Raw genomic sequence first — 55,285 nt, forward strand, 5'->3', positions numbered from 1 at the left:
ATCGGCCAAGCGCACCGCGGCCGACAGCGCGCCGGGCGCCAGCGCCAGCCGCTCACCGACCAGGACGATCGCGCCGGGTTGCCGCAGCAGTCGCGCCAGATCGTCGAATTGTCCTGCGGCGCCGGATGTTTCACCGGCGGTGGACATGGCGTCGAGGACATGTGATTCGAGTCCGGGCGCGGTCGGCAGCAGCGTCCCCGACATCCGTTCCAGCCCGCGTGTCGCGTACGGGGCCAGGGAGTAGACCGCCAGGCCGCTCTTGCGGGCCGCCTTGCGCAGCCGCAGGTAGACGATGGGCGACTCTTCCTCGGGTTCGAATCCGGCGAGCAGCACCACCGGTGCCGCGTCCAGGGCCGCGTAGTCCACGGCGCTGCCCTGACCGGCGACGCGGGCGGCGAGGAACCCGGCCTCCTCGGCCGAATGCGCGCGGGCGCGGAAGTCGATGTCGTTGGTGCCCAGGGCGACTCGGGCGAACTTCGAATAGGCGTAGGCATCCTCGACCGTCGCGCGGCCGCCGACCAGAACTCCGGCATTGCCGTGCGCGGCCGCCAGCCCCTCGGCCGCCCGGGCCAGCGCCTCGGACCAGGAGGCGGGGGCGAGGGTGCCGTCCCAGCAGCGCACCAGCGGTGTCGTCAAACGGTCGCGCTCGGTGGCGTAGGTGAACGCCCACCGGCCCTTGTCGCAGTTCCACTCCTCGTTCACCTGCGGATCGTCACCGGCCAGGCGGCGCAGCACCTTTCCACGGCGGTGGTCGGTGCGCTGTGCGCAGCCGGAGGCGCAGTGTTCGCAGACCGCCGGGCTCGACACCAGGTCGAACGGGCGGGCACGGAAGCGATAGGCGGTGCCGGTGAGCGCGCCGACCGGGCAGATCTGCACGGTGTTGCCGGAGAAATAGGAGTCGAAGGATTCGCCGTCGGCGACGCCCACCTGCTCCAGCGCGCCCCGGTCCATGAGTTCGATGAACGGATCGCCCGCGATCTGCTGCGAGAAGCGGGTGCAGCGCGCGCACAGCACGCAGCGCTCCCGGTCCAGCAGCACCGCCGAGGACAGCGGAATCGGTTTGGGGTAGGTGCGTTTGACGCCGTCGAAGCGGGATTCCGCGCGGCCGCTGGACATGGCCTGGTTCTGCAGCGGGCATTCGCCGCCCTTGTCGCACACCGGGCAGTCCAGCGGGTGATTGATCAGCAGCAGCTCCATGACCCCCTCCTGCGCCTTCTCGGCGACGGGGGAGCTGAGCTGGGTGTGCACGACCATGCCGTCGGTGACGGCCATCGTGCACGAGGCCACGGGCTTGCGCTGCCCCTCCACCTCGACGATGCACTGGCGGCAGGCGCCGACGGGATCGAGCAGCGGGTGATCGCAGAATCGCGGAATCTGGATCCCGACGAGTTCGGCGGCGCGGATCACCAGAGTTCCGGCGGGCACGCTGACGGTGGTGCCGTCGATGGTGACGCTCACCAGATCCTGGGGCACCACGCCGCTGTCGTTGGAGCTCACTGTCCTGGTCATCGGACTCCTCCTGCGGTATCCGCCCATGCGGTGCTGCGGGCGGGGTCGAACGGGCACGCGCCGAGCCGCAGATGCGTCAGGTATTCCTCGCGGAAGTACTGCAGCGACGACACGATCGGGCTGGCCGCGCCGTCGCCGAGGGCGCAGAAGGACTTGCCGTTGATGTTGTCGGCGATATCGAGCAGCTTGTCCAGATCGGCCTCGGTGCCGCGGCCCTCCTCGAGCCGCTGCAGCAGTTGGACCAGCCAGTAGGTGCCCTCCCGGCAGGGCGTGCACTTGCCGCAGGATTCGTGGGCGTAGAACTCGGTCCAGCGCAGCACGGCCCGCACCACGCAGGTGGTGTCGTCGAAGATCTGTAGTGCCTTGGTGCCCAGCATGGATCCGGCCGCGACCACGTTCTCGTAGTCGAGCGGCACATCGAGATGCTCGTCGGTGAGCAGCGGTGTCGAGGAGCCGCCCGGCGTCCAGAACTTCAGCGTGTGCCCGGCGCGCACGCCGCCCGCGTGGGCCAGCAGCTCGCGCAGCGTGATGCCCAGCGGAGCCTCGTACTGTCCCGGCCGCGCCACATGCCCCGACAGGGAATACAGCGTGAATCCGGGCGACTTCTCGCTGCCCATGGACCGGAACCACTCGATGCCGTTGAGCAGGATCGGCGGCACGCTGGCAATGGATTCCACGTTGTTGACCACCGTCGGGCAGGCGTAGAGGCCCGCGACGGCCGGGAACGGCGGGCGCAGCCGGGGCTGGCCGCGGCGGCCCTCCAGCGAATCCAGCAGCGCGGTCTCCTCGCCGCAGATGTAGGCGCCGGCGCCGGCGTGCACGATGAGTTCCAGGTCGTATCCGGAGCCCATGATGTCGTGCCCGAGATAGCCCGCGTCGTAGGCCTCCTGGACCGCGGCGCGCAGCCGCCGCAGCACGGGCATGACCTCGCCGCGCACGTAGATGAAGGCGTGCGAGGCGCGGATGGCGTAGGCCGCGATGATGACACCCTCGACGAGCACGTGCGGGGTGGCCAGCATGAGCGGAATGTCCTTGCAGGTACCCGGTTCCGACTCGTCGGCGTTCACGACCAGGTAGTGCGGTTTGGTGTTGCCGTCGGGGCCCGGCCCCTGGGGGATGAAGCCCCATTTCATGCCGGTCGGGAAGCCCGCGCCGCCGCGGCCGCGCAGCCCGGCGTCCTTGACGGTGGCGATCACCTCGTCGGGATGCATCCGCAACGCCTTGGGCAGGGCGCGGTAGCCGTCGTAACGCTGGTAGGTGTCCAGCGTCCAGGACTTGGGTTCGTCCCAGTACCGGGTGAGTACGGGTGCCAGGGTCACGCGCCACCTCCGCTTTCCGAATTCGGCTGCTGCGGAGGCTGTTCCGGTGCGGTTCCGCGCGCGATGTGCAACCCGGCCAGGGTGGCGGCGCCCGGCTCGCCGTCGTTGGCGCCCGGCCGCTCGTCCGGGAATCCGGCGAGGAAGCGGGCCGTCTCGCGGAAGGTGCACAGCGCCGCCCCGCTGCGGCTGCCGGTGACCTGTTCGCCGTTGCGCAGCGCGTCGACCATGGCGCGGGCCGACTCCGGCGTCTGGTTGTCGAAGAACTCCCAGTTGACCATCACCACCGGCGCGTAGTCGCAGGCCGCGTTGCACTCCACGTGCTCGAGCGTGATGCTGCCGTCGGGGGTGGTCTCGCCGTGGCCGATTCCCAAGTGCTGCTTCAGTTCCGAGAAGATCTGATCGCCGCCCATGACGGCGCACAGGGTGTTGGTGCACACGCCGACGTGGTAGTCGCCGGTGGGGGTGCGCCGGTACATCGAGTAGAAGGTGGCGACCGCGGTCACCTCGGCATCGGTCAATCCCAGCTGCTCGGCGCAGAATTCGATCCCGGTGCCCGAGACGTAACCCTCCACGCTCTGCACCAGATGCAGCAGCGGGAGCAGCGCCGACCGCGACTGCGGATAGCAGTCGATGATCTGCTTGGCCTCCACCTCGAGCCGGTCGTGCACCTCCTTGGGATACGGAATCGGCCGCACGGACAGCTTGAGCAGTACTTCGGTCATCGATCGACACCACCCATCACCGGGTCGATGCTGGCCACGGCGGCGATGACGTCGGCGACCATGCCGCCCTCGCACATCGCCGCCACCGCCTGCAGATTCGTGAACGAGGGATCGCGGTAGTGCACCCGGTAGGGCCGCGTGCCACCGTCGCTGACCATGTGCACGCCGAGTTCGCCGCGTGGGGATTCCACCGCCGTGTACACCTGGCCCGCGGGGACCCGCATGCCCTCGGTGACGAGCTTGAAGTGGTGGATCAGCGCCTCCATCGAGGTGCCCATGATCTTGCCGATGTGCTTGGGGGAGTTACCCAGCCCGTCGGGGCCCAGCTGCAGGTCCGCGGGCCAGGCGATCTTCTTGTCGTCCACCATCACCGGGCCGGGGCGCAGCTTGTCCAGGCACTGTTCGACGATCTTGACCGATTCCTTCATCTCGTTGACGCGGATGAGATAGCGGCCGTAGCAGTCGCATCCGGTGTCGGTCATGACGTCGAACTCGTAATTCTCGTACCCGCAGTAGGGCTGGGACTTGCGCAGATCGTGCGGCAGGCCGGTGGAGCGGAGCACCGGGCCGGTAATTCCCAGCGCCATGCATCCGGCCAGGTCGAGATAGCCGACGCCGCGCGTGCGGGCCTTCCAGATCGGGTTCTCGTTGAGCAGCAACTCCATATCGCGCAGCCGCTTCGGCAGCAGGTCCAGCAGTTCCCGGACACGGGTGACGCCGTCCTCGGGCAGGTCCTGGGCGACGCCACCGGGCCGGATGTAGGCGTGGTTCATCCGCAGGCCGGTGATGGCCTCGAAGACGTTGAGAATCAGTTCCCGCTCGCGGAAGCCGAACAGCATCGGTGTCAGCGCGCCGAGTTCCATACCGCCGGTGGCGAGCGCGACCAGATGCGAGGAGATGCGGTTGAGCTCCATCAGCAGCACCCGGATCACGCTGGCGCGCTCGGGAATATCGTCGGTGATGCCGAGCAGCGCCTCCACGCCCAGGCAGTAGGCGGTCTCGTTGTAGAACGGCGAGAGGTAGTCCATCCGGGTGACGAAGGTGGTGCCCTGCACCCAGTTGCGGAACTCGAGATTCTTCTCGATTCCGGTGTGCAGGTAGCCGATTCCGCATCGGGCCTCGGTGACCGTCTCGCCCTCGATCTCGAGGATCAGGCGCAGCACGCCGTGGGTCGACGGGTGCTGGGGGCCCATATTGACGACGATGCGTTCCTCGGCGGCTCCGCCGAGCGCCTCGCGCACGTCGTCCCAGTCCTGGCCCGCGACCGTCACCACGTGTTCCGGCGGCGAAGGTTCCTGTGCCGCACGGCTTTCCGGTGGGGGGTTCTCCGGTGCGTTGGTATCGCGCCGCGTATCGATGTCGTTCATCAGCTGTACGCCCTCCGCTGGTCGGGCGGCGGGATGCGCGCGCCCTTGTATTCGACCGGGATCCCGCCGAGCGGGTAGTCCTTGCGCTGGGGGTGCCCGCGCCAGTCGTCCGGCATCGTGATCCGGGTCAGCGACGGATGTCCGTCGAACAGGATGCCGAAGAAGTCGTATGTCTCGCGCTCGTGCCAGTCCGTGGTCGGGTACACGGAATACAGCGAGGGGATGTGCGGGTCGGCGTCGGGCGCCGAAACCTCCAGGCGCACACGGCGATTGTGGGTGATCGACAGCAGGGGGTAGACCGCGTGCAGTTCCCGCCCGCTGTCGTCGGGGTAGTGCACGCCGCTCACGCCCAGGCACAGTTCGAAGCGCAGTGCGGGCTCGTCACGCAGCGCCTGGGCGACCCGGGGGAGATGCTCGCGCCGCACGTGCAGGGTGAGCTCGCCGCGGAACACCACGATCCGCTCGACCGCCTCGGTGAAGGCGTTGCCGGGCAACGCCTCTGCCAGCGCGGCCACCAGTTCGTCGAAGTAGCCGCCGTACGGGGGCTCGGTGCCGCCGGGCAGGCTGACCGTGCGTACCAGGCGGCCGTAGCCGGAGGTGTCGCCCGTGCCGCGGACGCCGAACATGCCCCGGCGCACGCCGACGGCCTCGTCGCCCGGGCGGGCGCGCTGGTCCTCCTCGGCCAGTTGGGCCTCGTCGTGGCCGGTGTCGCCGGGGATTTCGGCGTCCGGTGCGGCATCGGGCTCGGTGTCTCGGCCCGGAGAGTCGAATGTCATGGCATGCCTCCCGTCATCGCAGCAGTCCCGTCATCTGGATGGTGGGGGTGACGGCGAGGGCGGCCTCCTCGGCGGCGCGCGCGGCCTCCTCGCGGTTCACCCCGAGGGGCATCTCCTGGATCTTCTCGTGCAGTTTCAGGATCGCGTGCAGCAGCATCTCGGGCCGCGGCGGGCAGCCGGGCAGGTAGATGTCCACGGGCACAACGTGATCCACGCCCTGCACCACGGCGTAGTTGTTGAACATGCCGCCGGACGAGGCGCAGACGCCCATGGCCAGCACCCATTTCGGCTCTGTCATCTGGTCGTAGACCTGGCGCAGCACCGGGGCCATCTTCTGGCTCACGCGTCCGGCCACGATCATCAGATCGGCCTGTCGCGGCGAGGCGCGGAATACCTCCATGCCGAAGCGGGCGCTGTCGAAGCGCCCGCCGCCGGTAGCCATCATCTCGATCGCGCAGCAGGCCAGTCCGAACGTCGCGGGCCACAGCGAGCCCTTGCGCATGTAACCGGCGAACTGCTCGACCGTGCTCAGCAGGAATCCGCTGGGCAGCTTCTCCTCGAGACCCATAATTCGGACAGACTCACTTCCGTGCTTTCCCGGCTTCGCCGGGTCGTTGCCGTCGTCCCGGCGAACGCCGGGATCAGTCCCAGCTCAGTCCGCCGCGCCGCCACTCGTAGGCGTAGGCGACCGAGACGTTGAAGATGAACAGCGCCATCGCGGCGAGACCGAACACACCGAGGGCGTCGAAGTGCACCGCCCACGGGTAGAGGAACACGATCTCGATGTCGAAGATGATGAACAGCATCGCGGTGAGGTAGTACTTCACCGGAAAGCGCTGTCCCGCAGAGTTTCCCGGACCGCCGCCGATCGCGTGCGGGGTCGGCTCGATGCCGCATTCGTACGCCTCGAGTTTGGCCCGGTTGTAGCGCTTCGGGCCGATGAGGGCCGCCAGCGCCAGCGAAACGAGCGCGAACGCGGCCGCGACCGCGCCGAGCACGAGTGTCGGCACCTCGGTATTCACAACAGCACAACCCCTCTCCCTTATCGGCGGCGTGCCGGGCTGCGCACGTCGCCACCACCGTGCCGGCCGCCCCGCGGGCGACGCGGACCAACCGGCAGTTGCCGAGGCGGGCTGACATCGTCGTCTGCCGGGCCAGTCGCGCCCCTGGGCGTGCTCAGTGAGGGCGCGGGCGATGGGGGAGATCCGGACGGACAGGGCTCATATCATCGCCCGCACTCGTGTGAGCTAGGGCACAGCCTACAACCGATCTTTCTGAATGCATGCCGATTGCGGGCTGTGTTTGATCGAATTCGGAACTGTCACTTATGACCGAATCAACGCAATCGGGGGTTCTGTCACATGACGGCGCGCAGGGCGGGTGCCGGTGCTCCGATGACCTCGCCGAGGGTGTGGGCGAATGCCTGGACTCGCTCGCCGTCGCGGTCGCGGTGGCGGATCAGGCCCACCCGCGATTCCGCGATGCCGTGCACGGGAACGAAACTGACGTCCGGGCGGCGGTGATATTCGGCGGTGGTATCGCACAGCAGCAGCGCGCCGCGCCCGCCCGCGACCGCGGCGATCGCCTCCTGCGTGGTGCACACGGCGGGCCCGGCCGGGATCGCGCGCCCGTCCGGGGTGTGCCGCGGCGCGTGCACCGCACGCCAATAATCCGGTGCGCTGTCGGCGATTCCGATGAGCGGGTACTCCGCGAGATCGCCGACGGTCACGGATTCTCGGGCGGCGAGGCGGTGCCCGGCGGGCAGCACGAGCACCTGCCGACGGCCGGGAAAGACCGGCCCGAGAACGAGGTCGTCCTCGGCGACCGGCAGCAGCACCAGCGCGGCGTCGACCTCCTGGCGGCGCACCGGGCCGAACGGATCGGCGAAGGGAATCTCCACCAGCTCCACCGTGCAGTCGGGATGTCGCTCGCGGAAGGCGGTGACGGCGGCGAGACTGCGCTCGTCCGCACTGCCCTGAAATCCGATGCGCAGCACGCCCCGGACGCCGCGGGCGCTCGCGCAGGCGGCATCGAGGGCGGCGCGCAGACCGTCATAGGCGGTGCGCAGCTCGGGAAACAGCTGCTGCCCCAGCGGCGTCAGCTGGACGCGCCGGCTGGTGCGCTCGACCAGGCGGCCGCCGATGCGGCGCTCCAGCGAGCGCAGCAACTGCGAGACCCGGCTCTGGGAGACATAGAGCCGGGCCCCGGCGCGGCCGAAGTGCAGTTCCTCCGCCACGGCGAGGAAGGCCTCCAGTTCACGCAGATCCATGCCGCCTCGCCACGCCTTCCCGTTCGACGATTAGTCCCACTCATAGAAGGATGAGACCTTCGCCGTTGTTCCCGGTGGTGACCGGCGGTTGGCTGGACTCATGACAGAACTCGGGACAATCGGTGTCGAATCCGCACCGCCGCACCGGCTTCCGCCCCGCGGGCGGCTCGCCGTGGGCGTGCTGGCGCTCGGCACCTTCACGGCGGTGACCTCGGAAATGTTGCCGGTCGGACTGCTCACGCCGATGGCCGGTGCGCTACGGATCTCGGAGGGGCTGACCGGCCTGGCGCTGGCGATCACCGGGCTGCTGGCGGTCACCGCGCCGTTGCTGATGTCGGTGCTGGGCCGCGTCGACCGGCGGCGGCTGCTGCCCGCCCTGATGCTCGTGGTGGCGGTGGGCAATCTGCTGTGCGCGGTCGCGCCCAACTTCGCGGTGCTGGTGCTCGGGCGGGTGCTGGTCGGGGCCGGGATGGGCGGAGTCTGGGCGATCTCCGGCAGCCTGGCGGTGCGACTGGTGCCGCCGCGCGCGGTGGGCCCGGCCACGTCGGTGATCTTCAGCGGTATCGCCATCGCCTCCGTGCTGGGCGTCCCGGCCGGAACGTATCTGGGCTCGGTGGCCGGGTGGCGGTCCGCATTCGCGGCGGCGGCGGTGCTGGCGGTTTCGGTCGCCGTGGCACTGGCCGCGATTCTGCCCGCGCTGCCGCCCGAGCGCGGAGTGTCGGTCGCGGAACTGCCTCGGCTGCTGTCGAATCCCGCGCTCCGGACGGCGATGATCGTGGTGGCCTTGCTCGTCGGCGGGCACTTCGCGGCCTACACGTATATCCGGCCGGTGCTCGAGGAGCAGTCGGGGGCGAGCGCGAGCACCGTCAGCGCCCTGCTGCTCGGGTACGGGATCGCCGGTGTGGCAGGCACTTTCACCCTCGGCATGATCGCATCACGTGCACCCCGGCGCGCCGTGCTGGTGATCTGCGCCGGTCTGGCGGCCTCGGTCGCCCTGCTGGCCCTCGCCGGGAGTTCGCTGATCGCGGCGGTGCTGCTGCTCGTGCTGTGGGGCGTGTCCTACGGCGGCGTCTCGGTGAGCACCCAGACCTGGACGCTGGCCGCCGCGCCGGGCGCCCGGGAGGCGGCGTCGGCGATGCTGGTGGCCGTGTTCAACGCGGCGATCGCCCTGGGCGCGCTCCTGGGCGGCCGGGCAGTCGACGGCCTCGGGTTCACGGCGGCGTTGTGGCTGGGCGCGGTACTCGTCGTGGCGGCCGCGGTGGCTGCCCTCGCCGGGAGTGCCCCACGCAGTGCAAGCCTGCCCGAGGTGAAGTGATCCCGGCGAAAAAAGCACGCCGGGAATGAGGGAGGTGGCACGCCGGGAATGAGGGAGGTGGCACGCCGGGAATGAGGGAGGTGGCACGCCGGGAATGAGGGAGGTGGCACGCCGGGAATGAGGGAGGTGGCACGCGGGATGACCGTGTGCCCCTCTATTTCATTTCCGGCGTGCTTTCGGCCGGAATCAGGCGGCGGGGCGGTTGCGGAGTAGGCCTGCTACCGCGTCGGTGAGTTGGAAGGGGTCGATCGGGTGCGGGACCGAGGCCTCGGCGCGCGACCAGTTGGCCAGCCAGGCGTCGTCGGCGCGGCCGGTCAGGACCAGGATCGGCGGGCAGGTCTCGAGCTCGTCCTTGAGTTGCTTGGCCACGCCCAGGCCGCCCGTGGGCGCGGCCTCGCCGTCGAGGATGGCCAGGTCGACGCCGCCCGCATCCAACTGTTCGACGACGACCGGCGCGGTGGCCACCTCGAGATACTCGAACGGCGGCAGATCGGGGCGGGGGTGCTTGCCCAGCGCCAGCATCACCTGGCGGCGGGTGTCGGAATCGCTCGAATACACGAGAACCCGCACCACGGCGGGACGGTTCGCATCGGCCACGTTCCGCATGCTACGTCGGCGGGGTACGCCGTCGTGGCAGGTTCGGCGACTGCGGTGGGTCGCGCCGGGGGACTTCACCGTGAAGTTGATCGTCCCGGGCGGAATCTTTGCTGGTCACGACGGACGAAACGCGGGATCCTGGTAACCATCCGAGGGCTAGGACGGGCGGTGGATATTTATGCGAATCTCCGAGATCTTGCGCAAGAAGGGCGCCGAGGTGGTCACGATCGCGCCTGAGGTACCGGTGCGCGAGCTACTGCGGGTGCTGGCCGAGCGCAATGTCGGTGCGGTGGTGGTGTCGTCGGACGGCGTCGGCCTGGACGGCATCGTGTCCGAGCGCGACGTCGTCCGGAATCTGCACTTCTCGGGCGCCGGCCTGCTCGATCAGCCGGTCGCCGCGATCATGACGGCCGTGGTGCACACCTGCACACCCGACGACCGGGTGGAAAGCCTGCGGACGACCATGACCGATCACCGCATCCGGCACCTCCCGGTGCTGCGCGGCGGCCGCATGGTCGGCATCGTCAGCATCGGCGACGTGGTGAAGAGCGCGATCTCCGAACTGCAGACCGAGCGCGAGCACCTCGTGCAATACCTGCACGGCTGAGCACGCGGCCGTTCGTTCCGGCACGTCGAGGACGCGCCGGAACGACGGGTTGGTACTACAGCGTGCGGCGGTAGAACTCCCAGTCGCGGGAGCGGTACCGGGCCCGCTGCGGGGGCAGGCCGTAGAGGCGCTCCCAACTGGTGGCGGGCTCGTGGTGATCGGGATCCGGCGGGCTCGGCTGCGCGGTCGGGCGGTGAGCGCCGTCGGAGCGGGTGCGCGACAGGGCCTCCCGGACGGCGGTGCCCGCATCGGCGCACAGCCGCGTCAGCCGGACGCGGTCCTCGCCGGTGTGCGCGCCGACCCGGAACTCGCGCACCAGGCGATCGAGCCGGGCGGCCAGGTCGCCGGCCTCCTCGGCGGTGTCGCAGCGCCGCGCGGTAGCGATCACGTCATGTAAACGCACTGCAAGACTTGGCATTTCGATGTCCCCTCCCGGGCCTGTGGCCCGAATCCAGGATAGGACAGGAAGGAGAAACGGCACAGCGGTGCAGGCAGTGCGGACGAGAAACTAGGCCAGGCCCCAGGCGTGCAGGATGTAGGTGACATTGGCGGCAATCGAGGTCACCACGTTGGCCAGGTTGATCGCGGCGGAACCGAGGTCGATGATCGGCATGAATCCTCCAGATTTCGAAAGCGTGCGGATTTACGGTAGAAGCGAGGCAATCCGCTGGCAAACTTCGATCGCCCCGGAAAGGACCGGCAAGCGGCGCTGGATGATTCGCCTGTTGCGTTCTCCCGCAGGCGGTTCCGGGAATTGTTTCCGGATGCGAGCGAATTGATTCCGGATGGCAGTCATGGCGGATCTCACGGTTTGGCGGGATTGTGGCCGCAATCACCGAAGCCGGATATTCTGGCGCTCTCGCGTGGCGGCGCGGGTGGTTGTGAGGGGACAGGTGTGCCACGGTTCGAATACCTGACCGAGCGATTCCTCGCCGCGTCGCGAGCTCGTGGCGGCGGAGTAGCCGGGGCCTGCGCGGCGAGCGTGGGCGTGCTGCCGGTGCAGCGGGCCGCGATCGTGATCGACGAACACCACGCGGGCGTACAGCCGTGGTGCACCAGCGACGAGGTGGCCGCCGGGGTGGAGGCCGTCCAGGCGACCGTCGGCGAGGGCCCGGCGGTGGAGGCGGTGGCGACCGGGATGCCGGTGCCGGTGGCCGATCTGGCCGACGGATGTGAGCGGTGGCCCGGATTCGCCGAGGCCCTGGCGCGCACTCGCGCCTCGGGAGCGATGATCGCGATGCCGTTGCGGCTGGGCGCAATTCGGTTCGGCGCGCTCGACCTCTACCGCGATGCCCCGGGGCGCCTCGATGCGCGCACGGTGTCGGCGGGCCTGCATATCGCCGACCTGATCACCACGCAGCTGGTGCTGGCGCGGTCCGCGGGCGACCCGGCCGAGGCCGCGGCCGCCGCGCAATGGCTGGAGCAACCGCTGGCGAGCCGCGCCATCCATCAGGCGGCCGGAATGGTGGTGGCGCAGTTGGGGATCGGCGTACCCGATGCCTACGCCCGCCTGCGCGCCTACGCGTTCGGGCACGCGCTGTCGCTGGCGGAGGTGGCGGAGGCCGTGGTGGCGCGCCGGATTCGTTTCGACGGTGTGTGACCGGGGGCCTCAGGCCAGGATCTCGTCGGTGTCGGCGGAGCCGTCGACCACGGCCCCGGCCAGGTCGGCCAGCCGCCGGCCGGTCTTGTGCGCATAGGTGCGCAGCCGCTGGAACGCCTCCGCCATCGCGATGTCGCCGCGCTCGGCCAGCACCCCTTTCGCCTGCTCGATGACGATGCGGGCGTGCAGCGCGGCGGGCAGGCGCGTCGGGACGGGCTGCAACTGGGCGTAGACGGTGTGCTGGACGATGCCGATCCCGGCCACGTCGGCGAGCGCCTGCCCGGCGCGCAGCCCGGCGGTGTCCAGCGCGGCCGGATCGTCGGCGAGGATGGTCAGCGCTCCGACGCTGCGGTCACGGCAGCGCAGGGGCAGCGCGAACGCCGATCGATACCCGAAATCCACTGCGCGCTGACAGAATTCGGGGAATCGGTGGTTGGTGTCGCGCAGGTCTGGCACGGTGGTGGCCAGGCCGGTGCGGAAGGTGTGACGGCCCGGTCCGTCGAGCGCCTCCACCTCCAGCAGTTCCAGTAGTTGCGGCTCCTCGCTGGTGGAGGCCAGCAGGTGCAGGTCGCGCCGGTGGTCGGCGAGGAACAGGCCCGCGTCGGCGCCGCCGGTGACCGCGGGGCAGCGGTCGACGAGCTGCTGGGACAGCTCGATCACGTCGAAATCGCCGGCGAGCAGATCGACCGCGGCCAGCAGGGTGGCGAGCAGTCGATGGTCATCGTCGAGTGCCGACCCCATGGCGCCTCCCCGGGCTGGACGCAGCGGCCATCTCCCCGCACCGGCCGACCACAACCCCGATGTAGGGAGTCGAGCTAGACGAGGCTCATCGGCCGCCGTGCAATCGGCGCGGCGGAGCCTCGGTTTCCATGGTTACACCCCGGTGCGGTCGATGTCGACAGCCGTTGACGCCGCAAGTGCATGAATTATCCACGGAAACTGGGTAATTCGCCTACCGGAGCGGTCGTACCATCGATTGGTCCGGCCGACGCACAACGACCGACCTGGCGCGGCGCCACCGGCGTCCGTGCCGCGGGGGTGATGCAGGGATGTCCGACGGTGAGTCGCTGGTATCGGCGCTGGCTCGGCTGGTGGTGGTGCTACCCGATACGCCGGATCGCTCGGGTGCGCTACTGGAGCTGATGGCCACCGCGACCGATGTGCTGGACCTGGCGGGCGCCGCCGTGACGCTGATGGCGGGCGGTCGCTGCGAGGTGGCCGGGGCGATTCCGAACGGTCTGTCGGAAGTCGAAGTGGTGCAGCAGGATTGCGATCGGGGTCCGGGCGTGGAGGCGATGCGGGACGGCGATCCGGTCGCGGTATCGGATGTGCGCCGGTACCGGAGCCGATGGCCGGAGTATACGAGCGCCGCTGTGCAGCACGGTATGTCGGCGATGGTGGAGATTCCGCTGCAGCTCGGTACGGCTCGGCTGGGCGCACTGGGGTTGTACTCGTTCACATTCCGCGAATGGACCGCCGAAGACCTGTCGGTCGGGACGTTGCTGGCGGGCCTGGCCGCCGGGCATGTGCTGACGACCGACCGGCTGCGCCGCCAGCAGCGCCTGACCGACCAGCTCCAGCACGCACTGGCCTCGCGGATCGTGGTGGAGCAGGCCAAGGGCGTGATCGCCGGGGCGCGCCGCATCGCCCCCGACGCCGCCTACGAGGTGATCCGCACGCATGCGCGGCGGCACCGCGTCAGCGTGCACGAGGTGGCGCGCGCCATCGTAGAGCTCGGGCTGCGATTGTGAAAGCCGACAATTCTCCGGTGCACAATCGACGGCCGGGCCTTCCGCAGGCCGGTAGACTTGGCCCGGGTTCCCGAATCCCCTGCCCCCGGACGGGATCTCACACCGGAATGCGTCCCTGAACTCGACGGCTGGTTCCGATACCCGTCTCATGCGTGGGGGCAATCGTGTCCGTACTCGTACCTGTCCGTCCCGCCCGGTGGTCCTACGCCACCCGCACTCCGGGCTCGGCTCCGTACCGCCGCCGGTCGGACGTTCCCGATCCGGACGCCGAACTGGTGCGCCGGGTCGGCACCGGCGACCGCGAGGCCTTCGACCAGCTGTATCGCCGCACCCGGCCGATGGTCTTCCGGCGCGTGCTCGCGGTGGTTCGCGACCCGGGGTATGCGGAGGAGACCTGCCAGGACGTCTATATCCAGGTGTGGCGCAGCGCCGCCGGATTCGACGAACAGCGCGGCTCGGCGGCGACGTGGCTGCGCACGCTCGCGCACCGGCAGGCGGTGGATCGGGTGCGCCACGAACGCGCCAGCTCCGATCACAATCACGCCTGGGGCGCCAGCGACTACCGCCCGCCGATCGACGCGGTGGTCGAGGAGGCGCTACGCAGGCACGAACTACGTTGCGTGCGAAGCGGTCTCACCACCCTGACGCCGCTGCAGCGAGAATCGCTGGTGCTGGCCTACTACGTCGGGTTCACCTATCCGCAGGTGGCCGCGCACCTCGGGGTGCAGGTGTCGACGGTGAAATCCCGCATCCGGGCCGCGCTCGCACGGCTGGAAACGGCTCTGGCCGAGGCGAGTTCGTGAGGCGGAGGCCCGCGAAAGTAACGGCGCGATAGCGAGCAGATCGGAAGATATCGGATTTTCATCAGCTCGTAACAGCAAAACCGCTCCCAGCCGGAAGTTTCCGAGGCACAATTTCGTCGGGTGGATCGTAAGGATTCCATTGACTCGCGGTCGATAGCACCGCTGATCGGGTGGGGTCCGGGACGTGCCACGGCCCTCGGACCTCACCGCCCGGTAACCAGCAAGCCCGAATTCGCTCTTCGTGTGATCTCTGCTCGGCAGCCTCCACCTTCGACGTATCGAAATTCGCGTGGGCGACGTGGTTCGGTTTCGCGAGCAGCAGGGAGCGGCGGAGGAGAGGAGGCGGATCGAGCGCAGCGACGCCGCTAACCTGCCGCAACCCGTCTCCAATACCGGGCGGTTCGTCTGTTGTCGCGGTCCGTCGAGCGGGCCGATCAACCACCCGGACGGGTCGCGCACGATGTTCGCCTCCTCGTCACAAGCGCTGCACGACATCGCAATCGGGCGATGGCAGTATGTCGATTGCAAGGCGGCTTGCCATGGTCTGCATGACCTTGATGACCGTGGATTTCGCTCCGACTTCAGGGTTGCGGGGAGGCCGTCCGGTGGCGTATGTGCCTGGTCGCGCACGAGGTCTCCGAGTGCGCTGCGGCGGGTCGTCGCCGTCGTCGTGTCGGGCCGGGGGCCGAAGTTCGTAGGTGGCCAGTCGGTTGCTTCGGGCTGCGATCGATGATGCCGGTGGGTACAATGAGACAGTTTGATCGCGCCGAGACGTACTGCGATTGAACGTCTTTGACGTACCGGGCGGGCGGTCCGATACGCAGGAAGTCGGCGATCACGCCGATCACCGGGCTTGACGAGAAGGGAGTTCCCGACCATGTCACGATCGTCGCCCCGGATCCGAGGATCGGTGCCGATGTCATGCAGATCGTGTCGCCGGCGATGGGTCTCCGCTCGTTCCGGATGGTTTCCGTTATCCCCGTAGCCGCGGGCCGCACCGCCCCTCGCGCAGCTGTCCGCCGCGTGCGTGAGCCCGGTTGTGCCGTGCTTCGGCCTTGTCATCGTCGTCCATCAGGCCATTCAAGGAGTGCCTTCACGTGAATTCGCTGCAGCACACACAATTTCGCCGAGAATACGGAAACTCGGTGATTGACATTGGGGCTGTCGAAGACCGGATTCCGATGTATACCAGAGAGTTCGCGAACGACCCCCACGCCGTCTACGACTACATACTGGCGAACAATCTCGGGCCACTGGTACCGGTCTGGATGGCGGAAGGTGTGCCCGCGACCCTGGTGACCAGACTCGATACGGCGGTCCGGATCCTGCACGATCCCGAACACTTTCCGGCCGATCCCCGCCGCTGGGAGAAGAATCTCCGGGCGACCTACTCCGGCCGGCTGGACTTCCTGCCGATGGTGGAGTGGCGTCCGAACGCGCTGCGCAGCAACGGAAACAGCCCGGAACACAAGCGCTACCGGGAAGCGACCAAGGACGCCCTCGCCGGTGTCAACCAGCTCAGGCTCCGTGAAATAGTGAAGCTGGAGGCGCATCCGCTCATCAACGCGTTCTGCGGAGCGGGAGCCACCGCGGAACAACCGCTCGATCTGATCAAGAACTACATCGAGCCGCTGATCTTCACGGTGCTGAACCGGATGGTCGGTTCTCCGCCGGAGATCATGGCCCGAATCGCCAAGGCCAGTAGCGATCTGTTCGAGGGGCAGGACACGGCGGCGACGAACGCGCAGCTGGATGCCGCGCTGCTCGACCTGACGGCGCTCAAGCGGGCCGAACCCGCCGACGACATCACCACCCGGCTGGTGCAACACCCGGCCGGCCTCGACGACACCGAGATGATCCATCAGCTGGTGACCTGTCTGTCGGCGGGGACGCAGATTCCGGTCGATCTCACCGGCAGCACCCTGCTGCTGATCCTGGCCGAGCCGAAGTTCCGAGGTCTCGACGGGCTCGAGGGTGTTTCGCTGACCACCGAGGCCGCGCTGAAGCAGATCCTCGCCACCGACCCGCCGCTGGCGAACTACTGCATCACGTACCCGCGGCAGCCGATCCTCGTCGACAACGTATGGCTGCCCGCCGACGAGCCGGTGATCACGAGCATGGTGGCCTGCAGCAGCAGCCCGGACGTCAACAACGGCGATCACTACAGCGACGGCTGGCACCTCGCGTGGGGGATCGGTCCGCACGAGTGCCCCCACCATGCCCAGACGGCCTCCACCCTGATCGTGGAGGACGCGATCAACTGGCTTCTCGACATCGTGCCGGAGATCGAGCTCGCAGTACCCCTCGGCGAATTGCAGTGGCGGCCCGGCCCGTTCGCCCGCGGACTCGAATCCCTGCCGATCACATTTCCGCCCACCGCTCCGCAGCACCTCGACTGAGAATGCCATCGTTGAGAATGGGAGAATGCATGAGATGACGTTGAATGTTTGATCACAAAGCTCCTGGTGCGACCAACCACGTCGCCCAGGTGGCTGAACAATCCGCGTCGTGGTTCGCACCACCATGATTTGAACCGGGGCGCGGTCGTATCAGAGTGGATGCACCATGACAACAACAGATCTGCCCCGCCCCAATCCGGTCGACGACTCTCCTGCCGAACCGCCGCTCGATATCGTGACACCATCCACAGTCGCGGCATTGCGGGAGACCATCTTCGGTGAACATTGGACGCTGCATCGCCGGGTACGCGACATTGTCGCCGATCTCGACGATGCTCCACGCTCCGGGCGCACCTACTCAGAGGAAACCCGGGTAGCACCCGAACTGCTCCCCTATGCGATGTCGCGGCTGGGCCTCACGGCCAGCGAGATCGCCGCCGACCACCAGGTCCGAGGTGCATTGTGCGACTGGTCCCAGGTGGCCGCACCACGCCTGCTGCTCATACTGACCGGGCACTTCTCCCTTTCTACGGGCGGAATCATCAAACTCGGCAACGGATCGCGCTATCAGCAGGACTGCCTGGCCGAACTGGAGACAGGAAAGGCCATCGGCCTCCTGGTACTCACCGAACTCGGCGGCACCAATGGTGCCGACCATCGAACCGTGGCGGAATGGGACGCCACCACCGACGGATTCTGGCTGACCAATCCGACCGCGGAGGCGTGGAAATTCATGCCGAATGCGGCCGACGGGGCCGTCCCGAAAACCGCGATTGTCACCGCACGCCTGCTTGTCGACGGCGCCGACCAGGGAGTGCTTCCATTCCTCTTGAAATTGCGTAATCGGCCGAAGTTACGCACGCGGATTCTGCTGAGTCTGCTGACGGCATTCGCTCCGAAATCCCGGACGCTGCGGAAGCTGCGTACCTCCGCCGGTCTCGCCGCGGGAGTCGATGCCGCGCCCCTGCCGGACAAGAGTTCGGCGCCGATGGACCACGGACTCTATCGGTTCACCAGGGTCTGGGTCCCGCGCGATGCGCTGCTCGGCGGTGACTGGGCGCGGATGACTCCGGACGGGCGCTTCGAATGCGATCTGCCGCTGCGCCGGCGGTTCCACCGTGCGATCGGGGTACTCGGTGACGGACGCCTGGACCTCGCCAACGCCGCGGCGGCCTCGGCGAGGGCGGCGCTGGCGGGACTGGTGAACTACTCCCAGCAGCGCCGGCCCGGCAACGGCGAACTGATGGCCGACCGCGACGGCGTCCAGCTGGATCTGGTGTCCGGAGTCGCCAAGGCCTACGCCACCAGTGTTCTGGGGAGAAGGATCCGGGACATGCGCACCGCACCGGACGCCGACGATCACAACCACGCGCTGTGGTCGATGATCGCCAAGCCGCTCCTCAGCTACACGGCGCTGCAGGTGCTGACGAGCTGTGAACAACGAGCCGGTGCGCAGGGGGCGCTGCGCAGCAACCTGATCGCCGATTGGATCGGCAACCTCAAAGCGATCATCACCGCAGAGGGTGAGAACCGAATCCTCCAGGTAAAAGCCGGTGAACGTCCCGGCATCATCGAGGCGCTGCAGTTACCGAATACGCCCCCGCAACTGCCGTGGTACATCAATATGCTGATACATCGCGAACGCAGAATCGCGGCCGGGCTGCTCCGAAGTACCTACGATCCGGCGAGTAGCGCGTTGGGCCCCGAATCGGCAGCCGTGGAGATGGCTCGAGCGACCGGCGAACGACTCGCCGCCACAGCGCTGTACGCGGAAGCGGTCGCCACCACGGATCCGACGGCGCGTCGGCTCGTGGAGTCCGCCGCGACCGCCTATGCGCTGGAACGGATCCACGCGCAAGGGGCGTGGTTCCTCCATCACTCGGATATGCCGCGAGTCGCGGAGGAGTTGCGGATTCACCGCAACATCCTGCTCGATCATCTGCCGACGATGGTTGCGGCCTTCGGTATCCCCGAGCTGTCGGGTGCGGTCTTCTCCGAGGATTACATCCAGTGGTACAGGGACTTCACCGGATGGGGCGATTCCGGTGTCGCCCATGACGATTCGGCCGTGCTGCGCAGGGGCGCGGCGGCGTAGGCACGCCGTCACCTGCAGCCCCCGATGGGGCGCTCGCGCGCCCCGTCGGGGGTCCGTACTATCACCGCAACGCTGACAAGCGACCGACGAGGGGGCGCGGTGGTGAACGGTTCGAATTCCGGGATGGGGTACGAGGTTTTCGAGGTCGCCCTCGGCGACGATCTGCCCGCGGTCGACCGCATCGATATGTGGCGGGCCCACGTCGGCGGCAACCAGGGCACCGCCGATGCCGAAATCGGCTCCCCGCAAGACTTCTCGGGCCATACCTGGACGCAGCGGGCGCTGTCCGGGAGGGACAATGACCCCGGCCAACTCCAGCTCGTCGAATTCGCCTCCACCGCCATCGTTTACGACCGTAGCGACGAGGCCGCGAAGTCGGACTGCGACGACAGCGCCAGGCTCGTCATTCCGCTGGACGGGCAGATCAGGCTCTGCCAGTCCGGCCACGAGGTGTGCGTCGGGCCGGGCCGGATGGGTGTCCTCCGGTGGGGCCAGGCCATGGTCATGTCCCATGGCGACGGTTTTCGCGGCTACATCTTCAACATCCCCTCCTACGTTCTGCCGCCGGCCGGTGATCCCCGGGGGCGGTTGGGATTGCGTCCGCACAACGCCATCCTGAGAACCGTCCGGGGCATGGCCGACAACCTGGCGGTGGACCGGCACGCACTGAGCGGGGCGGAATTCGTCGCCATCGGCCGATCGATGGTCGATCTCGTCGCGGGAACGCTCGACGTCCGCCGGGCTCCGGAACTGGACGGGTACGCCCGACTGGCGGCGCAGGCCCGCCGCCGCATCCGGCTGTACCACTCCGACCCGATGATGACGGTCGAGACGCTGGCCGAAAGCCTCGGATGCTCCAAACGGCACCTGGAGACGGCCATGAAGAAGGCCCTCGGGCGGTCGCCCGGCGCAGAGCTGCGGGAGACCCGGTTGCTGCGCGCATTCGACATGCTGTCCGACCCGGACAACACCGAAGTCGTGGTCGGTGTCGCAGCGCTGTGCGGCTACAACTCCGTGAGCGGGTTCCGGGAATCGTTCGTCCGGAGGTTCGGCGTCCAGCCGGGCGAGCTGCAACTGCAAGCCCGGTCGGACCGGTAACTCTCGCAACCCTTTTCGCAAAACTGTCTGCGCAAAACCGGTTCCGCCTCGACCGAGACGCTGATTAGCCTTTCGAGCGGCGGCGCGACCACATCGGCACGCTACGCGCGGGCACAACGCAGTGAACGTGCGCACGCTCGCTCGATGGTGACGGGGGTGCGAGGGCCACAAGTGGAGGGGAGGTCCTCGCACCCCCGATCGAGTGTCGGATTGCCGGTCATATTAGGGTGCGGGGCGCAGCTCGAGGGCCTACGAGACGGCCCATGGACGTAGAGGAAAACGTATGCGCCGCACCGCGATATCCGTGTTCACGCTCACCGTTGCGCTGGCCTGCGCCGCGTGCGGATCGTCGGACGACGGAAAGGACGCGCCGGCGGCGGGATCGAGTGCGTCCGCGGCACCGGCCTCGCCGGCGGCCCAGCCGTGCGATCAGCAGGCATGGCCGCAGCCGCTGCCGGACTTCCGGGGCAAGCAGCTCGCCGAGACCGTGGTCGGCGCGGGCCTGTGCTACGCCATCGGCTCGATCACGTCGGCCGACGGCCGGGACGTGATGAACGACCCCGCGAGTCACACCACCCCGTGGACGATCACCGATCAGACGCCCGCGGCCGGTACGGCGGTGCGGTCCGATACGCCTGTCACTCTGAAAGTATCTGCGGCACAGTAGTTTCCGCGGGTAGCGTGACCAGGAACCTGGCGCCGCCCTCCGTGCTGTCCTCCACCCGGATCTCGCCTCCGTGCCGGTCGACGACATCGCGGACGATGGCGAGGCCGAGGCCGGCGCCGCCCTCGTCGCGGCTGCGGGCGTCGTCCAGGCGGACGAATCGGCGGAAGATGCGCTCCCGGTCATCGGGTGGGACGCCGGGACCGTCGTCGGACACCGCCAGCACCACGGAGCCGGCGGCGCGTTCGAGCGCCACCCGGACCGACCCCGCGGCGTGGCGCTGCGCATTGTCGACGAGGTTGGTCAGCACGCGCCCCAACTGCGTCCGGCTGCCGAGCACCGTCGTGGGCTCGGCGGGCAGCTCGATCCGTACCGGATGACGGTCCCCGGCGCGGTGGGCGAGTTCGTCCCGCACGAGGGCGGCCAGATCCACCGGTTCGCGACGGGGCAGTTCCCCCGCGTCCAGACGCGCCAGCAGCAGCAAATCCGCGGCGAGGTGTTCGATCCGGACGGTGTCGGCGATCAGCCCGTCCATATCGAGCAGGTGCGGGTGCGCCTGGGCGACCTCGAGCTGGGTGCGCAGGCTCGCGATCGGGCTGCGCAATTCGTGGGCGGCATCGGCGACGAATCGGCGCTGGCGTTCCGAGGATTGCTCCAGCGCCGCGAGTGTGGTGTTGGTGGTCTCGGCCAGGCGGGCGATCTCGTCGCGAGAATTCGGTTCGGGGACACGGCGACTCAGGTCGCCGCCCATGATCTCGGCGAGTTCGCTCCGGATCGCCTCCACGGGGCGCAGTGCGCGCCGGGTCACCAGCCAGGCCACCCCGGCGACGAGGGCCAGCAGCAGCGGCAGGCCGAGCAGCATGGCGTTGCGGGCGCCGGCGACCGCCTTGTCGGCCGTGGCGAGCGAGGATCCGGAATAGATGGTGACCTGCTGCCCGGTGGGCATCGTCGTGGTGATGGCCGCGACCCGGAAGTCGTGGCTGCCGGTGTCGTCGTCGGCGATCGGTAGCCGCATATCGCGGAATTCGACGGGCTGTTCCTTCGGCGCGGTCGTGGGCCGCACCTCATCGTCGTCGTCGTCGTCATCGTCGTCGTCATCGTCCTTGCCCGACGCCGCGAAGTCGGCCATCGCCGGCTGGCCGTGCAGATCGTCGTCGGCGGCCAGGACCCGCCCGTCGGCCGAAATCACCTGTACGGGTTGACTGTCCGCGTCGGGGAGCTTCAGCACCGCCGGATCGGCGCCGCGGGCGAGCTGCGCCTCGACCTCGCGGGCGGTCATCTCCGCCTGCACCCCCGCGCTCTGAACGAGATTGTGTCGCAGCACCGCCAGCACGACAACGCCGGCCGCCACCAGCCCCACCGCCACGACCACGGTGGCGGCGGCGGCCGTGCGTGCCCGGACCGAACTGAACCACCGGAACCGGCGCCGTAACTCAGCCACGGTCGGCCACCAGCCGGTATCCGGCGCCGCGCACCGTGGTGATCGACCGGCGCCCGAACGGCGCATCGATCTTGCGGCGCAGCGTGCTGATGTAGACCTCGACGATATTCGGGTCGCCGTCGAAGGCGAAGTCCCAGACATGTTGCAGGATATCGGCTTTCGACACGATGGCCCCCGCGTGCACCGCGAGCTGCTCCAGGACGGCGAACTCCTTCGCGGTGAGCGGCACCTCCTCGGTGCCGCGCCGGCAGCTGTGCGTGTTGGGGTCCAGCGTCAGGTCTCCGACGGTCAGCTTGGCCGCGCCCCCGCGGGTGCGGCGGCGCAGCAGGGCGCGAATGCGGGCCAGCAGCACCACGTAGGAGAACGGTTTGCTCAGGTAGTCGTCGGCGCCGGTGTCGAGGCCCTCGGCCTCGTCGTATTCGCCGTCCTTGGCGGTGAGCATCAGCACCGGCGTCTCGTGTCCCGCCGCGCGCAGGCCGGCACACACCTGATAGCCGTTCATGCCCGGCAGCATGATGTCGAGAATGATCAGGTCGTAGTCCCCGGTGGTGGCCAGGTGCAGGCCGTCGGTCCCGTCGTGCGCGACATCCGCCGCAAAACCCTCGGCCGCCAAGCCTTTCGCGAGGGTGTCGGCCAGACGTTTCTCGTCCTCGACGATCAGCAAACGCATGGCACCAGCCTGACAGATGGTCCCTGAAGAAGATTTCAGGTGGGTTCAGGTTGCCTTCAGCCACGCGATGCGACGGTGGTGACCGCATTCGAGATCATTCGGCACAGGAGGTTGATCATGGCAGTCGTTGTCCGCCGGGCACTGGGCGCTCTGCGTTGGGTTCTGGTCGGGGCCGTGGCCATCGCACTCATCGGCGGCGGCGTCGCGCTCGCATCGCTCGGCACGGAGGGGCGTGCCGGGGCCGCCCCGGCCGCGAACCCGTCGATCACTCAGGACCAAGCGAAGGCCAAGGCGCTGGAGGCCGTCCCCGGCGCCACGGTGCAGAACGCCGACCTGGATACCGATCGTGGCGCCACGGTGTGGGAGGTCGACGTCATCGGCACCGACCGCGTGGAGTACGAGGTGAAGGTCGACGCCAACTCCGGCGCGGTGCTGTCCACCGACCGCGACGACGACTGACGGACCGACGAATACCCGGCGCGGGCCGGTTGCGCGAGACGTGCGCAACCGGCCCGCCGCCGTGCGGGGAGACGTGGTCGACCGCGCCGACCCACCGAACTCGGTTGAGCCACAATCGGTCCGGTTATGCGGCCGTCACTTGCCCGCGGCGCGGGCGTACTGCTCGGGGTACCGGGCACCGGCGACGGCGTCGGCCGGGGCGGCCTGCTCGATGCGTGCCAGATCCTCGGCGGTGAGCTCGATCTCGGCCGCGGCGACATTCTGCTCGAGGTAGGTGCGGCGCTTGGTGCCCGGGATCGGCACCACGTCGGCACCGCGGCTCTGCACCCACGCCAGCGCCAATTGTCCTGCGGTGACGCCCTTTTCGTCGGCGATCTTGCGGAGCGCGTCGACGATGGCGAGGTTGCGATCGAAATTGCCGTCGGCGAAGCGGGGGAGGTTGCGGCGCATATCGTCGGCGGGCAGATCGGCGGTGGAGGTGACGGCGCCGGTGAGGAATCCGCGCCCCAGCGGCGAGAACGGCACGATGCCGATGCCCAGCTCCCGGCAGGTGGGAACCACCTCGGCCTCGATCTCCCGGGTCCACAGCGACCATTCGCTCTGCAGCGCCGTCACCGGGTGCACGGCGTGCGCGGCGCGGATGGTCGCGGGCGCCGCCTCGGAGATGCCCAGATACCGCACCTTGCCCGCGGCGACCAGTTCGGCGAGCGCGCCCCAGGTCTCCTCGATCGGCACGTTCGGGTCGACGCGGTGCTGGTAGTACAGGTCGATGTGGTCGACGCCCAGCCGGGACAGCGATTCGTCGCAGCACTGCTTGACGTAGGCCGCGTCGCCGCGCGCGCCCATGGAGCCGTCTTCGCCCCAGACGATGCCGAACTTGGTCGCCACCACCGCCCGGTCCCGGCGATCGGCGAGCGCGCGGCCGAGGAGCCGCTCGTTGGTCCCGGGTCCGTAGATGTTGGAGGTGTCGAACAGCGTGACGCCCAGGTCCAGCGCGCGATGGATGGTGGCGATCGACTCGTCGTCGTTGTCGCGCACGCCGTAGGCCTGACTCATGCCCATGCAGCCGAGCCCCTGCGCGCCCACGGTCAGCTCGCCGAGTTTCCTGGTCGCGATCATGCGGGGGTCCTCCTAGATGACACCGGATTGACAGCGTGAGCGCTCGCTCACCTGCTCCGACGCTACGACCTGGAGTGTGCTCCAAGTCAAGTTCGGGGTCCCCACCGCCACTCCGGGGTGTTCCGCATGCCGCGACCCGTCGTTCCGGCGCAGGCCGGATTGTGCTGCCGGCCTCCGCAGGAACGACGGATTCAGGACTTCTGTGGTGCGGACCGCCGGTCGGCCGGTGGCTGCATCACCTTTTGCCACCACGACGAGAGCGGGCTCGGCTCGGGCCATACCACGGCGTCGTCGGATGTTTCGAGGTCATCACGCGGGTCGATCGGCGTGGTGTTGGAGCGGACAGTCATCACGGTTCTCCTCCGGAAAGCAGTACCGAGCTCCGAAAGCCGCGCTGCAAGAAGGGTCTCCGGGAGCTCGAACCTCCGGCCCACAACATTGTGAGCAACCCAGATCTTTGTCTGCAGGAAGTGATCTTTTTCTATCAGATATCGGAAATCCGCGCAGCCACAATGGCATCCACGCTCGAGAAAGTGAGGAGTCTTACTCGTCGAGCAGGTCGACCAGTTTGGTCATGGCGGTCGTCAGCGCGGCCCGCTCGTCGGCGTGCAGGTCGTCGAGAGCGTCGGCGAAGCGCTGGATTCGGGCGGAGGTGAGCCCGTTCACGAGCGCGCGAGCGGGCTCGGTGGCCGACAGCAGCTGCGCGCGCCCGTCGACCGGGTCGGCGGTGCGCACGATATAGCCCACCTTCTCCAGGGCCGAGACGATCCGCGACATCGTCGGCGCGGTGACGCGTTCGGCGGCGGCGAGGTCGCCCAGCCGCATCGGGCCGGTGCGGACCAGTGTCGCCAGCGCGGCCGCCGAGCCGGGGCTCAGTGAGCCGAGGTCGCCGGAGCGGCGCAGCAGCCGAGTGATCCGGCCGAGGGCCATGTATAGGTCGGCCGCCTCCGCCAACTGCTCGGCGCTGCGCGCGCGCTCCTGCTGGATCATCCCGTTTTCGCTCCTACGCCGGTCACTGCCGGGTCGGCACTGTGCGTATCGGTAAGTATGCCCGTGCCCTCGCGGTCGGCCTCGGCCAGCTCCGCCTGCTCGTCGACGACGTACTTGTTACCGGCGAACCAGGACGCGATGGCCCCGATCAGCATCATGATCGCCGCGCCGAGGAACACCACCACCAGGCCGGAGTGGAACGGCCCGGAAATCAGGTGCGGGAAGAACTCCTGGCCGGTGAGCACGTCGCCGTGCACGCCGGGCTGATCGAGGGTGCCGCTGGGGCCCAGCAGCTCCTCGAACGGGTTGTAGCCGAGGAAGGTGGCGAACAGGCTGCCCACCGGCGGCATATCCGCCATCTCACCCGCCACCTGCGCCGACACGCCCTGCTCGCGCAGGCCGGAATCCATTGCGCCGGGCAGTGTTCCGGACAGGCCGACGATCATCAGCGAGAAGAAGATGCCGATCGACAGCGCCATGCCGCCGTTCATCAGGGTGGCCCGCATGCCCGAGGCGACGCCGCGCTGCGAGGCCGGCACCGCCGACATCACCTCGGCGGTGTTGGGGGAGGTGAACATGCCCGATCCGAGGCCGTTGAGCAGGATGATCAGGGCGAACAGCCAGTAGTTGAAGTCGACCGGGATCACTACCAGCAGCACGAACGTGACCGCGACCAGTGCCAGGCCGCCCGCGGCGAACGACCGGGCGCCGTACCGGTCGCTGAGCCAGCCCGAGATCGGACCCGCCACCAGGAACCCGACGGTGAGCGGAAGCATGTAGATCCCGGCCCACAGCGGCGTGGACTCGAAATCGAAGCCGTGCAGCGGCAGCCAGATGCCCTGCAGCCAGATGATCAGCATGAACTGCAGGCCGCCGCGTCCGATCGATGCCATCAGCCCGGCCAGATTGCCCAGTCCGAAGGTGCGATTGCGCAAAAGAGACATCTGGAACATCGGCTGGCGCACTTTGGTCTCGATGAAGCAGAACGCCGCCAGCAGGGCGAGGCCGCCGATGACCGCGCCCAGCACCCAGGGGTTGGTCCAGCCGGTCTTGGAGCTGCCGTGTGGCTGGATGCCGTAGGTGATGCCGGTGAGCAGCGCGGTCAGGCCGAGCGCGAAGGTGAGGGTGCCGGGCAGGTCGAGCGAGCCCGGGCTGCGGGTGCCGAAGTCGTGCAGCGACCGGTAGGACCACACCGTGCCGAGGATGCCGATCGGCACGCTCACCCAGAACACGGCCTTCCAGTCCCACTCCGACAGGATGCCGCCGATCAGCAGCCCGAGGAACGAACCGGCCACCGCCGCCACCTGATTGATGCCCAGCGCCACGCCGCGCTGCTTGGCGGGGAAGGCGTCGGTGAGGATCGCGGCGGAGTTGGCCATCAGCATGGCGCCGCCGACGCCCTGGACGATCCGCCAGATGATCAGCCACAGGGCGCCGCCGCCGAGGTCGAACGGATCGAACGACAGCGCGACCGCCGAGACGGTGAACACGACGAAGCCCATGTTGTAGATGCGCACACGGCCGTACATGTCGCCGAGCCGCCCGAACATCACCACCAGTACCGCGGAGGTCAGCAGGAAGCCCATCAGCAGCCACAGCAGGTAGCTGACATTGCCGGGGGAGAGCGGGTTGAGATGGATGCCGCGGAAGATCGCGGGCAGGGAGATGATCACGATCGAGGAGTTGATCGTCACCATCAGCATGCCCAGCGTGGTGTTCGACAGCGCCACCCACTTGTAGCGCGGGTGATCGCGATCCACGCGGAGCCGGCGGCGGATGGTCTGCACGTCGCCGGAGTCGACGCCACCGGCGGGTTGAGCGGAAGCCAAGAGTGTCCTTCCCAGAGGGCAGCAAGCGGATAGAACCTCCCGGTAATATAGTTGTCGCACACTAACTAAATAAATACGGCGGTGGATGGAATTTGTCACACCCGCGCGCAGTTGGTGCCTGACATGCGCTTTGGGATCTCGATACCGCAGTTCCACGCCGATGGGGAGTTCGACCCGGCCGCCTTCCGCACGCATCTGCGGCGGATCGAGGAGCTGGGCTTCGACAGCGGCTGGACGCAGGAGCAGGTGCTGACGCCGACGGGGCTGCCGCAGCTGGGCCCCATCGAGACGATGACCTACGCGGCCGCCTGGACCGAGCGGCTGCGGCTGGGCTGTTCGGTCTTCGTGACCACCCTGCACAACCCCGTCCACCTCGCGAAGGCGCTCAGCAGCCTCGACCAGCTCAGCCGCGGCCGGCTCGAGGTCGGCGTCGGTCACGGCGGGCAGGGCCGGGCGTTCTCGGCCTTCGGCGTCGACCCCGAGGGCACGGTGTCTCGGTTCACCGAGGGCGTCGCGCTGATGCGGGCGCTGTGGACCGAGCCGACCGTCACCTTCGACGGCCGCTTCTGGCAGCTGGAGGACGCGCGGATGGAGCCCAAGCCGTTCCAGAAGCCCACGCCGCCCGTATGGTTCGGCGGCGGCCACCCCAACGCGCTGCGCCGCGCCGTGCGGCTCGGTGACGGATTCTTCGGGGCCGGATCCAGTACCACCGAGAAGTTCACCGATCAGGTGCGCACGGTGCGCGAGATCCTGGCCGAATCCTCCCGCGACCCAGGCGATTTCCGCATCGCCAAGCGGATCTACGTCGCCGTCGACGACAACGCCGAACGCGCCCGCACCCGCATCGCCCAGAGTCTGGAGAAGCTGTACGGCACACCGAATTTTGCCGACGTGGCGGTGGCGGGCACTCCCGCGGACTGCGTCCGCGGCGTCCAGCGGGTCGCCGACGCGGGCGCCGAACTGATCCTGTTCACCCCCATGTTCGACGAGCCCGAACAAACCGAACGCCTTGCCGCCGAGGTGATCCCGCAGCTGAAGTAAGGGGATGCGTGGTCGGCCGCTACTGCTGGTGCGTGCGGAATGCGGCCGCCCCCACTCGGTCCGGATCGGTGAGGTGGGCCAGGAACAGTTTGGCGGCGGGGGTCGGGGTGCGGGTGGTGACGGCGTGCCAGGGGCGGTCGAGGGGGGTGCCGTCGACCGGGGGCAGATCCAAAATGCCTGTGGCTATGTCGGTTTCGACCGCATCGCTGTGAATGAGCGTGATGCCGAGGCCCTCGCGGGCGGCGGCCAGGACGGCGCCGTGGGAACCGAGGGTCAGGGTGGGCGGGCGGATCTGCAGGCGGTCCAGGAGGGCGAGGGTGGTTTCGCGGGTGCCCGAGCCGTGACCGCGCAGGAGCCAGGTGGCCGTCAGGGGATCGGGGCAGTGGCCGGGGGCACCGACCACCACCAGGCGGCTGGGGCGGCGGGCGCGGACGACGAGCCCGGCCTCTCGCGGTGGACGGCCCGCGATCACGAGATCGGTTTCGTGGTGCAGTAATTCGAGGAACAGGATGTCGCGGGGCTGAATCGACAACCCGACCTCGATCTCCGGATAGCGGTCGCGGAAGGACACCAGCGGGCGCAGCAGCACGTACTCGCCCGCGGTGGCGACGACGCCGATGCGCAGCCGCCCCGTCTCGGCGCGGCGCACCGCGGCCTGTGCCTCCTGCATCAAACCCAGGATGCTGCGGCAATATTCGGCGTACACGCGCCCGGCCTCGGTGAGCGCAATTCCGCGTCCGGATTTCGCGATCAGTTTGGCGCCCAGCTGTTTCTCGATGTGTGCGACGGCGGCGGAGGTGGCGGCCTCGGTGATGTGTAGCTGGGCGGCCGCGCGACGGATGCTGTTGTGCCGGGCCACGGCGAGAAAGGTTTCCATGCGAACCGCGCTCACCCTTCCCATCACCAGACGGTAGCAAACTCAACGATTCGGTTGAGCGAGACGAGAAACAATCGAATTGTTCGGTGGGACAGCCCCGGTCATTCTGGATCTGCAGCCCCGGCGAACAGGAGCAACCGATGGCCGACGAATCCACCCGCGACCGCTGGGATCCGGGAGTTCAGTCCTATGCGTCGATGGGATACTACGACGCCGACTACGTGCCGAGCGATACCGATGTGCTGGCGGTGTTCCGGGTGACGCCGCAGCCGGGCGTCGACCCGATCGAGGCCGCCGCCGCGGTGGCGGGCGAATCGTCAACCGCCACATGGACTGTCGTCTGGACCGACCGGCTGACCGCACACGACCGCTACCGCGCCAAGTGCTACCGGGTCGAGGAGGTCCCGGGCCGGGCGGGGGAGTACTTCGCCTACGTCGCCTACGATCTCGATCTTTTCGAGGAGGGCTCGATCACGAATCTGACCTCCTCGGTCATAGGAAATGTCTTCGGATTCAAACCGTTGAAGGCGTTGCGGCTGGAGGATATGCGCATTCCGGTGGCCTACGTCAAGACCTTTCAGGGTCCGCCGCACGGCACGGTGATGGAGCGGGAGTATCTCAACAAGTACGGGCGGCCCCTGCTGGGCGCCACCGTGAAACCGAAACTGGGCCTCTCGGCACGCAACTACGGCCGCGTGGTGTACGAGGCCTGCAAGGGCGGTCTCGATTTCACCAAGGACGACGAGAACATCAACTCGCAACCGTTCATGCGATGGCGGGATCGGTACCTGTTCGCGATGGAGGGCGTCAACCGGGCTGTCGCGGAAACGGGAGAGTTGAAGGGGCATTACCTCAATGTCACCGCGGCCTCGATGGAGGATATGTACGAGCGTGCGGAGTTCGCGAAATCGCTCGGCAGCGTGATCATCATGATGGACCTCACCGTCGGCTACACGGCCATGCAGTCGATGTCGCACTGGGCGCGGCGCAACGGCATGCTGCTGCACCTGCATCGCGCCGGGCATTCGACCTACACGCGGCAGAAGACGCACGGCGTCAGCTTCCGGGTACTGGCCAAGTGGTGCCGGCTCATCGGCGTCGATCACCTGCACGCGGGCACCGTCATCGGCAAACTCGAGGGCGATCCGCACACGGCGCAGGGCTTCTACGACACGTTGCGGGACAACCACATTCCGGCGAATCCGCGCAACGGCATCTTCTTCGACCAGAACTGGGCGAGCCTGCCCGGCGTGATGCCGGTGGCCTCGGGCGGCATCCATGCCGGACAGATGCACCAGCTGCTGGATCTGTTCGGCGACGATGTGGTGCTGCAGTTCGGCGGCGGCACCATCGGGCACCCGATGGGCATCGCCGCGGGCGCGGAGGCCAACCGGGTCGCGCTGGAGGCGGTGGTCAAGGCCCGCAACGAGGGTCGCGATCTGCTGAAGGAGGGGCCGGACGTGCTGCGCCGCGCGGCGGCGGTCTGCGGCCCGCTGGAGGCGGCGCTGACGACCTGGGGAGATGTCACCTTCGAGTACACCTCCACCGATGCCCCCGATGCCGTACCGACCGCCAGCCGCTGAAAGCCGAGGATTCGCCATGTATCTGCGTCAGGGGACGTTCTCCCACCTGCCCGAACTCACCGACGCCGAGATCGGCGCCCAGGTGCGGTACGCGCTGCTGGAGAACTGGCCGGTATCGATCGAGTACACCGACGACCCGCATCCGCGCAATACGTACTGGGAGATGTGGGGCCTGCCGCTGTTCGATCTGGACGAGCCCGACGGCGTGCTCGCCGAGATCAACGCGTGCCGGAATACGTTCCCGCAGCATTACATTCGCGTCAACGCCTACGACGCGAGCTACGGCAGGCAGACCACGGCGCTGAGCTTCCTGGTGCAGCGCCCGCCGGACGAGCCCGGATTCGTGCTGACCCGCACGGAGTCCGACGACCGCCGCCAGCACTACGGATTGCACGCATACGCGACCGAACTGCCTGCCGGGCGCCGCTACGGGGGCTGAGAGTTCGAAAGAGAGCACGGCGGCTGGAGAGTGCGGCGGCTGAGTCCTCGAGTGGAGACGGCGGCCGAGCCCGCCGAGAGGAGATCGGACAGGAGTGGCAGCCGTGGTCCCGGAACGTCGACCGGCACAGGACGATCGAGAACCCGCGCCTGACCGGCGCGCGCCCGGATTCCGCATGTATCGGCCGGGTGATGCGGGCGACGGTGCGCCCGAGCCGCAGCGCAACGGCGCGCCCGAGTCATCGGCGGCGCTCGATGTCGAACCATTGAACGACGATGCGCTGCTGGACCTTTCGGCGGACCTGGCGGGCCGGCGCGTCGAGGACACCCTGGCCCGCCTGGACGCGGAACTGGTCGGCCTGGAGGGCGTCAAGCGCCGCGTCCGCGAGATCGCCGCGCTGCTGCTGGTCGAGCGCGCCCGCGAGCGGTTCGGCCTGGCGGCCGCGCGCCCGACGATGCATATGAGCTTCACCGGCGGTCCGGGCACCGGCAAGACGACGGTGGCGCTGCGCATGGCCGAACTGCTGCACACCCTCGGTTACATCCGGAAACCGAAGGTGCACACGGTGACCCGTGACGACCTGGTGGGCCAGTTCATCGGCCACACCGCGCCCAAGACCAAGGAGGCCCTGGCGAAGGCCGCGGGTGGAGTGCTGTTCATCGACGAGGCGTACTACCTGTTCCGTCCGGAGAACGAGCGCGACTACGGCCAGGAGGTCATCGAAATCCTGTTGCAGGAGATGGAAACCGAGCGGACCAGCCGCGGTGCGCCCGGCGGGCCCGGAGGAGGCAGCTTGCGTAACCACGCAGGGCCCTCGGAAGCATCGCCATCCATTCCAGTGGTGATCTTCGCCGGATACCCGGACCGGATGGAGACGTTCTTCTCCGCGAATCCGGGCCTGTCCTCCCGCGTGGCCCACCACATCGAATTCCCCGACTACACCCACGACGAACTGCGCGCGATCACGGACCTCATGGTGGCCGACCTGCATTTGCGTTTCGACCCGGACGGCGCCGAGGCGTTCGCGAAATATCTCGAACTGCGCATGGCCCGACCGCGTTTCGCCAACGGCCGCAGCGTCCGCAATGCCCTGGACCGCTGCCGGTTGCGGCAGGCCAAGCGTCTGGTCGAGCTGCACCGGCCGCTGGGCAAGGCGGACCTGACCACGCTCACCGCCGCGGATGTGTACGGCAGCAGCGTATTTCGCAGGGAGTAGCAATGCCCGAGGGACTCAAGACGCTCACCCGGTACACGATCGAGCAGGAGCACCGCCATCCCGGATCCTCGGGGGAGTTCTCCGCGCTGTTGAACGTCGTCGCCACGGCGACGAAGATCATCGCCAACCAGGTCACCCGGGGCCGCATCGTCGGATCCCTCGGCGCCCAGCCCGCGGAGAACCTGCCGCCGACGGTGCACCGCCGGCTGGACGCGATCGCCAACGACATCATGGTCGCCGAATCGCAGTGGACCGGACCGCTGTCGGCGCTGCTGTCGGAGCAGATGGACGACTTCCATCGGGTCCCCACCGAGTATCGGCGCGGCAAGTACCTGCTGGCGTTCGACCCGCTCGACGGCTCCTCGAATATCGACGTGAATCTGCCTGTCGGAACGATTTTCAGCGTGCTGCGCGCGCCCGAGGACGACCGTGTTCCGGAGGCCGGGGACTTCCTGCAGCCCGGCGTGAGCCAGGTGTGCGCGGGCTTCACCCTGTACGGCCCGGCCACCATGCTGGTGCTCACCACCGGCAGCGGCGTGGACGGCTTCACCCTGGACCGGGAGATCGGTGCCTTCGTGCTCACCCACCCGCGCCTGCGAATCCCCGAGGACACCTCGGGTTTCGCCATCAACGCCGCCAACGAGCGGTTCTGGGAGCGGCCGGTGCGCCGCTACGTCCACGAATGCCTGGAGGGTGTGGAGGGTCCGCGCGGGCGGGATTTCAATATGCGCTGGGTGGCCTCGCTGGTCGCCGACACGTTCCACATTCTCACCCGTGGCGGGGTCTACCTGTATCCGTACGACACTCGCTTTCCCGAACGGCCGGGCCGGGTTTCGCTGCTGTACGGGGCGAATCCGATCGCGTTCGTGATCGAGCAGGCGGGCGGCTGGGCCACCACCGGCGGGGAGCGGGTGCTCGAGGTCCGGCCGCAGCGGCTGCATCAGCGGGTGCCGCTGATCCTGGGCTCCCGCAACGAGGTGGAGCGGATCGAGCGCTATCACCGCGAACCCGACGAGGGGCCCAGTTTCGACGCCTCGCTGTTCGGCACGCGCTCGCTGTTTCGTCCGGGGCGCCATTGAACGTCGGTGCGCGACACCGAATGTCACCGCAGCACAGTGGAGGTGCGATGTCACTGAAGCATCCCGTGGTCGCCATCACCGGATCCTCCGGCGCCGGGACCACCAGTGTCACCAAGACCTTTCAGGAGATCTTCCGGCGGGAAGGGATCACGGCCGCCATCGTGGAGGGCGACTCCTTCCATCGCTTCGACCGCAACGAGATGAAGCTGGCGATGGCCGAGGCGGAGCAGAACCGCAATCTGCATTTCTCGCATTTCGGCCCGGAGGCGAATCTGCTCGAGGAGCTCGAGAATCTGTTCCGCGACTACGGCGACACCGGCGTCGGGCTGGTGCGGCACTATCTGCACGACGAGGCGGAGGCCAAGCCCTACGGCCAGGATGTGGGCACATTCACGCCGTGGGAGGAGCTGACACCGGGCAGCGATCTGCTGTTCTACGAGGGCCTGCACGGTGCCGCGGTCTCCGGCGGGATCGACGTCGCGCAATACGCCGATCTGCTGGTGGGTGTGGTGCCGATCATCAATCTGGAGTGGATTCAGAAGGTCATTCGCGACAAGACCGACCGCGGATACTCCAGCGAGGCGGTCATCGACACCATTCTGCGGCGCATGCCCGACTACGTGAAGTACATCTGCCCGCAGTTCTCCCGGACCTATGTGAATTTCCAGCGGGTGCCGACGGTGGACACCTCGAATCCGTTCATCGCGCGCACGATTCCGACCGCGGACGAGAGTTTCGTGGTGATCCGTTTCGCGGATCCGAAGGTGATCGACTTCCCGTATCTGCTATCGATGCTGCACGATTCGTTCATGTCGCGGCCGAACTGCATCGTGGTGCCCGGCGGGAAGATGGAGTTGGCGATGCAGCTCATTTTCACCCCGCTGATCCTGCGGCTGATGGACAAGCGGCCCAAACATCCCGTGTAGGGCGTCAGTTGCGGTCGCTCTGCGGCACCTTCACCTCCTCCTCGTGGTCGCGCGCCCAGCGCGGATCGGCGAACCAGGTGTAGGCCGCCACGATGGCCGATCCGATCACCGCGGTATAGAGCATGTCGCCACCGTCGATGACGAGGCTGATCAGGCCGCCGATGACGGCGCCGCCCGCGAAGGAGCCGTATTGCACCGCATATCCGAGCCAGTCGCGGGCGGAGCCGCCGGACAGGTGGCGCTCGATGCCCTGGGCGAGCTTGACCAGGGTGCCGGTGACATACGTGACGGGAATCGAGACCTCGCCGTTCTTCACGAACGAGGTGTTCAGCGCGCCCATGGCGAAGGCGACGAACAGGATCGGGGCCAGGCCCAGATCCTTGTCGCGGTCGGCCAGGATCTGATCGAGGACCGCCGCGATCGCCAGCACGATGGTGGCCAGCATCGTGGCGCCGTGCGGATGGTTGCGCCACCAGTGCCGGCGGCAGACCGAGGCGACGATCACACCGACCGCGAAGCAAACGATCAGCGCCAGCGCGCCGCCCGCCAGGGTGTGGTCGCCCAGGAAGTTGCCGAGGATCGCCCGCTCGGTATTTCCGGTCATGAAGGTGACGAAATATCCGGCAGAATGGGTGTAGGCGGCGGCGCCGACAAAGCCCGCCAGCATGGAGAGCACCGCCGACAGCCGGGTCTCGAGGTTCCAGAACGGTTCGGGGAGATCGGTCGGTTTCGGAGTCACAGCGACAGGCTAGCAACGTATGCGAGTATATGCATGGTTTGGTGGCGCGTCCGACAGTCGATCCTGGTCCATCCCCACCGTTGGCGGCAGCTGCGTCACGGCGAATGCGGTTCTGCGGTCACGGTTTTCGGCCGAGACGCGGGCGTAGCATGGGGTGTGGCGCCGGGATCGCGGCTCCTGCCGACCGGTTGCGGCGGCCTCGACAGCGCAGTCGTCATCAGCTCATGCCCAGGAGAGAACGATGACCATACTTCCTGTTCATCGCCAGCCCCGATCGCTGTTCCCCGACTTCGGACGCTCGCTGCTGACCGATGTCAACGACATGTTCAGCACCGCGTTCGCGCCGCTGGGCGGGTTCGTGCCCTTCCTCGCGCCCCGTCAGCTGCGGATGGAGGATTTCATCGAGGCGGGCCACTATGTGGTGCGGGTGGAGATTCCGGATATCGATCCGGCCCACGACCTGGAGGTGACCGTTCAGCACGGGCACCTGACCATCAAGGCCGAGCGGTCCGAACAGCGCGAGGAGCGCGGCTACTCCGAATTCAGCTACGGCTCGTTCGCGCGCACGGTGTCGCTGCCGGAGGGCGCCCGCGAGGACGAGGTCGAGGCCACCTACGGCCGCGGCATCCTCACGGTCCGCGTCGCACTGGGCGACTCCACGACGACGACCCACCGCGTCGACGTGAAGCACACCGACTGAGCACCCCGGCCCCACCGTCGGTTGCCTGTTCGCCGCATCCTGCGGCAATCGCGATCGGCCGTGATCCGCGGCTGTTGTTCGCCTGCGGTACCGGAGCTGGTGCGGAGCGTCGATCCCCGCTGTCGGTGAGCGGTTCTATCGTGAGCACAGGCCGCGCATCCGTGCGGCATGAGTTCAGGAGGTGCGGTGCGGGCTACGTGGGATCAGGTTTTCGCCTGGCGGATGCGGCGGCAGTTCGTGGATCCCCGCGGGTCCGCCGACGCCGTCGCGGTGTCCCAACGGCTCGGTGGGCTGCAGGCGCAGGTGGCGTCGGCGGCGGAAACGGCTGCGGCACTGCGGCATTCGACCGCCGCACCGGGTGGTGTCGCGGCCGCGCTGGAGGCGGGCTCGCTGGTGAAGACGTGGGCGATGCGCGGCACGCTGCACGCGCTCACTCCGGAATTCGCGCGGGCCGTCCTGCCGCTGGTGTCCTCGGCCCGGACGTGGGAGAAACCGATCTGGCAGCGGAACTTCGGGGCCTCACCGGCGGAGGTGGCGGCGCTGGCCGACGCGGTCCGCGAGGTGCTCGACGGCGCCGTCCTCACGCGGGGCGAACTGGTGGAGGCGCTGCTGGCCGACCCCCGCTTCCACGCGATGGGGGAGCAACTGCGCTCGGGATGGGGTGCGCTGCTGAAACCGCTGGCGTGGCAGGGCGTGCTGTGCCACGGCCCCGCGCGGGGCGCCAACATCACCTTCGCGAGCCCGGCCCATCTCGTCCCCGGCTGGGAGCCACTGACAGACCTGGATGCCGCCGCGGCGCAGGTGATCACCACCTACCTCGGCGCCTACGGCCCGGCCACCCAGGACGCGTTCGGCGCCTGGACCATGCGCGGCGCCTTCGGCAAAACCACTGTGCGCCAATGGTTCGCAAATCTCGGCGACGCCCTCACGGAGGTCGATATCGAGGGCCGCCGCGCCTGGCTCCGCACCGAAGACGCCGACGACCTGGCCGCCACCACCCCCACCGACTCGGTCCGCCTCCTGGGCCCCTTCGACCAGTACATCCTCGGCCCCGGCACCAACGACCCCGCCCTCCTCCCACCCGAACACCGCACCAAGATCAGCCGCACCGCAGGCTGGATCTCCCCCTTGGTCCTCGTCAACGGCCGCATCACCGGCACCTGGGAAACCACCCCCACCAACCTCACCATCACCATGTTCGACGGCAACCCACCCCCACCCCGAGCCCTGAAGTCGGAAGCCGCCGAACTAGCCCGCGCAACCGCCCAGCCCCCGCTGACAATCCACAAATCCTGACCAGGCCCACCCGACCCCACAGGCAATCACCTTCCGCCACCCAGACACTTCACCTGCCGTGCTGCCCCGCATGAGGCGGGACGTCACGGTGCGCCCTCGCTCAGCTCGGGCAATTTTCCGTCGGCCCAGCGCGCGTACGTGCACTCCGGGCTGACTGTGATCACATCGACGACGGCGACCAGTTGGGCCGGGACCGCACCGCCCTCGAAATGGCGTACATCCGGCACGATCACCGCCTCGACCCCGAGGCGAGCGACAATAGTCCGCAATCGGCAGTCAGGTTTGTCGGTGTGCTCACCGAAGGCAATCGTCTTGCGCAAGTTGTACCCCAATCGCTTTGCAAGACTGCGCAATTGCGTCTCGTCCCACTCCTGCCGGGATTTCGAAACATCCCTCCGCAGATACCCGATGGCAGCTGGCGTACCGGTCATTTCCGTTCCTTTCAGGCGTATCAGTCAGGTCTTTCTGTCATCGCGGCGAAACTTCGCCGAATGAATCGCGGAATTGTTCCCAGCTCCAGCGTCTGTTGCCGGACCGGCATTCGGGAGGGCAAGTTACGGGGCAGATTGCCCGACCGACGACCTGCGCATGCGGTCCCGTTAGACTGGGCTCGAACCGGCACGCGAGGGGTGTGGATGCCACCGAATCGGCAGTTCCAACAGCGTCGCGAGGCGATGCCCTCGGCGATCCTGCCCGGACAGATCATGAGTCGCGCCGAGCTGGCGGAGGCAGTCAACCAGTACTTATGGCACACCAAGGGCGAGCGTCGGGAGATGGACGCCCACACGATCGCTCGATACGAACGCGGCGTGATTCGCTGGCCGAACGACTCATACCGCGAAGCCTTCCGGGTTGTACTCCACGCCACCGATACCGAACTCGGCTTCACACCGGCGCGTCGGCGCCGCGAGCAGGCGGGGCAGCAGATCGGTACCGCCATTGCGGAGCTGATTCGTCCACTCCAACCCGGAGTAGTCGCAACCGATTTCGAGGATCTCATCGATTGGAGCGGCAAACCGCCGACCCGGGCCGACTGGAGCGACGTCGTCAGGGTTCGGTTCGCGACCCGGGCCGCGGCATCGGCGGAGAACAAGCTCGGCGGTGGAACCGCCACCTCGTTGGCGATGCAATTCGTACACCGCCTCGGCTGCCTGGTGCGCGCCCAGGCATCTCCGGCAGTCCGGCGAGCACTGTTGGAAGCCGTCGGGAACCTCAGCGGTGTGGCCGGGTACGCCGCATTCGACGCCGGCGATCACGCGACCGCTGATCGGAGGTTTCGTTTCGCTCTTGCTTGCGCGGATGCCGCGGGATCGTGGGAACTGCGTGCGAGCACCCTTGCCGACATGGCTCGCCGGGCGGCGTACGCGGGCGATACCGACGCTGCTCTGTCCCTCATCGAAGTAGCGCAGGTTCGGTCCGATCGGCTGTCGGCCACGGTCCGGGCGATGCTGAGTGCCCTTCGTGCGCAGTATCTCGCAACCATGGGGCGTGGCGATGACGCCCTGACCGAGGTCGCACGCGCGGACGAATACTTCGCCGGACGAATGCCCGCCACCGACGCACCCTGGTTGTGTTTCTACGACGAAGCCGAACACCTCGGCAGTACAGGCAAGGCGTTGATTCCCGTGGCGATGGCCACTCGGCAGATCGAGACGGTCGCGGAGCGTATAGGCCGAGCGGTTGAGTTGCAACCAGCGGATTACCCTCGCTCTCAAACGTTTTCGCTTATTCGTCTCGCGACGATCACTATGCAACTCGGTGATCCCCGTGCAGCGGCCGAACTGGGAATGCGTGCCGTCGAGAACACCGGCCGGCTCGACTCCTTACGTCTCCGGACCGAACTTCGGAGTTTGGCCGCGGCCGCTGCCCGACATTCGGACGTGAGCGACGCGGCGAACCTTCACGAGTCCATCAGCCACCACACGGCGCCGAAGGCGGCACCATGACCGCGGCATCGTCCGACGCCGTGCTGGTCCGAGCCGCGCGTCTCGCCGGCGTCGATCTGAACGGGCGAGAGATAATCCGTGAGGGATCGCATGCCATCTATCGAGTCGCAGGAAATATCGTGGCGCGCATCGGGAGTCCGGGAAGTTTCCTCGACGCCGAGCGTGAGGTGCGGATTTCGCGGTGGCTCAACAGTTCCGGAATCCCTACCGTGGAAGCGGTCGCGGAACTCCCGCAGCCGGTCTCGGTCGAGGGCAGGCCGGTCACGTGGTGGCATCTGATTCCCGATCATCGACCCGCGACTCCCACCGAGCTCGGGGTGATGTTGCGCGCGTTGCATGCCGTCACCCCACCGCTGGAGCCGAAACTGCCGGAGTACGACCCGTTCGGCAATCTCCGGGAGCGGCTGGCCGGGAGCCCCGCGAACGACGACGACACCGCATGGTTACTGACCTGGTACGACAAGCTGTCCCGGAAATATCGCGAACTGCCGGATCCGTCGGCACCGACGGTTCTGCACGGAGATGCTTGGCAAGGCAATCTGGTGGTCCCGCCATCGGGCATCCCGACGGTGCTGGATCTGGACAAAGTCTCGCTCGGCCGGCCCGAGTGGGACCTCATACCACTTGCCGTGGATTACACCGACTTCAGCAGGATTACGAAATCCGACTACCAGTCCTTCGTCGACGCCTATGGCGGTTACGACGTGACGACCTGGCCTGGGTTCCGCACTCTCGCCGATATCCAGGAGTTGCGCTGGACAGCGTTCGCCCTCGGGCAGGCTGCGACGAGCGCGGAAGCTCTGCGACAGGCCGAGCACAGGATTTCCTGCCTTCGCGGTGACGTGCAGCGTCCGTGGCAATGGGATGCATTCTGAATGGTTGGGAGTGTTGAAATGCCTCGACGCTCATGGCTTTTCGGCGATGAATACCAGTTCGCGTCCAGGGCGGTCGGGTGCCTCCCGGACATCTCGGATGCGGTATCCATGGGCGGCGAGGTCCGCCTCGACCTCCGCTTGTTCGCGAAACCGCAGGGTCGAATCCGAGACGAGGACGGTGCCGTCTGCGGCGAAGGTGTAGGTGTGGCGGAATGAGACGAGTGGCAGCTCCACGGCGGTGACGTCGAGGCTGCGCTCGACGCGGCCGATGCCCGGGATATCGCGGACCACCGGCTCGCTGTCGGCCCATTCCTCCCATGCGCGCCGACCGGGGCGTCGGGTCTCGAATACGAAATGGCCACCGCCGCTGAGAGATCGGGCGATCGAATTCAAAGTGTCGGCCCACTCGTCGTCGGTGACGAACACCTGCGCCACGTTCCCGGTCATGACCGCGAGGTCGGCGCCGACCTCGGGCAGGGTCGTCGCATCACCCTGCAACCAGCAGATCCCGGGCGGAGCCTTCTTCGCCCTCGCGATCTCCAGCGAGGCCGAGGCCGGATCGACCGCGGTTACCGCGCGCCCGGTGCTTGCCAGCCGCACGGCGAAAGAGCCTGTTCCGCAACCGATGTCGATGACCGTCTGAGCATTCAGCTCGTCGGCGACGGCGGCGTAGGCGGTCAGGTCTGTGCGGGCGCCTTCGAACTCGTCGTAGATTTGGGCGAGGTGGGGGTGGGCGAAGATCGGGTCGGGCACTTGCGGACGGTAGTTTCTGTCGGGTCAGCGTGGGGTCAGTGGGGTCAGGTAGGTGGTCAAGGCGTTGGCGGCTGCGGTTCGGCCGAGGTCGAAGGCGTGGAGTAGGACCGTTTCGTCGCGTGCTACGCGGCCGATGGTGGGGGAGCCGAGAGGGGGGCGGATTTGTAGGACTGCCGGGTGGTCGGCGAGGGTCTGTTCGTCGCGGTCGTATTGTTCGGCGCGGGCGAGCCAGGCGTCGACCACGCCGGGGGCGTGGCGGCGCAGGAAGCGGTCGACGATTCGGTGTTCCACTTCCGAAGGGGTCCTGGGGGTTTCGTCGGTGCGGCGGGTGCGCAGGACGAGGGCGTGGGTGGCTCCTTGGGCGAGGGCGGTGCGGATCGGAATCGATTCGGAGAGACCGGCGTCGACATAGCGCCGGTCGGCGAGCGCCACCGAACGTCCCGCCAGGATCGGCAGGCAGGTCGTGGCCCGCAGGGCGCGCTGCAGGGTAGCCACATCGGTGATGTGTGGCCGCAAATCGACCGCGGCGCCGCTGGCGGTGTCGGTGCCGATCGGGTGGAACGTCACGGGATTGGCGAGGATCGCCGGAAAATCCATCGGCACGAGGCGCTCGTACACCGTGTGCACCAGATATCGGGTATCGACCACGCGCCCGCCGCGCAGGGCTCGGGCCGGGGCGATGACCCGCCGGATGATGTCGTCCCGCCATGCCCGCCGCGCCTCCGCGGCCCGCCCGCACAGCAGCCACGCCCCGTTGAGCGCCCCCGCGGACGATCCGTACACCGCGTCGACGCACCGCAGCAGGCCCAGTTCCTCCAGCGCCGCCACCATGCCGTGCGAATAGACCCCGCGAGAAGATCCGCCCTCGATCACGACCGCCAGCCGCGCGTCGTCGCTGCGGCGCCCGGGCTCGCTGCGCTCGGCATGCCGCTGCGCGATGAGCTCACCCACGCCCGAGCGGGTCTCACTGTGCAGCACCGGCGCCTCCAGCTGTCGAAACAATGACATTTCTGTCTAGCACAGGTGGAGGAGGTCGCCGCGTGTACGTGTTCGGCCTGCGGCCCGGCACCGAAGGAACAGGCCGGAAGATTTGGGTGCGGGCCCCCGCAGGGGGATGGGGTCGGCGGCCCGCGCGTAAAACAATGCCGTGTGGTTGCCGGTGATCACAGGGACTTCGGTCCCTTCCGGGGTGGCCGGAGGACCTCACCGCCGATCGGTAGGCTGCTGGCGGTGCGGACCGAACCGGGACAGCGGCTCATCGATACCGTGGCGTGGGTACTCATCGAGGACGGGCGGATCCTGTGTGCGCGGCCGCGCGGGAAGGACGTCTTCTTCATACCCGGCGGGAAGCGCGAGGGCGCCGAGAGCGATCTGCAGACGCTGCTGCGCGAGATCGACGAGGAACTGACCGTCGCGCTGGACCCCGAATCCGTCGCGCACGTGGGCACCTACGAGGCCGAATTGCCCGGCGCCCCATCGGGTCTGGTCCGCATGGCGTGCTACACCGCCGCCTATTCCGGAACCCTCGAGCCCAGCAGCGAGATCGACGAGATCGCCTGGTTCGGCTACGCGGACCGCGCGCTGGTACCTCCGGTGGACCAACTGCTGTTCGACGATCTGGCCGCCGCCGGGCTGCTTCCCGCCTGAGACTCGCCCGGCGCACGTAACGAATCGTCAACACCCGAATACTGCCCCGGCGAAGCGGGTAAATTCCAGATTCATGCGCGGGCTGCCGGCCGCGCCGGGGAATTCGAGGAGTCAGCATGACCGAGACCGCCGCGAACCGATCCGACCATAATGCCGAACCCCAGCTCAAACGCGTCATAGGCCCGGGATTGCTGCTGCTGTTCATTGTCGGCGACATCCTCGGCACCGGAATCTACGCGCTGACCGGGAAGGTTGCCGCGCAGGTCGGTGGTGCGGTGTGGGTGCCGTTCGTGGTCGCGTTCCTGGTCGCGCTGATCACCGCATTCTCCTATCTGGAACTGGTGACGAAATATCCCAACGCGGCCGGTGCCGCGCTGTATACGCACAAGGCCTTCGGCATTCAATTCCTCACGTTCATGGTCGCTTTCGCGGTGATGTGCTCGGGTCTCACCTCCGCGTCCACCGGCGCCCGCGCCTTCGCCGCCAATTTCGCCGAGGCCTTCCACCTGGATCTGAGCGTGGGCGTCGGCATCACGCTGGTCGCGGTCGCGTTCATGCTGGTGGTCAGTTTCGTCAATCTGCGCGGCGTCAGCGAGAGTGTGTGGACCAACGTCGTGCTGACCTGTGTCGAGCTGACCGGTCTGCTGATCGTCGTCGGAATCGGCCTGTGGGCCTTGGGATTCGGCGACGGCGATTTCAGTCGCATCACCGAATTCGAGACCGGGCACCGGACCGCGCTCGGCGGTGTCATCGTCGCCACCACGCTGTCGTTCTACGCGATGGTCGGCTTCGAGGACTCGGTGAACATGGCCGAGGAATGCAAGGAGCCGAACCGGATCTTCCCGAAGATTCTGCTGACGGGACTCTGTATCACCGGTGTGGTGTACGTGCTGGTGTCGATCACCGCCGTGGCGCTCGTACCGCTGCAGGAACTGAAGGTCGGGGATACGCCGCTGCTGAAGGTGGTGGAGATCGGTGCGCCCGCGTTCCCGACGCGAATCTTCGCCTTCATCACCATGTTCGCCCTCGCCAATACGGCGTTGATCAACATGATGATGGCGAGCCGGTTGCTGTACGGCATGGCGCGCCAGGGCGTCATCCCGCAGGCACTCGGGCGCGTGCATCCGTTCCGGCGCACCCCGTGGGTCGCGATCGCCTTCACCGCGCTGCTGGCGATCGGCCTCATCACCTTCGTCGGCGAGGTGCCCGAACTCGGTGGGACGACGGCGCTGCTCCTGCTGGCGGTGTTCACCATCGTCAATGTGGCCGTGCTGGTGCTGCGCCGGGATCCGGTGGAGCATCAGCATTTCCGCACTCCCACCGTGCTGCCGGTAGTGGGCGCGGTGACGTGCGGCTTCCTGGTGACGCCGTTCACCGACCGCAACAACGAGCAGTACGCCATCGCCGCCGTGCTGCTCGGTATCGGAGTGGTGCTGTGGGCGGCGACGCACCCCGCACTGCTGCGCAGGCTGCAACCGACGCGGAAATAATCCGCCTCAATCCGGCAGCAGCGGGACCGACATCCCCTCGCCGCGTCCGAGCAGCGCCGCGCGGGTCACGGTCCCGGCTCCGAACCGGTCACGCAGCTGATCCAGCGTGGCATCGAGGGTCGCGCCCGCACGGGGCTCGAAGGGAAGCGTGAGCTGGAGGGTGTCGGCGTCGTCCAGGTTGGTCAGCGACAGGCCGATCAGGGTGAGGCCGCGTTCGTGGATCATCGGCATGGCCGAGGACAGGAGGTCGCGGGCGGCACGCAGGATCGTGGCGCTGTGATCGGTCGCCTCGGCGAGGGTGTGCGAGCGAGTGGCACGGGCGAAATCGTCGAAACGCAAGCGCAGCACCACGGTTCGGCATACCCGGTCGGCGGCGCGGAGCCGGTGCCCGAGCCGGTCGGCGAGGCCGTGCATATAGGCCTCGATCTCGTCGGGCGTGCGGGACCGGCGCCCCAGGGCGCGCTGCGCACCGATCGACCGGCGGCGGCGACCGGTCTCGACGCGGCGCGGATCCCGGGCCCAGGACAGCGCGTACAGGTGCCTGCCCGCCGCGGGACCGAGGATCGACGAGAGCGGGCGTTCGCCGAGTTCGGCCAGCTGGCCGATCCGTGTGATGCCGTGGTCGTGCAGCTTGGCAGCGGTGACTTCGCCTACGCCCCACAGTCTTTCGACCGGCAGGGGATGCAGGAAATCCAGCTCCCCGTCCGGAGGCACCTCCAGCAGGCCGTCCGGTTTGGACACCGCGCTGGCCACCTTGGCCAGGAACTTGGTGCGCGCCACGCCGACCGAGATGGGGAGCCCGACCTGTTCCCGCACGTCGGCGCGGAGCCTGCGGGCGATATCCACCGGCGCGCCCGCGATCCGCCGCAGCCCGCCCACGTCCAGGAACGCCTCGTCGATCGAGATGCCCTCGACCTCCGGCGTGGTGTCGCGGAAGATCTCGAACACCGCCTTGCTGGCCTGCGAATAGGCCGACATCCGCGGCGGCACGACGATCGCGTGCGGGCAGATCCGCAGCGCCTGACCGGCATTCATGGGCGTGTGCACCCCGAGCGCCTTCGCCTCGTAACTGGCCGCCAGCACCACCCCGCCGCCCACGATCACCGGCTTCCCCCGAAGCCACGGCGCATCCCGCTGCTCCACCGCCGCATAGAACGAGTCCAGATCCGCATGCAGAATCGACGCCTCCGCCCGCGCCGCCATCCGCGGCCGCCGCCCCCGAACCGCAGCGGGCTCACGATCGGCGGAGTGGCGACCATCGGACACGAACATATGTTCGCATAGATTCGGCTGCGGGGCGTCGACTGCGGTGGAAGATCCCGCTCGAGGATTCCTCAGCTGGTGCCGTCCTGCACCGGATAGTGGATGATGACCGCACCGCCGGTGGCGTAGTTGGCGAGGTCGGCGGCCGCCCGCTGGCCCTGCGGCGACAACCGTGCGGCCTCCTCGGCGGCGGCGTCGGCGAAGTCGGCTTCGAAGACCGCGAAATACGGCGATTCTCCGTCGGCTGCCGCCACGTCGAAGCTGTAGCGCCACGCCAGCAGGCCGGGCATTTTCGTGGCCAGCGGAAGGTGGGTGGTCTCGTAGTAGTCGCGGAAGTGGTCGGGGTCGGCGGGCTGGGGATACAGGACGACCAACTTGTGCATGACTGCCTTCCGGTGAGTGCGGTGTGCAATACCGCGTTGAATCGTTATATGCGCAGGTTAGGGCCGGATGTGTGGTCGAGGGAAAGACCGGGACGGGATAGACTCAGAACGGATCGTTATCAATCGACCGGGAGGGCATGTGGCGCCGGATACGGTGAGCCTGCGGTACTTTCTGGTGCTGGCGCAGGAGTTGAACTTCACCCGCGCGGCCGCACGGATCGGTATCGCGCAACCGGCACTCAGTGCCCGGGTGCGCCGATTGGAGGCGGAACTCGGTACCAGCCTGCTGATTCGCAACACGCGCAGCGTCGTATTGACCACGGCCGGTGCGGCTTTGGCGGAGTCCGCGCCGCCCGCGCTGGCGGCGCTGGACCGGGCCTGGGAGACCGCCCGGCGTGCGGGGGCCGGTGAACTGGGCAGGCTGCGCATCGGATACAGCCTCAGCGCGGGGGCCGAGACGGCACCGGCCCTGGTGGACAGGCTCATTCGCAGCAGCCCGGGACTCGAGGTCAGCGCGGTCCCGATGGCGACACCGGAGATCTCTCCCGCGGTCGCCGACGGCCGCATCGATGCGGGGATCACCCGCGGTGAACAGCCGGGTCGAGGCGTGCGCCGGTTCCCGCTGCGGCGCTTGCGCGTCGGGGTCCAACTGGCACGGCACCACCCGCTGGCCGAACACCCGGAGATCGCGATCGCCGATGCGGCCGCGTATCCGCTGCGACTCCCCGACCGTACGGCCAACCCCGTGATCCACGATCAGCTGAGCGCACTGTTCCGCGACATCGAGCCGAAACCCCGATTCCGCACGCCCCCAGTCTCTTTCGACATGTCTCAGCGCGACTTACACGACGGTCTCACACTCGCCCCGGCCGGTCAGGCCGCGGTCGCGACACAGCCGGCCGGTCTCACGTGGCGACCGCTGCGGGGCGCATCCACCTTGACGATCCACCTGGTCCTCCCGCGCGTGCAGGCACCACTACACCGCCGCATCCGTACCGTCGCCAAAACCCTGGCACACGAGCTGCACTGGCTACCGGACTGACGCGCGGCAGGTCAGGCGAGACGGGATCCTCCGAAATTTTCGGAGATTCCTGCGTCGTGGATGTCGAGAACGCTCGGGCGGCTCCGTCCCAGGGGTACGAGCAGCCGAACGGGCCTCGACATACCGACGAAGGAGCAAACCCATGCGACCGAACGAGATCACCGCGATCCTGAATCTCCCGATCAGCCAGGAACTCCTGGCTCGTGACCTGCTGCGCATGGCGTACGTCGCCAAGGACGGCACACCCCGCAACATCCCCATCGGCTTCACCTGGAACGGCTCACAGATCGTCGTCTGCACCACGAAGAACGCCCCGAAGCTGATTTCGCTGCGGCACCACCCGGAGGTCGCGTTGACGATCGACACCGAGGTGCACCCGCCCAAGATTCTGCTCATCCGCGGGCGGGTGGCGGAACTCGACGTGGTGGACGGCATCCCGGAGGAGTACCTGCAGATGAACGGCAGTTACGAAATGACCCCCGAGCAGCGCGTCGAATGGGAGGCCGAGGTCCGCTCGCTCTACGACGGCATGGTCCGGATCGTCATCACCCCGACCTGGGCCAAACTCATCGACTTCGAAACCACCCTGCCCACCCCGGTCGAGGAGCTGATCCAGCAGCGGGCCGAACGTCAGCGCGCCTGAGCCGACAGGATCGCGGCGAAGGCGGCACGCACGCGATCGGCCACCTCCTGAGCGGAGTCCGCCGACAGCTTGCCGTCCAGGTGCAGGCAGGCCAACCCGTGGGCCAGGCCCCAGCCCGCCGAGGCCAGCGCCTCGTGGTCGCCGTCCGGGAAGACCTGCGTCATCGCGAATCGCAGCAGTTCATGGATTTCCTCCGCGGCGCGGGCCCGGTCCTCGTCGTCCGTGTCGCAGGGGTTGCCGAACATCAGGCGGAACAAAGCGGGACGGCGCAGGGCGAACCCTGCTCCAGCGAAATACGCTGCGCCACTATCGCAACCGGCTGCGACACTAGTTCGTGCCGGTCAGTGCCATTCCGGCGCCGACTCCGATGATCATCACACCGCCGGTGCTGCCGACGGTTTCGAGGCGCCGGGGAGAGCGGACGAACCACGACCGGGCCGTCGCCGCCAGCAGCGCCCAACTGCCGTCCGAAAGCGCTTGGATAGCAAGGAAGATGACACCGAGAGTCAGCAACTGCACCGGCAGCGCACCCCGATCCGGCGCGGCGAACTGCGGAAGGACCGCGCCGAAGAACACGATTGTCTTGGGGTTGGTGGCTCCGACGACGAATCCCTGCCGGAATACGCGGCCGTCGCCGACACCCGGAACCTTCGACCGCAGGGCGGCCGCCAGCTCCTTCCGCTGCCGAATCGCCGTGACGCCCAAGTAGATCAGATACGCCGCCCCGACGATCTTCACGATCAGGAACAACATCGCCGAGGCCATCAAAGCCGCACCCAGGCCGACCGCCACCGCGGCCAGCGGCACGAAAGATCCCGCCACCGCACCCGCCACCGACAGCACCGCGGACCGGCGTCCGAGAGTCAGCGCCCGGCCGATGGCGAAAAGCACATTGGGACCCGGAATGACGATAATGATCAGGGCGGCCACGGCAAAGGCCGCAGCATGCGAAAGCGGAACCATCTCTCGGAGCGTAGCCGCGGACCGCGAAAACGGGGAGACGGCAACAGGTCCAGCCTTTATGGTGACCCGATGGCATCGGTCAGACAGATCCAAGTGACCTTCGACTGTGCGGAACCTGAACGGGTTGCTCGTTTCTGGTGTGAGGTGCTGGGGTATGTCGTGCCTCCGCCACCGGAGGGGTTTGCCGGCTGGGAGGAATACGATCGCTCGTTGCCGCCCGAGAAGCGAGGTGCGGACTTCGTCTGTATGGATCCCACGGGCGTGGGTCCGCGTTTGTACTTCCAGCGGGTGCCCGAGGGCAAGGTGGTCAAGAATCGGGTGCACCTCGACGTGCGGGTCGGCACCGGGCTGGTCGGGGAGCAGCGCCTGGCCGCCCTCGAGGCCGAATGCGCGCGACTGCTCCCGCTCGGTGCGACACGCCTGTGGCTGCTACCCGCCGACGAAGACAACGAGTCGTGCCTGGTGATGCAGGACATCGAGGGCAACGAGTTCTGCCTGGACTGACGCCGCGAAGCTACGGTTTCTGCTCGGGTTCGGTGAACGCCGCGACCAGACCCTCGGGCGTGCCGTCGAAAAACTCCCCGAAGAACTCGGCCGCCTCCGTAGCGATCTCGGTGCTACGGGTGAACATGGCCCGCTCGTACTCGGCGAGCGCGGCCTCGACGTCACCGCGGTGCGCGGCCAAGGCCGTGCCCAGTTCGGCGCCGTCGAGCATGGCCAGATTCGCGCCTTCGCCGTTCGGGGCCGCGAGGTGGGCCGCGTCGCCGACCAGGGTCACCCCCGGGAGTCGGTCCCACCGATGCTCGGCCGGGAGCGCGTAGTGCGGCCGCCAGACCGGTCCGGTGTCGGCGGCGGTGATCAATGCGGTGAGTTCCGGTGCCCAGCCGTCGAATTCCCGCGCGATCCGCGCGGTGGCCGCCGCGGCATCGGTGAAGTCGATGGCGGAGAACCAGTCCAGGGAACGGGCCAGCACCACGTAGGCGTGCAGGGTGTCGCCCTTCTCCCGGTGCGCGTGAATCTCGTTGCCCGGCGCGGGCGCGATGAGCGATCCGCCGCCGACCGCCGTCGCGGTGGCGGGGTGTCGAGTGTCGGCGTCGAACAGGTAGGTCTCGACGAACGACTCGCCGGTGTATTCGGGTGTGGCGGCGGACAGCAGCGGCCGGACCCGGGACCATGCGCCGTCCGCGCCGACCAGCAGGTCCGTGTGGACGGTACTGCCGTCGGCGAAACGCACCTCGTGCCGGCCCGCACCGAGTGCGCGAACGCGTTCGACCTTGCGACCCCACCGGACCGTATCCGCCGGGAGCGAATCGAGCAGGATCTGCCGCAACGCGGCGCGCTGCACCTCCGGGCGGCCGCCGGTGCCGTCGTCGGCCTTGTCGAGCAGGATGGTTCCGTCGGGGTTCATGATCCGCATGGCCTGGCGGCCCTCCAGGATGATGCCGCGGAACTCGTCGGTCAGTCCGGCCGCCTCGAGGGCGAGTTGGCCGTTGTAGTCGTGGATGTCGAGCATCCCGCCCTGCCTGCGCGCGGTCGGTGCGGCCTCGGCCTCGTAGACGGTGGCCGGGATGCCGTGGACGTGCAGGACGCGGGCGAGCGTGAGTCCGCCGAGTCCGGCGCCGATGATCGTTATCGAAGTGGTCATGGCGACGAGGCTGCCGACCGGCGATTGCACGGCACTTGCGGTCGGCTTGCGCGGTCATGCGTCGCACTTGTCTCCGACGCCCGGGTAGTCTCGGCAGCGTGATTGCCAATGATTTGCCAGTTCGCGTGGACAGCGAGTTCGCGCGGTTGCGGTCGGTGGTGGTCGCCCGATGCGAGTTCCGAGCGCCGGACGATCCGGCGCGGGCCGGGCTCACCTCCCCGCCGGTGGAGCCCGGCGCCGTCGAGCTGATGCAGGCGGTGTGGGGCAAGGACTTCGGGGATGCCTATCCCGAAAAGCAGGCCGCCTGGGAGGCCGAGCGGGAGAATCTGGCCGCGCTGCTCCGCGGGTACGACGTGGAGGTGCTGCGCCCGCGATTGCTGACCGAGCCGGAGAAGGCGGCGGGCGGCGGCCTCGGGTATGCCAACTTCTTCGTCCGCGATCCCTGGTTCACCGTCGGCGCCCACGTGATCGAGGGAGTGCTGCAGTTCCCGCACCGGCGCACGGAAGTGCTGACCAGCCGAGAGTTGCTGCTCGACCGGGTGCTGCCGTCCGCGGCCGGTTACGTGTCGCTGCCGATGCCCGAGATCGCCGCAGCGGGCGACAGCGGTGCGGGCCCGTTCCTGGAGGGCGGTGACGTGCTCGTGCTCGGCAAGCAGGTGCTCGTCGGCGAATCCGGCATGGCCACCAACACCCTCGGCAGGCGATTTCTGCAGAAGTACCTGCGCCCCTTCGGATTCGAGGTGAGTCGGGTCCGGCTGCCCGGGCACGTGCTGCATCTGGACTGTGCGCTCGGGTTGGTCCGCGAGGGGCTGATGATCGTATGTCCCGCCCGGCTTCCCGACGGGATTCCCGAGGCGCTGCGCGACTGGGACCGCATCGAGGTGAGCGAGGACGAGGCCGCGGCCATGGCCACCAACGGATTGCCGATCGACTCCGGCACCTACCTCACCGACCCGGAATTCGAGCGGGTCGGCGCGGCGCTGCGGGACCGCGGGATCACCGTCGAATACCTCGACTTCTCGGTGTCGCGCCTGTTCGGTGGCGCCTTCCGCTGCTCCACCCAGCCGCTGTTGCGCGCCGACTGACCGCCCGGACGGCGTATAGGGTGGCGCCTGTCGGTCGAATGAGACGAAAGAGGTTGTGGTGACGTCGAATACGGGATTGGCCGGGCGGAGGTATGTGGTCACCGGTTCGGCTTCCGGCATCGGCGCGTCGACCACCGCGCTGCTTCGTGACCGCGGCGCGGAGGTCATCGGCTGCGATATCGACGACGCCGAGATCACCGCCGATCTCTCGACTCCCGAGGGCCGGAGTTCGCTGGTCGATCGGGTGCACGGGTACGGATCGATCGACGCCGTACTGGCGATCGCGGGCGGCGGCAGGACCGGACTGCTCGAGACGAACTACTTCGGCGCCGTCGCGACGCTGCAGGGCCTGCGCCCGCTGCTGGCCCGCAGTCCCGCACCGCGGGCCGTGGCGGTGTCGTCCACCGCGTCGCTGGCACCGGCGGACGACCGCATCGTGCAGGCGTGCCTCGACGGCGACGAGGCCGCGGCCGTCGGCCTGCTCGCCGCCGATTCGTCCGCCGGCGGCGAGACTGGCGGATACGGTATCGCCAAACGGGCCTTGAACCGCTGGGTCCGCCGCGTCGCCCCGACCGCCGAGTGGGCCGGTTCCGGTATCGCCCTCAACATCGTCGCCCCGGGCGTGGTCGACACCCCGGCGGCGGCGTGGATCCTCGGCGACGACGAGGTGCGCCGGGCCGTCGAAAACACTGCGCCGCAACCGTTCGGGGGCTTCCCGGGGCGACCGGAGTGGATCGCCGAGCTGCTGTGCTGGCTGTCGAGCCCGGACAATCGCTTCGTGACCGGTCAGGTCGTCTTCGCCGACGGAGGTTCGGAGGCCGCGCTGCTCGGCGATCGGCACTGGCGATGACGCCCTCGGTGCGCGCGAGCGATGTGATCGGGTTTCGGCTGCGGTCGCACAATCTCACGCATCGACGGCCCGCGGGCGATCTGCACGAGGCCGCGGGTGCGTGCGGGGTGCAGAACAGCCCGCCGGGTTCGGCACTGCTGGCGCTGCATGCGCGTGTCGAGGATGTATCCCGGGACCGCGTCGACGACCTCGTCGGCGCGGACAGGAGCCTGCTGCAGACCTGGTGTATGCGCGGCGCGCCGTTCTACTTCCCGACCGCGGACGCGCGGGTCTACACCACGGGCGTGCTGCCGCCCACCGAAACCGGACGGCGGCATCTGATCTCCGGCGTCGATGACGCATTGACCCGGCTCGGCATGGGTTTGGACGAGGCCGTCGACCACGCGGCGGACGAGATCGACGCGGTCCTGTCCGGGCGGCAGTTGGCGATCGACGAGCTCGGCCGGGAGCTGTCCGAGCGCATTGCCCCGAAACTGCCTGCCGCCCAACGCGAGACCTGGCGGGCACTCGGCCCCTACGCCGCGAAGCAACCGCTGGGCGAGGGCGTGGCGCATTTCTGCCTCCGGATCCTGACGCTGCGCGGCATCGTCTGCTTCGCCCCGCGCAGCGCGAACAAGGCGCCGTTCGTCCTGCTGCGGGAATGGCTCGGCGAACCCCTGCCGCGGATCGAACCCGACGACGCCCGCCGCACCCTGCTGCGCCGCTACCTGCGGTGCTACGGCCCGTCCACCCGCCGCGACTTCGCTTCCTGGCTGGGCGTTTTCGCCGGTGACGTCGATCCCTGGTGGAACACGCTGGAAGACGAACTCGTCCCCGTCGACTACGACGGCGGACGGACATGGATCCTCGCCGACGACCTCGACGCCCTGCGGGCTCCACCCGAGGCGCGCGGCGTGCGACTGCTCCCGCCGCGTGACCCCTACACCCAGATGCGGGACCGCGACACCATCGTCGACAAGAAGTTCCACCGCGAGGTGTGGAAGACGGTCGGCGAACCCGGCGCGGTGCTGGCCGACGGGGAGATCGCCGGAATCTGGCGGCCCCGCAAGAGCGGTCGCACACTGACGCTGACGATCACATCGTTCCGGCCGCTGACCGCCGGCGTGCGCAAGCGGGTGCGCCAGGAGGCCGATCACGTGGCCGAACTGCGCGGCGCCTCCGCCGCCCGGGTCGATTTCGAGAGCTGACACACCGCACGGGTCCGCGCGCCCGAACCGTGGAGGCCATGGTCGAAGATCACCACCGCGCTGCGAAAACGCTGTGACAAGACAGCGTGGGAAACCCCAATGTGCCTCACTACCATGGGATTTCGTCAGTTGTATGCGGCAGGTCGCGGCCTCGTCGCAGTTCGAACCGTTGGTACGGAGGGCCGCGATGAGTGCTGCCACCCGGCATGCCCCAGCCACCGCGCCCACGCCCGCGCTACCGGCGGTCGCGTGGCGCGAACTGTCGATCGTCGCCGGATTGTTCGCCGTCGTGCTGACCGCGAGGGTGGGACGGTACCCCTTCTGGGGAGACGAGCTGTATCTCGTTCCGGCCGGGCGGCGACCGTCCTGGAGCTACGCGGACCAGGGACCGCTGGTGCCGCTGCAGGCCCAGCTGTCGGATCTGGTGGCGCCGGGTTCCGCTGTGGCGCTTCGGCTTCCGGTCGTCGTACTGACCGTGGCGACGGTGCTGCTGGCCGCGCTGATCGCCCGCGAACTCGGTGGCGGCCGGGCGGCGCAGCTGGTGGCAGCCCTGGGCTACATCTGCACGCCGTTCGCGGTGCAGCAGTCCGCGGCGATCAGCACGTTCGCCTACGACGCCGCGCTCGCGAGCTTGGCCTGCTGGCTCCTGATCCGCTGGGTGCGCACCCGCCACGACGGGCTGTTGTTCGCGGCCGGAGTGGTTGCGGCAGTGGATTTTCAAGTGAAATGGCTGGTTCTCGCCCTCTGGGCGCTTCTGGCGCTCGGCGTGCTGCTGTGGGGCCCGCGGGAGGCGTTGCGCAGACCCGCGCTGTGGCTCGGTTCCGCGCTCCTGGCGCTCTCCACGATTCCGGCGTTGCTGTGGCAGGCCGGACACGGCTGGCCGCAGCTCGCGATCGGCGCGGAGATCCGCTCGGAGCAGACGACCATGGTCGACGGGCAGCTCGCGTCGGCGATCCGGGAGCTGATACTGACCACGGGTCCGGGCGGCATCCTGCTGCTGCTCGGGATCTGGGCGGTGGCCCGCGCACCGCGGCTGCGTCCCTACCGCTTCCTGCTGCCGCTGGGCGTGCTGCCGCTGCTCGTCGTACTGGCGGCGGGCCTGCGGCCCTACTATCTGGGCGACGGGTTCGCGGTCTTCTCCGCCGTGGCAGCGGTCTACCTCGTAGGGGAGGGGACCCGCGATCGGATCGGCAAGCTGCTGTCGGCATATTTCGCGACCGGGGTCGTAGTGGTCGTGGCCGCGGTGTGTATATTGCCGCTGCCGCAGTCCTGGCTGCACGGCCCGGCAATTCGCAACGGCGACATGGCGGTTCGCGCCCAGGCGTTCGGGCTGCGCGGCTGGCCGCAGCTCGTCGAGACCGTCGAACGCGCCGTCGCCGCGCTGCCGGAAGGCGAGCGATCCGAGACCGTCATCGTGACCCAGAACTATTGGCAGGCGAGTGCCCTCGATGTGCTCTCGCGCGCGGACCTGCCGCCGGTGTACAGCCCGAGCCGCGGCTACGGCTATTTCGGTCCGCCGCCCGATACGGCGACCCGGGTGCTCTACGTCGGCGGCGACAGCCTCGCGGCAGCCCTGCCGGACCGGTTCGCCGCGGCGACACCGGTGGCCCGACTCGACGACGCCGCCGGATTTCAGGGCGTGAACTACGGGATACGGGTCTGGTACTGCACGGGTCCGTTGCGTCCGTGGTCGCACACCTGGCCGGAGCTGATGTCGCTGCGTATCGAACACGGAACATGACCGGCAGTCCGGTCTGCGGTAGTCGATAGTCGAAAAGAGCGGTCTCTCAGACTGTTTCGAGCCAAGCGAGCAGCCGGTCGCCCTCGCGGTCCATGACACTCGGATCCCGCAGCGCGTTGGCCATCAGGGACATGCCCTGATATCCGCTCACCAGCGTGAGCGCCAATCCTTCGGGATCCGGTCGGCCCAGTTCGCGGAACTGGCGTTCCACCCAGGTCAATAGCACCCGGATGACCTTGCCCGCCTCGTCGTCCAGCCCGCCCTCGGCCCGTTTGTCCAGTTCGGCGGCGAGAGTGCCGGTCGGGCAGCCGTATCGGGCCGTGAGATCGCGCTGACTCGTCCACGCTTCGACCAAGCCCGCGAGGCGCGCACGGGGATCGGCGAGCTCGTCCAGTCGAGCGGTGAGCAGTTCCAGCTGTCGTGTGTGCTCGGACAGCGCGGCGGTGACCAGTTCGTCCTTGGTCTTGAAGTAGTAGT

58 protein-coding genes (1 of these 58 cut by a window edge) are annotated in these 55,285 nt (G+C 68.3%); 30 read left to right on the forward strand and 28 right to left on the reverse strand.

Annotated features, from left to right (window positions below):
* The 8 genes from NM1_RS22815 to NM1_RS22850 all read right to left on the reverse strand — a co-directional run.
* Window positions 1-1,509 (reverse strand): NADH-quinone oxidoreductase subunit G (locus tag NM1_RS22815; RefSeq protein WP_157123985.1); only part of this gene is annotated, 1,509 nt, incomplete at its 3' end.
* The gene (gene nuoF, locus NM1_RS22820) at window positions 1,506-2,828 is read right to left on the reverse strand and encodes an NADH-quinone oxidoreductase subunit NuoF (protein ID WP_068023263.1); all 1,323 of its coding nucleotides are present in this window, start codon (window positions 2,826-2,828) and stop codon (window positions 1,506-1,508) included. The genes nuoF and NM1_RS22815, both read right to left, overlap by 4 nt.
* A complete protein-coding gene (nuoE, locus tag NM1_RS22825) occupies window positions 2,825-3,550 on the reverse strand; it encodes an NADH-quinone oxidoreductase subunit NuoE (RefSeq protein ID WP_068023266.1) in 726 nt (241 codons plus the stop codon). The genes nuoF and nuoE overlap by 4 nt, the downstream gene beginning before the upstream one ends.
* Window positions 3,547-4,917, reverse strand: a complete 1,371-nt coding sequence (gene nuoD / locus NM1_RS22830; RefSeq protein ID WP_084519925.1) for an NADH dehydrogenase (quinone) subunit D — start codon at window positions 4,915-4,917, stop codon at window positions 3,547-3,549. Before nuoD ends, nuoE begins: the two co-directional genes overlap by 4 nt.
* Window positions 4,917-5,693: an NADH-quinone oxidoreductase subunit C gene (locus NM1_RS22835; protein WP_084519926.1), complete on the reverse strand. Its 777-nt coding sequence runs from the start codon at window positions 5,691-5,693 to the stop codon at window positions 4,917-4,919. Before NM1_RS22835 ends, nuoD begins: the two co-directional genes overlap by 1 nt.
* 13 nt (window positions 5,694-5,706) lie before the next feature.
* Entirely contained in the window at window positions 5,707-6,261 is a 555-nt protein-coding gene (locus NM1_RS22840; RefSeq protein WP_068023269.1) for a NuoB/complex I 20 kDa subunit family protein, read from the reverse strand.
* A gap of 73 nt (window positions 6,262-6,334) precedes the next feature.
* A complete protein-coding gene (locus NM1_RS22845) occupies window positions 6,335-6,715 on the reverse strand; it encodes an NADH-quinone oxidoreductase subunit A (protein WP_068023272.1) in 381 nt (126 codons plus the stop codon).
* Window positions 6,716-7,050: 335 nt separating this feature from the next.
* Window positions 7,051-7,962 (reverse strand): LysR family transcriptional regulator, encoded by a 912-nt coding sequence (locus tag NM1_RS22850; protein ID WP_068023275.1) that lies wholly within the window; start codon window positions 7,960-7,962, stop codon window positions 7,051-7,053.
* 100 nt (window positions 7,963-8,062) lie between these two features.
* Here NM1_RS22850 and NM1_RS22855 point away from each other — a divergent pair, with 100 nt between their 5' ends.
* Window positions 8,063-9,277, forward strand: coding sequence for an MFS transporter (locus NM1_RS22855; protein WP_084519927.1), 1,215 nt, complete (start codon window positions 8,063-8,065; stop codon window positions 9,275-9,277).
* 186 nt (window positions 9,278-9,463) lie between these two features.
* Here NM1_RS22855 and NM1_RS22860 read toward each other — a convergent pair whose 3' ends face one another.
* Window positions 9,464-9,883 (reverse strand): Rv3143 family two-component system response regulator, encoded by a 420-nt coding sequence (locus NM1_RS22860; protein ID WP_068023278.1) that lies wholly within the window; start codon window positions 9,881-9,883, stop codon window positions 9,464-9,466.
* 169 nt (window positions 9,884-10,052) lie between these two features.
* Between NM1_RS22860 and NM1_RS22865 the strand changes: the two genes are divergently transcribed.
* Window positions 10,053-10,481: a CBS domain-containing protein gene (locus NM1_RS22865; RefSeq protein ID WP_068023281.1), complete on the forward strand. Its 429-nt coding sequence runs from the start codon at window positions 10,053-10,055 to the stop codon at window positions 10,479-10,481.
* Between the two features lie 55 nt (window positions 10,482-10,536).
* Here NM1_RS22865 and NM1_RS22870 read toward each other — a convergent pair whose 3' ends face one another.
* Window positions 10,537-10,899 (reverse strand): hypothetical protein, encoded by a 363-nt coding sequence (locus NM1_RS22870; protein ID WP_147288979.1) that lies wholly within the window; start codon window positions 10,897-10,899, stop codon window positions 10,537-10,539.
* A 477-nt stretch (window positions 10,900-11,376) separates the two neighbouring features.
* Between NM1_RS22870 and NM1_RS22875 the strand changes: the two genes are divergently transcribed.
* The gene (locus NM1_RS22875; protein ID WP_157123987.1) at window positions 11,377-12,081 is read left to right on the forward strand and encodes a GAF and ANTAR domain-containing protein; all 705 of its coding nucleotides are present in this window, start codon (window positions 11,377-11,379) and stop codon (window positions 12,079-12,081) included.
* Between the two features lie 9 nt (window positions 12,082-12,090).
* Here NM1_RS22875 and NM1_RS22880 read toward each other — a convergent pair whose 3' ends face one another.
* Window positions 12,091-12,822, reverse strand: coding sequence for a GAF and ANTAR domain-containing protein (locus tag NM1_RS22880; protein ID WP_068023287.1), 732 nt, complete (start codon window positions 12,820-12,822; stop codon window positions 12,091-12,093).
* Window positions 12,823-13,130: 308 nt separating this feature from the next.
* On the opposite strand from NM1_RS22880, the gene NM1_RS22885 reads away from it, so the two are divergent.
* From NM1_RS22885 to NM1_RS22910, 7 genes are all read left to right on the forward strand, one after another.
* Window positions 13,131-13,832, forward strand: coding sequence for a GAF and ANTAR domain-containing protein (locus tag NM1_RS22885; protein ID WP_068023290.1), 702 nt, complete (start codon window positions 13,131-13,133; stop codon window positions 13,830-13,832).
* Window positions 13,833-13,996: 164 nt separating this feature from the next.
* Window positions 13,997-14,635: a sigma-70 family RNA polymerase sigma factor gene (locus tag NM1_RS22890; protein WP_084519930.1), complete on the forward strand. Its 639-nt coding sequence runs from the start codon at window positions 13,997-13,999 to the stop codon at window positions 14,633-14,635.
* Window positions 14,636-14,924: 289 nt separating this feature from the next.
* The gene (locus NM1_RS43080) at window positions 14,925-15,368 is read left to right on the forward strand and encodes a hypothetical protein (protein ID WP_147288981.1); all 444 of its coding nucleotides are present in this window, start codon (window positions 14,925-14,927) and stop codon (window positions 15,366-15,368) included.
* Between the two features lie 448 nt (window positions 15,369-15,816).
* Window positions 15,817-17,034 (forward strand): cytochrome P450 family protein, encoded by a 1,218-nt coding sequence (locus NM1_RS22895; RefSeq protein WP_246011320.1) that lies wholly within the window; start codon window positions 15,817-15,819, stop codon window positions 17,032-17,034.
* A gap of 166 nt (window positions 17,035-17,200) precedes the next feature.
* Window positions 17,201-19,129 carry an acyl-CoA dehydrogenase family protein gene (locus tag NM1_RS22900; RefSeq protein ID WP_084519931.1) on the forward strand — a complete coding sequence of 643 codons (1,929 nt, stop codon included), beginning with the start codon at window positions 17,201-17,203 and terminating at the stop codon, window positions 19,127-19,129.
* Between the two features lie 123 nt (window positions 19,130-19,252).
* Window positions 19,253-20,227, forward strand: coding sequence for an AraC family transcriptional regulator (locus NM1_RS22905; RefSeq protein WP_068023296.1), 975 nt, complete (start codon window positions 19,253-19,255; stop codon window positions 20,225-20,227).
* Window positions 20,228-20,510: 283 nt separating this feature from the next.
* Window positions 20,511-20,894, forward strand: a complete 384-nt coding sequence (locus tag NM1_RS22910; protein ID WP_068023299.1) for a PASTA domain-containing protein — start codon at window positions 20,511-20,513, stop codon at window positions 20,892-20,894.
* On the opposite strand, the gene NM1_RS22915 is transcribed toward NM1_RS22910, so the two are convergent.
* Window positions 20,866-22,332 (reverse strand): sensor histidine kinase, encoded by a 1,467-nt coding sequence (locus NM1_RS22915; protein ID WP_068023303.1) that lies wholly within the window; start codon window positions 22,330-22,332, stop codon window positions 20,866-20,868. The genes NM1_RS22910 and NM1_RS22915 overlap by 29 nt on opposite strands.
* Window positions 22,325-23,002 (reverse strand): response regulator, encoded by a 678-nt coding sequence (locus NM1_RS22920; RefSeq protein ID WP_068023306.1) that lies wholly within the window; start codon window positions 23,000-23,002, stop codon window positions 22,325-22,327. The genes NM1_RS22915 and NM1_RS22920 overlap by 8 nt, the downstream gene beginning before the upstream one ends.
* Window positions 23,003-23,119: 117 nt before the next feature.
* On the opposite strand from NM1_RS22920, the gene NM1_RS22925 reads away from it, so the two are divergent.
* A complete protein-coding gene (locus tag NM1_RS22925; protein WP_068023309.1) occupies window positions 23,120-23,461 on the forward strand; it encodes a PepSY domain-containing protein in 342 nt (113 codons plus the stop codon).
* Between the two features lie 135 nt (window positions 23,462-23,596).
* Here the strand turns inward: NM1_RS22925 and NM1_RS22930 are convergent, their stop codons facing one another.
* From NM1_RS22930 to NM1_RS22940, 4 genes are all read right to left on the reverse strand, one after another.
* The gene (locus tag NM1_RS22930; RefSeq protein WP_114699590.1) at window positions 23,597-24,577 is read right to left on the reverse strand and encodes an aldo/keto reductase; all 981 of its coding nucleotides are present in this window, start codon (window positions 24,575-24,577) and stop codon (window positions 23,597-23,599) included.
* Window positions 24,578-24,771: 194 nt separating this feature from the next.
* The gene (locus tag NM1_RS42440) at window positions 24,772-24,930 is read right to left on the reverse strand and encodes a hypothetical protein (protein WP_157123989.1); all 159 of its coding nucleotides are present in this window, start codon (window positions 24,928-24,930) and stop codon (window positions 24,772-24,774) included.
* Between the two features lie 193 nt (window positions 24,931-25,123).
* Window positions 25,124-25,570, reverse strand: a complete 447-nt coding sequence (locus NM1_RS22935) for a MarR family winged helix-turn-helix transcriptional regulator (protein ID WP_068023315.1) — start codon at window positions 25,568-25,570, stop codon at window positions 25,124-25,126.
* The gene (locus NM1_RS22940; protein WP_246011343.1) at window positions 25,567-27,273 is read right to left on the reverse strand and encodes an MFS transporter; all 1,707 of its coding nucleotides are present in this window, start codon (window positions 27,271-27,273) and stop codon (window positions 25,567-25,569) included. The genes NM1_RS22935 and NM1_RS22940 overlap by 4 nt, the downstream gene beginning before the upstream one ends.
* A gap of 249 nt (window positions 27,274-27,522) precedes the next feature.
* Between NM1_RS22940 and NM1_RS22945 the strand changes: the two genes are divergently transcribed.
* Window positions 27,523-28,440 (forward strand): LLM class flavin-dependent oxidoreductase, encoded by a 918-nt coding sequence (locus tag NM1_RS22945; RefSeq protein ID WP_068023320.1) that lies wholly within the window; start codon window positions 27,523-27,525, stop codon window positions 28,438-28,440.
* 19 nt (window positions 28,441-28,459) lie between these two features.
* Here the strand turns inward: NM1_RS22945 and NM1_RS22950 are convergent, their stop codons facing one another.
* On the reverse strand, window positions 28,460-29,341 hold the full coding sequence (locus NM1_RS22950; protein WP_246011321.1) for a LysR family transcriptional regulator: 882 nt from the start codon (window positions 29,339-29,341) through the stop codon (window positions 28,460-28,462).
* A 116-nt stretch (window positions 29,342-29,457) separates the two neighbouring features.
* Between NM1_RS22950 and NM1_RS22955 the strand changes: the two genes are divergently transcribed.
* The 5 genes from NM1_RS22955 to NM1_RS22975 all read left to right on the forward strand — a co-directional run bounded on the left by NM1_RS22955 (window position 29,458) and on the right by NM1_RS22975 (window position 34,560).
* Entirely contained in the window at window positions 29,458-30,900 is a 1,443-nt protein-coding gene (locus NM1_RS22955) for a form I ribulose bisphosphate carboxylase large subunit (protein WP_068023653.1), read from the forward strand.
* A 16-nt stretch (window positions 30,901-30,916) separates the two neighbouring features.
* A complete protein-coding gene (locus NM1_RS22960) occupies window positions 30,917-31,339 on the forward strand; it encodes a ribulose bisphosphate carboxylase small subunit (RefSeq protein WP_068023323.1) in 423 nt (140 codons plus the stop codon).
* Window positions 31,340-31,514: 175 nt separating this feature from the next.
* Entirely contained in the window at window positions 31,515-32,555 is a 1,041-nt protein-coding gene (locus tag NM1_RS22965) for an AAA family ATPase (RefSeq protein WP_084519935.1), read from the forward strand.
* Window positions 32,556-32,557: 2 nt separating this feature from the next.
* The gene (locus tag NM1_RS22970) at window positions 32,558-33,634 is read left to right on the forward strand and encodes a class 1 fructose-bisphosphatase (protein ID WP_068023326.1); all 1,077 of its coding nucleotides are present in this window, start codon (window positions 32,558-32,560) and stop codon (window positions 33,632-33,634) included.
* 47 nt (window positions 33,635-33,681) lie between these two features.
* Window positions 33,682-34,560, forward strand: a complete 879-nt coding sequence (locus tag NM1_RS22975; RefSeq protein ID WP_068023329.1) for a phosphoribulokinase — start codon at window positions 33,682-33,684, stop codon at window positions 34,558-34,560.
* A 4-nt stretch (window positions 34,561-34,564) separates the two neighbouring features.
* Here the strand turns inward: NM1_RS22975 and NM1_RS22980 are convergent, their stop codons facing one another.
* Entirely contained in the window at window positions 34,565-35,299 is a 735-nt protein-coding gene (locus tag NM1_RS22980; protein WP_068023332.1) for a YoaK family protein, read from the reverse strand.
* Between the two features lie 241 nt (window positions 35,300-35,540).
* Between NM1_RS22980 and NM1_RS22985 the strand changes: the two genes are divergently transcribed.
* The gene (locus NM1_RS22985; RefSeq protein ID WP_068023335.1) at window positions 35,541-35,999 is read left to right on the forward strand and encodes an Hsp20/alpha crystallin family protein; all 459 of its coding nucleotides are present in this window, start codon (window positions 35,541-35,543) and stop codon (window positions 35,997-35,999) included.
* A 186-nt stretch (window positions 36,000-36,185) separates the two neighbouring features.
* Window positions 36,186-37,295 carry a winged helix DNA-binding domain-containing protein gene (locus tag NM1_RS22990; protein ID WP_246011323.1) on the forward strand — a complete coding sequence of 370 codons (1,110 nt, stop codon included), beginning with the start codon at window positions 36,186-36,188 and terminating at the stop codon, window positions 37,293-37,295.
* Window positions 37,296-37,378: 83 nt separating this feature from the next.
* On the opposite strand, the gene NM1_RS22995 is transcribed toward NM1_RS22990, so the two are convergent.
* A complete protein-coding gene (locus tag NM1_RS22995) occupies window positions 37,379-37,726 on the reverse strand; it encodes a hypothetical protein (protein ID WP_068023340.1) in 348 nt (115 codons plus the stop codon).
* Window positions 37,727-37,930: 204 nt separating this feature from the next.
* Here NM1_RS22995 and NM1_RS23000 point away from each other — a divergent pair, with 204 nt between their 5' ends.
* Together NM1_RS23000 and NM1_RS23005 are read left to right on the forward strand one after the other, a co-directional pair.
* A complete protein-coding gene (locus NM1_RS23000; RefSeq protein ID WP_246011324.1) occupies window positions 37,931-39,241 on the forward strand; it encodes an NsdA family TPR-like regulatory protein in 1,311 nt (436 codons plus the stop codon).
* Window positions 39,238-40,116, forward strand: a complete 879-nt coding sequence (locus NM1_RS23005) for a phosphotransferase family protein (protein WP_068023343.1) — start codon at window positions 39,238-39,240, stop codon at window positions 40,114-40,116. The genes NM1_RS23000 and NM1_RS23005 overlap by 4 nt, the downstream gene beginning before the upstream one ends.
* Window positions 40,117-40,146: 30 nt before the next feature.
* On the opposite strand, the gene NM1_RS23010 is transcribed toward NM1_RS23005, so the two are convergent.
* Both NM1_RS23010 and NM1_RS23015 read right to left on the reverse strand, forming a co-directional pair.
* Entirely contained in the window at window positions 40,147-40,869 is a 723-nt protein-coding gene (locus tag NM1_RS23010; protein WP_068023344.1) for a class I SAM-dependent methyltransferase, read from the reverse strand.
* 24 nt (window positions 40,870-40,893) lie between these two features.
* Complete coding sequence (locus NM1_RS23015) at window positions 40,894-41,877, reverse strand: patatin-like phospholipase family protein (RefSeq protein ID WP_068023347.1); 984 nt, start codon at window positions 41,875-41,877, stop codon at window positions 40,894-40,896.
* Between the two features lie 222 nt (window positions 41,878-42,099).
* Between NM1_RS23015 and NM1_RS23020 the strand changes: the two genes are divergently transcribed.
* Together NM1_RS23020 and NM1_RS23025 are read left to right on the forward strand one after the other, a co-directional pair.
* Entirely contained in the window at window positions 42,100-42,516 is a 417-nt protein-coding gene (locus NM1_RS23020; RefSeq protein ID WP_068023350.1) for an NUDIX hydrolase, read from the forward strand.
* Between the two features lie 116 nt (window positions 42,517-42,632).
* Complete coding sequence (locus NM1_RS23025) at window positions 42,633-44,006, forward strand: APC family permease (protein ID WP_068023351.1); 1,374 nt, start codon at window positions 42,633-42,635, stop codon at window positions 44,004-44,006.
* 6 nt (window positions 44,007-44,012) lie between these two features.
* On the opposite strand, the gene dinB is transcribed toward NM1_RS23025, so the two are convergent.
* Both dinB and NM1_RS23035 read right to left on the reverse strand, forming a co-directional pair.
* On the reverse strand, window positions 44,013-45,278 hold the full coding sequence (gene dinB, locus NM1_RS23030; protein WP_068023354.1) for a DNA polymerase IV: 1,266 nt from the start codon (window positions 45,276-45,278) through the stop codon (window positions 44,013-44,015).
* 62 nt (window positions 45,279-45,340) lie between these two features.
* Window positions 45,341-45,652 carry an EthD family reductase gene (locus tag NM1_RS23035; RefSeq protein WP_068023357.1) on the reverse strand — a complete coding sequence of 104 codons (312 nt, stop codon included), beginning with the start codon at window positions 45,650-45,652 and terminating at the stop codon, window positions 45,341-45,343.
* 139 nt (window positions 45,653-45,791) lie between these two features.
* Between NM1_RS23035 and NM1_RS23040 the strand changes: the two genes are divergently transcribed.
* Both NM1_RS23040 and NM1_RS23045 read left to right on the forward strand, forming a co-directional pair.
* Window positions 45,792-46,694 (forward strand): LysR family transcriptional regulator, encoded by a 903-nt coding sequence (locus NM1_RS23040; RefSeq protein ID WP_068023359.1) that lies wholly within the window; start codon window positions 45,792-45,794, stop codon window positions 46,692-46,694.
* A gap of 142 nt (window positions 46,695-46,836) precedes the next feature.
* Complete coding sequence (locus tag NM1_RS23045) at window positions 46,837-47,337, forward strand: pyridoxamine 5'-phosphate oxidase family protein (protein ID WP_068023363.1); 501 nt, start codon at window positions 46,837-46,839, stop codon at window positions 47,335-47,337.
* Here the strand turns inward: NM1_RS23045 and NM1_RS23050 are convergent.
* Both NM1_RS23050 and NM1_RS23055 read right to left on the reverse strand, forming a co-directional pair.
* Complete coding sequence (locus NM1_RS23050) at window positions 47,325-47,609, reverse strand: TetR-like C-terminal domain-containing protein (protein ID WP_084519936.1); 285 nt, start codon at window positions 47,607-47,609, stop codon at window positions 47,325-47,327. The genes NM1_RS23045 and NM1_RS23050 overlap by 13 nt on opposite strands.
* Before the next feature lie 55 nt (window positions 47,610-47,664).
* Window positions 47,665-48,300, reverse strand: coding sequence for a LysE family translocator (locus NM1_RS23055; protein WP_068023369.1), 636 nt, complete (start codon window positions 48,298-48,300; stop codon window positions 47,665-47,667).
* A gap of 69 nt (window positions 48,301-48,369) precedes the next feature.
* Between NM1_RS23055 and NM1_RS23060 the strand changes: the two genes are divergently transcribed.
* Window positions 48,370-48,804: a VOC family protein gene (locus NM1_RS23060; protein WP_068023371.1), complete on the forward strand. Its 435-nt coding sequence runs from the start codon at window positions 48,370-48,372 to the stop codon at window positions 48,802-48,804.
* Window positions 48,805-48,814: 10 nt separating this feature from the next.
* Here the strand turns inward: NM1_RS23060 and NM1_RS23065 are convergent, their stop codons facing one another.
* The gene (locus tag NM1_RS23065) at window positions 48,815-49,945 is read right to left on the reverse strand and encodes an FAD-dependent oxidoreductase (protein ID WP_068023662.1); all 1,131 of its coding nucleotides are present in this window, start codon (window positions 49,943-49,945) and stop codon (window positions 48,815-48,817) included.
* Between the two features lie 98 nt (window positions 49,946-50,043).
* On the opposite strand from NM1_RS23065, the gene NM1_RS23070 reads away from it, so the two are divergent.
* The 4 genes from NM1_RS23070 to NM1_RS23085 all read left to right on the forward strand — a co-directional run bounded on the left by NM1_RS23070 (window position 50,044) and on the right by NM1_RS23085 (window position 54,808).
* Window positions 50,044-51,030: a dimethylarginine dimethylaminohydrolase family protein gene (locus NM1_RS23070; RefSeq protein WP_211339400.1), complete on the forward strand. Its 987-nt coding sequence runs from the start codon at window positions 50,044-50,046 to the stop codon at window positions 51,028-51,030.
* Between the two features lie 58 nt (window positions 51,031-51,088).
* Window positions 51,089-51,880, forward strand: coding sequence for an SDR family oxidoreductase (locus NM1_RS23075; protein ID WP_246011325.1), 792 nt, complete (start codon window positions 51,089-51,091; stop codon window positions 51,878-51,880).
* An 8-nt stretch (window positions 51,881-51,888) separates the two neighbouring features.
* Entirely contained in the window at window positions 51,889-53,067 is a 1,179-nt protein-coding gene (locus NM1_RS23080) for a winged helix DNA-binding domain-containing protein (RefSeq protein WP_246011326.1), read from the forward strand.
* Between the two features lie 187 nt (window positions 53,068-53,254).
* A complete protein-coding gene (locus NM1_RS23085) occupies window positions 53,255-54,808 on the forward strand; it encodes a glycosyltransferase family 39 protein (protein WP_068023380.1) in 1,554 nt (517 codons plus the stop codon).
* A gap of 46 nt (window positions 54,809-54,854) precedes the next feature.
* On the opposite strand, the gene NM1_RS23090 is transcribed toward NM1_RS23085, so the two are convergent.
* Window positions 54,855-55,285: the 3' portion of a TetR/AcrR family transcriptional regulator gene (locus NM1_RS23090; protein ID WP_068023383.1), read on the reverse strand. It continues 157 nt past the right edge of the window; only the last 431 of its 588 coding nucleotides appear in the window; its start codon lies beyond the right edge, outside the window; its stop codon occupies window positions 54,855-54,857.

Source organism: Nocardia mexicana NBRC 108244 (genome assembly GCF_001613165.1).
GTDB classification, from domain to species: domain Bacteria; phylum Actinomycetota; class Actinomycetes; order Mycobacteriales; family Mycobacteriaceae; genus Nocardia; species Nocardia mexicana.

What these genes read in the sequence shown, in the direction of transcription:
- nuoE (WP_068023266.1), bottom strand. Translation starts at nt 3,550, where the DNA reads ATGACCGAAGTACTGCTCAAGCTGTCCGTGCGGCCGATTCCGTATCCC.
- nuoD (WP_084519925.1), bottom strand. Translation starts at nt 4,917, where the DNA reads ATGAACGACATCGATACGCGGCGCGATACCAACGCACCGGAGAACCCC.
- NM1_RS22835 (WP_084519926.1), bottom strand. Translation starts at nt 5,693, where the DNA reads ATGACATTCGACTCTCCGGGCCGAGACACCGAGCCCGATGCCGCACCG.
- NM1_RS22840 (WP_068023269.1), bottom strand. Translation starts at nt 6,261, where the DNA reads ATGGGTCTCGAGGAGAAGCTGCCCAGCGGATTCCTGCTGAGCACGGTC.
- NM1_RS22850 (WP_068023275.1), bottom strand. Translation starts at nt 7,962, where the DNA reads ATGGATCTGCGTGAACTGGAGGCCTTCCTCGCCGTGGCGGAGGAACTG.
- NM1_RS22855 (WP_084519927.1), top strand. Translation starts at nt 8,063, where the DNA reads ATGACAGAACTCGGGACAATCGGTGTCGAATCCGCACCGCCGCACCGG.
- NM1_RS22860 (WP_068023278.1), bottom strand. Translation starts at nt 9,883, where the DNA reads ATGCGGAACGTGGCCGATGCGAACCGTCCCGCCGTGGTGCGGGTTCTC.
- NM1_RS22865 (WP_068023281.1), top strand. Translation starts at nt 10,053, where the DNA reads ATGCGAATCTCCGAGATCTTGCGCAAGAAGGGCGCCGAGGTGGTCACG.
- NM1_RS22870 (WP_147288979.1), bottom strand. Translation starts at nt 10,899, where the DNA reads ATGCCAAGTCTTGCAGTGCGTTTACATGACGTGATCGCTACCGCGCGG.
- NM1_RS22880 (WP_068023287.1), bottom strand. Translation starts at nt 12,822, where the DNA reads ATGGGGTCGGCACTCGACGATGACCATCGACTGCTCGCCACCCTGCTG.
- NM1_RS22885 (WP_068023290.1), top strand. Translation starts at nt 13,131, where the DNA reads ATGTCCGACGGTGAGTCGCTGGTATCGGCGCTGGCTCGGCTGGTGGTG.
- NM1_RS22895 (WP_246011320.1), top strand. Translation starts at nt 15,817, where the DNA reads ATGTATACCAGAGAGTTCGCGAACGACCCCCACGCCGTCTACGACTAC.
- NM1_RS22900 (WP_084519931.1), top strand. Translation starts at nt 17,201, where the DNA reads ATGACAACAACAGATCTGCCCCGCCCCAATCCGGTCGACGACTCTCCT.
- NM1_RS22905 (WP_068023296.1), top strand. Translation starts at nt 19,253, where the DNA reads ATGGGGTACGAGGTTTTCGAGGTCGCCCTCGGCGACGATCTGCCCGCG.
- NM1_RS22910 (WP_068023299.1), top strand. Translation starts at nt 20,511, where the DNA reads ATGCGCCGCACCGCGATATCCGTGTTCACGCTCACCGTTGCGCTGGCC.
- NM1_RS22920 (WP_068023306.1), bottom strand. Translation starts at nt 23,002, where the DNA reads ATGCGTTTGCTGATCGTCGAGGACGAGAAACGTCTGGCCGACACCCTC.
- NM1_RS22925 (WP_068023309.1), top strand. Translation starts at nt 23,120, where the DNA reads ATGGCAGTCGTTGTCCGCCGGGCACTGGGCGCTCTGCGTTGGGTTCTG.
- NM1_RS42440 (WP_157123989.1), bottom strand. Translation starts at nt 24,930, where the DNA reads ATGACTGTCCGCTCCAACACCACGCCGATCGACCCGCGTGATGACCTC.
- NM1_RS22935 (WP_068023315.1), bottom strand. Translation starts at nt 25,570, where the DNA reads ATGATCCAGCAGGAGCGCGCGCGCAGCGCCGAGCAGTTGGCGGAGGCG.
- NM1_RS22940 (WP_246011343.1), bottom strand. Translation starts at nt 27,273, where the DNA reads ATGCTGATGGTGACGATCAACTCCTCGATCGTGATCATCTCCCTGCCC.
- NM1_RS22945 (WP_068023320.1), top strand. Translation starts at nt 27,523, where the DNA reads ATGCGCTTTGGGATCTCGATACCGCAGTTCCACGCCGATGGGGAGTTC.
- NM1_RS22950 (WP_246011321.1), bottom strand. Translation starts at nt 29,341, where the DNA reads ATGGGAAGGGTGAGCGCGGTTCGCATGGAAACCTTTCTCGCCGTGGCC.
- NM1_RS22955 (WP_068023653.1), top strand. Translation starts at nt 29,458, where the DNA reads ATGGCCGACGAATCCACCCGCGACCGCTGGGATCCGGGAGTTCAGTCC.
- NM1_RS22960 (WP_068023323.1), top strand. Translation starts at nt 30,917, where the DNA reads ATGTATCTGCGTCAGGGGACGTTCTCCCACCTGCCCGAACTCACCGAC.
- NM1_RS22965 (WP_084519935.1), top strand. Translation starts at nt 31,515, where the DNA reads ATGTATCGGCCGGGTGATGCGGGCGACGGTGCGCCCGAGCCGCAGCGC.
- NM1_RS22970 (WP_068023326.1), top strand. Translation starts at nt 32,558, where the DNA reads ATGCCCGAGGGACTCAAGACGCTCACCCGGTACACGATCGAGCAGGAG.
- NM1_RS22975 (WP_068023329.1), top strand. Translation starts at nt 33,682, where the DNA reads ATGTCACTGAAGCATCCCGTGGTCGCCATCACCGGATCCTCCGGCGCC.
- NM1_RS22985 (WP_068023335.1), top strand. Translation starts at nt 35,541, where the DNA reads ATGACCATACTTCCTGTTCATCGCCAGCCCCGATCGCTGTTCCCCGAC.
- NM1_RS22995 (WP_068023340.1), bottom strand. Translation starts at nt 37,726, where the DNA reads ATGACCGGTACGCCAGCTGCCATCGGGTATCTGCGGAGGGATGTTTCG.
- NM1_RS23000 (WP_246011324.1), top strand. Translation starts at nt 37,931, where the DNA reads ATGCCACCGAATCGGCAGTTCCAACAGCGTCGCGAGGCGATGCCCTCG.
- NM1_RS23005 (WP_068023343.1), top strand. Translation starts at nt 39,238, where the DNA reads ATGACCGCGGCATCGTCCGACGCCGTGCTGGTCCGAGCCGCGCGTCTC.
- NM1_RS23015 (WP_068023347.1), bottom strand. Translation starts at nt 41,877, where the DNA reads ATGTCATTGTTTCGACAGCTGGAGGCGCCGGTGCTGCACAGTGAGACC.
- NM1_RS23025 (WP_068023351.1), top strand. Translation starts at nt 42,633, where the DNA reads ATGACCGAGACCGCCGCGAACCGATCCGACCATAATGCCGAACCCCAG.
- dinB (WP_068023354.1), bottom strand. Translation starts at nt 45,278, where the DNA reads ATGTTCGTGTCCGATGGTCGCCACTCCGCCGATCGTGAGCCCGCTGCG.
- NM1_RS23035 (WP_068023357.1), bottom strand. Translation starts at nt 45,652, where the DNA reads ATGCACAAGTTGGTCGTCCTGTATCCCCAGCCCGCCGACCCCGACCAC.
- NM1_RS23045 (WP_068023363.1), top strand. Translation starts at nt 46,837, where the DNA reads ATGCGACCGAACGAGATCACCGCGATCCTGAATCTCCCGATCAGCCAG.
- NM1_RS23055 (WP_068023369.1), bottom strand. Translation starts at nt 48,300, where the DNA reads ATGGTTCCGCTTTCGCATGCTGCGGCCTTTGCCGTGGCCGCCCTGATC.
- NM1_RS23060 (WP_068023371.1), top strand. Translation starts at nt 48,370, where the DNA reads ATGGCATCGGTCAGACAGATCCAAGTGACCTTCGACTGTGCGGAACCT.
- NM1_RS23065 (WP_068023662.1), bottom strand. Translation starts at nt 49,945, where the DNA reads ATGACCACTTCGATAACGATCATCGGCGCCGGACTCGGCGGACTCACG.
- NM1_RS23085 (WP_068023380.1), top strand. Translation starts at nt 53,255, where the DNA reads ATGAGTGCTGCCACCCGGCATGCCCCAGCCACCGCGCCCACGCCCGCG.